A 57,671-nucleotide genomic window follows, 5' to 3' on the forward strand; every position below is an offset into this window, starting at 1 on the left:
AAGAATGAAAGTCGGGTCATAAAAAAAGCCGAACCCGTATCCGCCCATACCATACACGATAAAATTCCCCCTTTTAATCTTTGACCTTATTTTACCATTAAAGTGGTGAAAAAATTATGAAGATGACTGGAAGATTTTGTTTTTAACCTTTTTTTACAAATTCTGATTTTAGTTTCATTGGGCCGAAGCCATCGATCTTGCAATCAATGTTATGGTCGCCTTCGACTAATTTGATGTTTTTCACTTTCGTTCCTTGTTTGATGGCGCCAGATGCGCCTTTGACTTTCAAGTCTTTGATGACCGTTACTGTATCACCATCTACTAAAATATTGCCATTGGCATCTTTGTATACGGGTGCTTCTTCCGCCGCTTGTTGCTCTTGCCATTCGTTTCCGCATTCAGGACAAACAAACAGCCCGCGGTCTTCATAAGCGTATTCAGATTGGCAATTTGGACAATTAGGAATTTGAGTCATAGTGTTGCTCCTTTAAAATATAATTTTCGCTGTAAAAAACAACTCACCATCAGCATACCGAAAAACCACTAGTGGCGCAACCAAAAATCAGTGACCGATAAGCAAAAAAATCGCTTCTGTAGAGTAATAACAGAAGCGATAATTCAAGTGTATCCGAAAAGGAACTACACAGAATTCATTTTTATTTCGAGAAATAATTTGCACAAGCATCGCCGATCCATTGGATGAGTTGTACCAAAAGGATCAACAAGAGAATCACCACAATCAAAATCGCCGTTTCATAGCGATAATAACCATACTGAATCGCTAAATCGCCAATGCCGCCTGCGCCAATCGTTCCCACCATCGCCGAGTAGCCTAAAAGACTGATCAAAGTTAACACAAATCCGCGAATCAAAGCTGGCAGACTTTCTGGTAAAATCACTTCGCGAATAACTTGCCCCGTCGATGCTCCGGAAGCGACACTAGCTTCAAGGACGCCATAGTCGATTTCGGCAAATGCGGATTCAGCGATTCGGGCGTAAAAAGGAATCGCGGCAATCGATAAAGCAATCGCTCCGCCCGCCGGGGTATAAGGATCACCGATCAGCACCGCTGATAACGGAATCAACGTAATCAATAAGATCAAAAATGGTAGCGAACGGATTGCATTGACGACAAAATCGGCCAGATGATGCAAGAAAACATTTTTATGAAAAAGGTTACTGCCGACTAAAAACAGGACTAATCCAATCAATAAGCCGAAAACTACTCCTATAATTGCTGAAGTTCCCACCATGAAGAATGTTTCCCATAGTGCTTGGGGCAGGTTTGTTTTTAAAATCTCAAGCGTATCAGCCATTTTTCTCACCTATCTTTCTTAGAGAAAAGACGTTCGCAGCTAGGTGTTCTCGGGCTTTTGCTGCTTCTTCGGCGGATCCGGTCAAATAGATATACAAAATACCGATCACATCTTTTTTGATATACTCAATTTTTCCGTGGATAATATTGATCGACACATCATAGGCTTTGGCTACAGTCGAAATCAGTGGTTCTAACGTATACTCCCCTTGATAGCGCAATTCCAGCAAGTCGCCTTCCGTGAAGGATGCTAGAATTTCCTCGGGAAGCGTCAGATCCAAGTAACGACCTACCAGTTTTTTCGTAATAGGCTGTTTAGGCTGACTGAACAAGCCGTAGGTCGTTTGTTCTTCAACGATCCGACCCTTCTCCATCACTGCCACCCGATCAAAAAACTTGCGGGCAACATCCAATTCATGGGTGATAAAGACGATGGTGATGCCTGTCTGTTCCTTGATTCGGATCAATAATTTCAAAATTTCTTCAGTCGTTTCAACATCTAACGCACTGGTAGCTTCGTCACATAACAAAATCTCAGGTTCATTGGCAATCGCTCGTGCAATGCCGATCCGCTGCTTTTCTCCCCCAGACAAATTATTCGGATACTCGTGAATTTTGTGAGGCAGATCCACCATTTCCAACAGTTCCTTGATCCTCGCTTCTTGCTTTTCTTGCGGATAATGTCCAGCACGCAAAGCAAAGGCTAAATTTTCCTTGATGGTTCGATTATGGATCAGATTGAAATGCTGAAAGATCATCCCGATTTTTTGTCGTACTTCACGCAAGTGTTTGCCTTTAGCTTGCGTGATGTCTTGACCATCAATCAGAATTTGACCGCTAGAAGGCACCTGCAGTAGATTCAACGTACGAACCAAAGTACTTTTCCCAGCACCGCTCAATCCGACGATCCCATATACTTCTCCAGCTTGAACGGAAAAATCAACGGAATCCACTGCTTTTTTGATTTGTTTTTTATGAGTGAATGTCACTGATACTTGTTTTACTTCTATTTTTGCCATAAGATATGCCCTTCTTACTCAGTCCAAAATTTCGGTTGATCAAAGTTGCTGAACGGTGATTCGGCAATCGCTTTTTTAAATGCGTCACTTTCTAATACTTCCGTAACTGCCTTAGCAAAATCACTGTCTTCTTCTTCGGAGGACACCACAAAGACATTTTTATATTCTTCTTTCAATGACTCCAACGCCAAAGCATCTGCGGGATCAAGAGAAGCCGCCCAAGCGAAGTTTCCTGGTACTAAAGCTAAATCGACTGTATCTAACGAACGAGCCAATTGAGCTGCGTCTAATTCTTTAAATGTCAGATTCTTCGGATTTCCTTCGATGTCATTCACTGTTGCTTTCGTTTCGTCGATATTGTCTGCGATGGTGATCAACTCATTGGCAGCTAACAGTTGCAAGGTCCGAGCTAAATTTGAGGCATCATTGGCAATCGAAACAGTCGCCCCGTCTGCTAACTCATCCAAGCTGGACAGTTGATTCGAATAGATGCCCATTCCCAGTGTGGGCACTTTTTGTAATGCCGTAAGGGATAACTGGTTATCTGCCGAAAATTTTTCTAGATAGGCCGTATGTTGAAACAAATTGGCATCGATTTGGTCATTCGCCAAGGCATTGTTCGGCTGAATATAATCATTAAACACTTTAGTCGTAAGTTGATACCCTTTTTCTTCCAGTAATGGAGAAATCACCTCTGTCACCATGTCCCCGTATGGTCCCGGCGCAACTCCAACGACTTTTTCTTCCACTGCATTTACACTGTTTTCACCAGACTGTGTATCCCCTGTGCTGCTAGTATTGCCACAAGCTGCCAATGTAATTAAGAAAGCAGCAGCAACTAATCCAACGACTCCCTTTTTCAACTGTTTCATTTTTTTGTACCCCCTTTTTATAATAAAAAAACGTCCTTTCTCCATCATAGAGAAAGGACGAAACAACCTTGTTCGTGGTACCACCTTTGATTCATTGGCACAATCAGCCAACCTTATCAGTTTATCAACTGCTTTGCTATAACGGGCAATCCCGCTGCACGCTTGCTTTTGCTCACGTCCAAACGCTCCAAGGCCATCTTCAGTCAAACGGCTGTGCTCTTTCTCACCAATCCGAGCTCTCTGATCCAATCGAAACTGACTTACTCTTCTTATCATCGCGTGTTTTTTAATTTGTGTTTAACTATACGATAGCCTCAAATGAATGTCAATTCTTTTTTTAACGAAAATATCATCTTTTTGCAATAACTTTCACAGTGTTTACAGAGTCAAATTCTCATCTAGAATCAAGCCTTCAGAGACCATAACCGCATCACCGATCAATTCTAATGCGCCCTGATCAACATCAACTTCTACCGTTAACTGGCCACCTAACACGTGCAGCAAGACATTCGCTGCCGCTTGCTGTTGGCGTTTGGTCACGACATACGCAGTGGCACCAGATCCTGTGCCGCACGCATAGGTAAAACCTTCCACCCCTCGCTCATACGTGCGAACGATCAGCTCACCTTTCTCGTCTTCTTCATAGAAATTGACATTGGCCCCTTTTGGGAAAACTTCCCAATAGCGAATTTCTTTGGCAAGTTCAGCTAGCTGTTCCAACTCAGTTTCTGCCAGACCAGGATAGTGAACCACCGCATGAGGGATTCCCGGATCACCTAATTCCACATAGTCCACGAAAGAAACCGTTGGATTCGGGTACGCTTGATCAAACGTTGTCACGGTTGGTGGGTTCAAGGTTACTTTGTAGTGTTTTGCCGACAAGCGCCATGCGGGGACATCGCCAGCAACTGTTTCGATGGTCATCTGCTCGCCAGCAATTCCCTTCTCAAAGGCATAACGGGCAATACAGCGAGCGCCGTTGCCGCACATTTCTGCTTCGGTCCCATCAGCATTGTAAAACCGCATCCGAAAATCAGCGGTTCCTGTGGGGAAATCCACTGCCATGACTGCATCCGCGCCGACAGAAAATTTCCGATGGCAAACTTGAGCAGCAAATTGCGACAGTTGTTCATGGGAGAATTTCAATGTGCGGTTATCGATTACGATAAAATCATTCCCCGCACCTTGCATTTTTGTATAAGGAATCGTCATGTTGTCACCTGCTTTTCAAAATTTTACTTGCTGGAAGCTTCTTCTTTTAGAAACGAAGGAACCACTTCATTTTGCAGCATTTGCTCGTAGGACTGGCGTTTAACGGCTAATTCCGCTTGGCCATTTTCCACAAAGACGACTGCGGGTATCTGTAAATTATTGTAGCTGCTGGCCATCGAATAGCCGTAAGCTCCTGTTGCGAACGTAGCAAACAGATCCCCAGTTTCAACGGGCGGTAATGCAAGATCTTTTACTAAGATGTCTGTGCTCTCACAAGCTTTACCAGAAATGGTGATCTTCTGTGTCGCTGCTTCGGAAGCGCGGTTGGCTAAGATCCCAGTGTAAGTTGCCTGATAAAGACCAGGACGAATATTGTCTGTCATGCCACCGTCAATGCTGGCGTATGTTCTGATTCCCGGCAATGTCTTGATACTGCCGATGGTGTGCAAACTGATACCTGCTTCTGCGACGATACTGCGACCGGGTTCAATAACGATGGTCGGACGTTCGCTCTGGTGCTGCGCATAAAAGGCGTCGATTTTTTCCATCACAGGATCTAAAAAATAGCTGTAGGGTTGGCGAATATCTGCATCTGTGTATCGAACGCCAAAGCCGCCGCCAACATTTAGTTCTTTGATCCAATAATCAAAACGTTCATGAATGGTTTGGACAAGGGCCAAAGCCGCATCAACTGCCGCTAGATGTGAGCGATTGTCCGACAATTGACTGCCGACATGAAAATGCAGGCCATAGAAATCCAATTCAGGTGCTTGAATCACTTCTTCCACTAATGGAAATAAGATTTCTTCATCTAAAGGAATCCCGAATTTTGAATCTTTTTGTCCGGTCGAGATAAATTGATGGGTGCTGACCGAAACCTCGGGTGTGATGCGCAACAAGATTTTAGCAACGACTTGCTTTTCTTGACATAACGCGCGGATCAAGCCGACTTCTTGAATGCCATCAACGATGATCCGTCCCACGCCATAATCAAGGGCGGCTGCTAATTCTTCAATGGATTTGTTATTGCCGTTAAACTCGATGTGTTCTGCTGGAAAATCAGCTTGGATCGCTGTATACAGCTCCCCACCGCTAACCACGTCTAATGAAAGTCCTTCTGACTTGATCACTTGCAGCATCGCTGTAGTACAGAAAGCTTTAGCGGCATAGGCTGCTCGTGTCTTGCTGTAGCGCGTCAAAAACTGCGCCTGAATCTTTTGGCATTCTTCGCGAATCTCCGAAACGGAATACACGTAAAGGGGGGTTCCAAAGGTTTTTGCCAGTTCAACGGTATCGCAACCGTCAATGTATAAGTGATTGTTCTTGATTTCTTTTGCCATCGCTTTACTCCTTGTCTGTCGGCTCGTTCAACGCCTCGATCAAACGAACGTAGCATTCGATGCCTTGCAATAGATTTTTTTCGTCAAAATTCATTTTGCTGCTGTGTAAAGGGTGGACATAACCTTTTTCTTCATTTCGGGTACCGACAAAGAAAAAGACGCCGGGGATTTCCTTTTGGTACATCGAAAAATCCTCTGCCAACATATATGGCGGTGTTTCTCGGTAGCTCTCCCCGACCACTTTTTCCAATACTTCCACCATCTCAGGATCATTGTCCACGACACGATAAAGATGTTCGAATTCAACATCCGCCGTGCAATCATATCCTTTGGCGATTTCTTGTGCGACAGTGGTGATTCTGCGCGTCATCGTTTCATAGACTTCATCTTCAAACGCCCGCATCGTTCCTTTTAAAACGACCTTGCCGGGAATGATATTTTCCGCATCTCCCCCATGGATCTTCCCAAAAGTGATGACCCCAGCAGAAAGCGGGCTGATATTGCGTGAAATGATCGAATGCAATCCTTGAATGATCGCAGCCGCAGCTAAAATGGCATCATGCCCTTGATGAGGCTGGGCACCATGGGCACTCGTACCGTTGATCGTTAGATTGATCTCGCCGTTACGGGCCATCATCGGACCTTTCCGACTCGCAATGACTCCTTCGGGAAAGTCTGGGAAGACATGCAGCCCCACGATTTTTTCCACGCCAAAATCTCGTAAGATGCCTTCATCGATCATCAGTTGAGCGCCACCGGGGCTTTCCTCGGCTGGTTGGAAAATCAAAACGATCGTTCCACGAATCACTTCAGGATGCGTCGCTAAGTATTTGGCAAACCCTAGCATCGTTGCCATATGGCCATCATGACCGCAGGCGTGCATTTTTCCTTCATGTTTGGAAGCAAAAGAAACACCGGTCTCTTCTTTGATCGGTAGTGCATCGATATCCGTTCGAAAGGCCAGTGTCTTTCCTGGACGCTCACTGCGAAAGACAGCAATCAAGCCGGTTTCAATCACTGGATAGATTTCTTTGATCCCAAAGGATTGCAACTGACGCAGCAAGTATTCCTTTGTTTTGAACTCAGTTAACCCTAATTCAGGGATTGTATGTAATTCACGACGAAAACGAACCACGTCTTCGGTTAATTCTGTGACTGTTTGCGATACTTGCATGTTAAAACACCTTTCTATACATTCCTTTTAAAAATATCCATAAAAACCAGCGAATATTCAGTTTTTCATTGATATTGTTTAATATTATAGTATATAATTCGAATAATCTATAGTATAAATTGTCGAAATGTTTCGATTTTTATTGAAAATTTTACCCCTCGTTTTGGTACACTTATACGTAGAGTAACGAAAAATAAATTGGTTGAAAGGATGTGTCGTAGTTTGACAATATTCAAAGGTTCTGGCGTTGCGTTGATTACCCCTATGCTTCAAGATGGTTCGGTGGATTTCGATAAGCTGAAGGAGTTAGCGGAGTGGCATGTGCAGCAAGGAACGAATGCAATCATTGCATGCGGTACGACCGGTGAAGCATCCACGTTAGACGATGAAGAACATATCGCGGTGATCGAAGCGGTGGTAAAACAAGTTGCTGGTCGAATCCCCGTTATCGGAGGAACAGGCTCCAACAATACCCAACATGGGATCCATCTTTCAAAAGAAGCACAGCGCGTTGGTGCTGACGCATTATTGGTTGTAACACCTTACTACAACAAAGCGACCAAGAAAAGTTTAGTCGCTCACTATGAAGCAATCTGTCAAAGCGTTGAGCTGCCAGTGATCTTATACTCCGTCAGCTCAAGAACCGGCTTAAATTTAACACCTGAAGCCGTGGCAGAACTAAAAAAAATCCCTAATATCAAAGGCATCAAAGAGGCCAGCGGTGATATTTCGCAAATCGCAGAAATCGCTCGTCTTGCGGATGATGACTTTGCGATCTATTCAGGAAATGACGATCAAGTAACCCCAATTTTAGCTTTAGGTGGCTCTGGCGTGATTTCAACGATCGGCAATATCGCTCCGAAACAAACGGCACAACTCGTTGCTGATTTCTTAAATGGTGATGTAAAAGCAGCCATCAAAGAGCAGTTGCGACAAAAACCGTTGATCGATGCGATTTTCAGTGAAGTAAATCCTGTGCCGATCAAAGCAGCGGTCTCCTTACTGGGCAAATGCGAATTGCATTATCGTTTGCCTTTGGGTGTCCCGGAAGATGCGACCCTCGTTCATTTAGAAGAAGAAATGACCAATTACGGATTGCTGTAAGGAGGAGTTTTTGGTGAAACAAATTTTATTAAGCGGTGCAAACGGTCGCATGGGCAAAGTGTTGCAAAGCCTGATCGCAAAGCACCCTCAGTTAGAAGTGGCCGCCGGCTTAGATCGTACCGAGCAATTAGATGGTCCTTTTCCAATCTATGATCGTCCAGAAAAAATCACGCAACCGATCGATTTGGTGATTGATTTTTCTCATTATAGCAATGTGCCTGCCTTGTTGAACTATTGTGTCGAACAGCAGCTGCCAATCGTGGTTGCTACAACTGGTTTGACGGAAGACACGCAGATGATGCTGCCGTTGGCTGCTAAAGTGATTCCGGTTTTCTATTCTGCCAATATGTCGTTGGGGATCAATGTACTGATCAAAGCACTACAAAGTATCACCCCCGCATTAGAAGCTGACTTTGACATTGAGATCATCGAAAAGCATCATAATCAAAAACTTGATGCACCAAGCGGTACAGCTTTGCTGTTGGCAGACAGTATCAATGACAGCTGCGAAACAAAAAAAGAGTATCTCTACGGGCGTGAAGGCAGTGATCTAGTAAATGACCGCAAGCAGATGGGCATCCATGCCGTTCGCGGCGGAACGATCCCTGGGGAACACATTGTCATCTATGCTGGGCAGGATGAAATCATTGAATTAAAACACACTGCGCTCTCCCGCGAAATCTTCGCCAATGGTGCGCTAAAAGCAGCGGAATTTTTAGCCGATCAACCAGCCGGTTTTTATTCCATGCAAAATCTAATCGACAAGTAAAGGTGGTCTCTCATGACAGAATTACAATTTTCCGATCCTTATCAATTAGCAAAATATATCAAAGAAGCAAATAAACAAACACCTGTAAAAGTCTATATCAATGGAGATCTTGGCGACGTCCAAGCAGATGGCATCCAATTGTTTGGTAACGGCACCTTCTATTTCGTGGTTGGTGACAGTCAAAAAGTAGCTGAGTTTTTAACCGCGCACCAAGACAAAATCACCGATCACTATCTGGAAAATGATCGCCGCAACTCAGCGATTCCTTTGTTGGACTTGACGAAAGTCGATGCCCGTATCGAACCAGGTGCCTTTATCCGTGACCAAGCCATCATTGAAAAAAATGCCGTTATCATGATGGGGGCAGTGATCAACATTGGTGCTGTGGTTGGTGAAGAAACCATGATCGATATGGGTGCGATTTTAGGTGCTCGGGCAACCGTTGGGAAAAAAGCCCATATTGGCGCTGGTGCTGTCTTGGCTGGCGTTCTTGAGCCACCTTCAGCAAGCCCAGTCATCATTGAAGACAATGTTTTGATCGGCGCAAATGCCGTCGTCCTTGAAGGCGTCCGTGTCGGCGAAGGTGCAGTCGTTGCTGCCGGTTCTGTGGTGACGGAAGATGTCCCTGCTGGAGCAGTCGTTGCTGGCTCACCAGCTAAAGTCATCAAAATGAAAGACGAGAAAACGAAAAGCAAAACCGAATTTTTAGACGATCTACGGGGGTAAACTTCTTATTTTCTCGTAAATACGCAACAAAAAAACGCAGTACCGGTTCAGTGATGAGCCTGCGCTGCGTTTTGTCTAAAAAAGGGCGTGCCGAAAGCTTTTGGCACGCCCTTTTTCTATTGGCAAATGTGCTTGTAAAAGTGTTTATTCTGCTTGAAATTCTTTGATCGCTGCTTGGATCTCTTGATAGATCACTGCAACTTCTTCAAGGTCTTTTGCATTTGCTCCACTGGCAAGCGGATGTCCACCACCATGATGGCGTTTGGCGATCTCATTGATCACTGGACCTTTCGAACGCATCCGCACACGGTAATAGCCTTCTGGTTGTTCGACAAAGATCGCCCAAGCCATCACTTCGTCGATTTTCCCTGGTAAGGAAACGACTGCTGAGGTTTCCGAATCTACTACGCCAAAACGCTGCTGCAATTCTTGCGATAGGATCACTTTACCAGCACCAATCTCATCAATCTCGATGTTTTCGTAGACATACCCTGAAAGGCGAGCAACACTGCGAGAGACTTGATCCAATTGACGATTGATCTTCGGAGCATCAAAGCCGTAATCCAATAGTTCAGCCGCTAAGCGCAGGGTTGTCGCTGTCGTTGCCGGATATAAAAACCGTCCAGTATCACCAACAATGCCCGCATATAACAGACGAGCCGCTTCTTGCGTCATCGTCAGCTCGTTTTGAAACATTTGCCAAAACGAAACGATCATCTCACTACAGCTGCTGGCTTTCGTATTGACCCAAACCAGTTCTCCGTAAGGTTCATCATTAGGGTGATGATCGATTTTGATCAATTTCGCCCCTTGATCATAGCGTTGGTCACTGATCCGTGGTGCATTGGCCGTATCTGTAACGATCACCAGCGCCCCTTTATACAAATCATCAGGGATCGTCTGCATCAGCGCCAAGTAATCCAATCCTTCAACGGGTCCGCCAACTTGATAGATTTCTTTTTTGGGAAAACTAGCTCGTAAAATTTCTGCCAACCCCACTTGTGATCCTAATGCATCTGGATCAGGGCGCTGGTGCCGATGGATAATGATCCGGTCGAATGCTTTGATTGTTGCAAGTATTTCTTCTTGTACCTTCATGAATGGTCTCAACTTTCTCTCTAAAATTTTTCCATAAGTGCCGTTTTCGATGATTTATGGGCGTTCCATTACTTGGCATACCACGATCGCTTTTGCCACTAAGGAATTTTCGATCGATACTTCGATATCGATTTTCGCCGAACGTCGCCCCAGTTCTAGAATCTTCGGTTGAATGATGATCTCGCTTTCTAATTGGATCAAACGGAAGTAATGCAGATTGACTTGCTCGATCCAGCTATTGCGTCGTTGATTCAACTGCATCGTACGTTTCGCCGTATTAGCGATTACTTCACTCAAGACACCAAAAGAGATCGTTCCGACTTCATTAACCATTTGGGGCGTCACCGCAAAGCTGAAATACGGCTGCGGCAATTTGTTCCCTTCAAAATCTTGTTCGATAACTTGCATCTGTCCCGAGATTTGGTCAGAAATCGTATCTGAAATTTGCGTTTGTCGTTGGACCATCTGCATCGCTTTCATAATGTCTTGGCGTGTGACAATCCCAATCAAAGAAAGGTCATCAGCTACGACGGGCATCACTTCTAAGCCATCCCAAATCATCTGATGGCTGGCAGAGGCCACACTCATCTCTTTTTTTACGACCCGTGGTTCCCGGGTCATGATTCGTTCGATGATCTGCGTATCAGGCTTTTCTAAGACATCTTTGGCTGTGATGATCCCAACGACCCGCATATTCTTGTTGACGACTGGATAGCGGGAGTGATTGGTAGACTCCGAGAGTAGTTTGTAATCCTTGACCGTATCAAAGGTGTGCAGATACTTGGTTTTTTCCAATGGCATATAAATGTCACTCACCAGCATAATGTCCTTTTTGATCAGCTGGTCGCTTAAGGCACGGTTGATCATCGTTGCCACGGTAAAGGTGTCATAGGTCGTTTGTAAAATCGGCAACTCCAATTCGTCTGCTAAACGACAGATTTCCTCTGTTGTTTCAAAGCCTCCCGTGATCAAGACGGCTGCGCCATCCTCCAGTGCCAACTTGTGGACTTCGTTGCGGTTTCCGACGATCACTAAGGAGCCAGGCGTGATGTAGCGTTCCATTGCTGATTCTTTCATGGCGCCGATAACAAATTTGTTCAAGTCTTTGTCCAAACCGGCAGCGCCGCCCAAAACATCACCTTCAATGATTTGGACGACTTCGCCGAAAGTTAGTTTTTCAATGTGTTTTTTTAGTTTTCGTTCGATACGGATGGTTCCGACACGCTGGATCGTTGAAACCAAGCCGATATTTTCCGCATCTTTGATTGCCCGATAGGCTGTTCCTTCACTGACATTCAAGTCTTTTGCGATTCCCCGCACCGAGATGCGATCGCCTACAGGCAGATTCTCGATATGCGCTAAAATCAAGTCGTGTTTTGTCGCCATAATTATCCCCTATTCCTACTACGAATCTTCCTGTTGCTTAAACTTCTAATGTCTCACCGACTGCAAGGATCTGGCCCACACCTGCCGGCAATAAATTCACGAAGGTTTGCGGATCTTGCTTGATCATTGGAAACGTATTGTAATGGATCGGTACTACTTTGCTCGCGTTTAAAAGGGCCGCTGCTGTTGCGGCATCTTGAACGCCCATCGTAAAATTATCCCCGATCGGTAAAAATGCCACATCGATGTCGAAACGTTCACCGATCATCGCCATATCGCTAAAGAGTGCAGTATCTCCAGCGTGGTAGATGGTTTTGCCTTCTGCTTCTAAAATGATTCCAACAGGATTGCCCATATAGATCATCGTTCCGTCTTCTTCAAGGCCAGAGCTGTGTTTCGCTTCCACCATTGAGATTTTGCCAAACGGAAACTCAAAAGAACCTCCCATATTCATGCCATGCGTCTCAGCAACGCCTTTGCGGGCTGCATAGCGGCAAATTTCAACGACACTGATCACTGGCGCTTCATTTCTTTTGGCGATCGGCACCATATCCCCAATATGATCACTATGACCATGCGTGATCAAAAGCCAATCGGTTTCCACTGTCTCTGCATCTAAATCAGTCAGAGCATTTCCAGTAATAAAAGGGTCAAACAACAATTTTTGGCCATCCGCTAATTGGATAGCAAGCACTGAGTGTCCGTGATACGTGAGTTTCATACAACATTCCCCTTTCCATCTAAGTAATACAGTCTAATATTTTTCATTATAACAGATAACGCCAGAAATCCAAAAGCACAAATTCTGGCAGCTTTATTACATCCGTCCTTTTTCTGGTTCTTGTCAAGAAAAATAAAGAAACTGTTCTACCCTTTCTGAATAAGGAATAGAACAGTTCGACCTGATGACTTCAAGCGATCATAGCGTTTTCTTACGTCCGCCTTGTTTATAGATGCGCCAGACTGTTAAGAATAACGCCGTGATGCAAAGAAGGAACGCCCCAAAGAAGGTGATTTTCATGCCATAGGCAAAAATATCTGCCCGACCTGCGATATAGGTCGTCACATGCTTTCCATACGCTTGACTCATTGCTGCATAGAGAATCGTCGTTGCTAAGGATATCCCTAACACCATGCCCAAATTGCGGGCAAAGGAATTTAGACTACCTGCCACCCCAAGATTTTCTTTGGTGACACTGCTCATTACCATCGTATTGTTTGGGGATTGGAACAACGAATTGCCAAGTCCCATGATGGCAGTGGCAACGATATAATACCAAATCGGCGTATCCTGATTCATAAACATATACATCAGCTGAGTGATCGACAGCAACGCTAAGCCAGCTAAGACCAAAATCTCCGGTCCTACACGGTCCGTCAAATACCCGCTAAGTGGTGAACCAATGACCATCATCAAAGGAAAGACCATCATCAGCATTCCTGCCACGCTCGGCGTTAAGCCTCGGGCACTTTGCAAGTAAAAGGGAATCACGACATTGACAAAAAAGTTTGCAGAAAAGATCAGCAACGCCGTGATCAGGCTCATGGTGAAAATTTTATTACGAAAGATCCCAAAGGTAATCAGCGGTTTGCTCAGACGCGCTTCTACTCGCAAAAAGACGATGAATGCCACTAAAGCGATCCCACCCAACAGCAGCGGCAGCCACGTTAGAAAGCCACGCTCTTGTCCAAGAAAAATGCCGCCGAAGAAGCTGATAATTGCAATTGAAAACAGCACAAACCCGGTTTTATCAATGGAATCATGACTCATGGTAATATCTTTTGGTAACACCTTTTCTCCAGCAATCATCGTCAGAATACCGACAGGAACATTGATCCAAAAAATAAACGGCCAAGAAAAATGCGCCAAAATCACTCCGCCTAATCCAGGACCGGCGATGGAGCCTAACGAAACAAAGGCACCAATCATCCCTAAGGCGCGTCCTCGTTCACTCATAGGAAAAACTTCAGTAATGATTCCGGTATTCGTCGCCATCGTCATGCTAGCACCGATCGCTTGCACCACTCGGGCAAATAAAAGAAATGCTAAGGAGTGATTAAACCCGCATAACAGCGAACCGATAATAAAAATTAGCATTCCCAAGCGGAAAACTTTGATTTTGCCCCAACTGTCCCCTACCTTACCGAATAATAAAAGGCAGGCACAAACGATCATCAAGTAAACGGACACGACCCATTCCGCTTGATTCATAGGTACACCCATATCTGCCGAGATCGTCGGCAATGCGATATTTACGATACTCCCATCCAGTGTTGACATAAAGGTAAACATCGAAACAGCAATGAGAATCCACCACTTTCTCTGTTGTACTACTGGGTTTTCTTGATAACTATTCACAAATCGACCATCCTCTCTTTGCTTATTTTGTTCCTCTAGTCTTAGGGGGACAACTTTGTATTATTGATCGAAATCCATTCGCCGTCAATCCTTATCTGCCCATTCACGATCAAAATAAGGGGCATTTATTGAAAAAACGCCGCCTGTTTCTTGCACAAAAAAAAACAAAAGCTTCGGCGAAAAGAAATCGGCCGTCAAACGGCTATTCTTTCACCAGCTTTTGTCAGTAGGTCAAAACGAATTATTTACGGTTGCGATTTCTTTGGCTTGATTCCATGATGACCGGCAAGATGACTGGACGGCGTTTGGTTTGTTCAAACAAGAAACGACTCAAACGATCACGGATATCTTGTTTCAATTTGCTCCATTCAAACTCTTCATCATGAAGGTGTTTTTCTACGATTTCTTCTACGATCTCGCCACTTTCACGAATCAGGTCACGGCTGGCTTTCACGTAGACAAACCCGCGAGAAGTGATTTGAGGGGCAGAAATAATTTTCTTTTCGCGACGATTGATCGTCACTACTGCAACGAAAATTCCATCTTCAGATAAGACTTTGCGGTCTCGCAGGACGATATTCCCAATATCTCCGACACCGATCCCGTCGATCATGACGTTTTCAGCTGGGACCGCACCTGCGGCGATCATTTCGCCTTTTTTGTATTCTAAAACATCCCCACGCGCAGTAATGAAGATATTTTTCATCGGAATCCCGACTTCTTGCGCCAAGTCCACATGGGCGGCTAATTGGCGGTACTCGCCTTGAATAGGGATAAAGTACTTCGGTTTCATCATATTCAACATCAGCTGCAGATCATTCGGGTTGGCATGACCAGAAACACGGAAATTATCCGAGATCTGTTTCACGGTACCGCCAGCGCGATAGATGATATCTTCCGTTTTCGCAACCACCGTTTCCATTGCCGTTGTCGGCGTCGTTGTGATGTAAACAAGATCTCCTTCTTTGATGCGCAGCGTCCGGTGAGAGCCGTTGGCCATTTTTTGCAACGCTTTGATTGGTTCCCCCATACGACCTGTTTCTAAAATCAACAACTGTTCGTCTGAGTATTTTTTCATTTCTTTTTGGGTGATCAGCAAGTCTTCGGCAGGTAATTTTAATTTCCCTAACTTCATGGCCGTTTTGATGATCCGACCAAAATCTTGACCAGTCAAAACGACTTTGCGGTCAGAACGAAACGCCGCATCTAATACTTGTTGCACCCGTTGCAAATTGCTAGCAACGCTAGCGACGATGATCCGACCTTCCCAGTAACGGATATTGTCATAAACTTCATCTTGGATCGTCAATTCAGAAGCAATCGGCGTTGGATTTTCGGCATTTGAGGACGTACTTAGCAATGCTAAGACTCCTTCTTTTCCAATTTCCGCTAAGCGGCCAAAATCGGTTTGATACATAGGGATCGCTGTTTGGTCAAACTTGAAATCTCCTGTATAAACGATATTGCCAGCTTCTGTTTTTACGCTGATTCCAACAGAATCAGGGATAGAGTGGGTCGTACGGAAAAAGCTGATGGTCGCATGGCCAAAGTCGATCTCCGAATGTTCATCGATCACATGAAAATCTTTGAAGCGCTTGGTAGCTTCATTTTTATTCACGGTCAATTTTGCTAGTTCGATCGTTAACTCGGTCCCAAAGACCGGTACTTGGATATTCTCCAAGAAATAAGGCAATGCACCAATCGCATCTGCATGCCCGTGGGTCAAGAAGACACCAGCCACACGGTCGGCATTTTCTTCTAAATATGTGAAGTCTGGAATCACTGTATCGATCCCTAATAATTCATTTTCTGGGTAACGGACACCGCAATCCAGCACAAATATATCCTCGCCAACTTCAGCAATGTACATGTTCTTTCCGTTTTCGCGTACACCGCCAAGAGGAATGATTTTTATCGTTTCCACTTTTATTCACCTCTTAATTTTTTTCTACTGTATTATTTCCCAAGCATAAGCCGTCCCTATTATTATACAACAAAAATAACAATATTACTTGCAATCAATCGCAAAATCTCGCAACGTTAAGGTTTTTCGTTAGCGCAATGACACAAAATAGCGCAAACATTCGCAATAAAACGCAACTAAAGGGTAGTCAAAGGAATTCAAAAATGCGGGAATGCATACATATATTTTTTGATTTTTCAATTAGTCTCAAAATATCTAGATGAGTTAACAATTTTGCTTTTTCTTATATATTTTAGAAAAAATTCATAGTTATCTGGTATTTTAAAAATGTAATCGATACCATTCGAGAGAAAGAAGGTATTACATGAAAAAATATATTATTGTTGGATTGATAACATTATCCTTTTTTTTAGCAAGTTGCTCAAAAACTCCTGAAGATGAGCTGTCTAACATCATGAAGCAGTCACTTGAAACAAGGTGGTCGTATGATGTAAAAGATGAAAACAATTGGAAATTAATACAAAAAAGTCTACGAGCAGAATTAAATTTTCTAAAAGAACATACTGGCTTACTAAGTACGGACGACTCGAAAAAAATTAAACATGCCGAACTAAGATCGGCATTCGAGAATTATTACGCTGCCTTAGTAGCATTAGAAAGAAGCGCCGAGTATCAAACTAACGAATACCTCACTCCGGAACAATATAAAAAATCCGTTGAAAAGTACTATTCTACGATGTCAAAATCTATAGCTATTATTCATAAGCATTCCCCTATTAAAGTAGAAGAAAAATACGAATCAAACCTTGATCACATGCTTACTATTAATGATAACTCAAAAGAAGAAAAAACAATCCCTAAATGATTGAGGCAAACACCCTATCTTTTCGTTTAAAGAAGCCCCGGTTCTCCTGTTTGACCCTGAGCTTCTTTAAATCTTCTCTGGATTTCACAAAATGTTTATTCTTTTGATTCCTTTTGGTTTGAATCTTTGTATTTTGACTCTTTTTCATTTTCGTTATTCTTATTAGGCACTTGTTTATTCTCCTGATGAATTAAAGAATCCATAATATTACTTAATGTTGCATCTTTGATTTTCACATTTGCAGCTTTCAATTCCTGACTTATTGATTGTTTTACGAATTTTTGATCAGCTAATTGTTTTTCAATTATAATTTGCTTTAACTCGTCAGAATATTTTTCAATATCATCTCCTTTTTCCTGGTTCTGAATCATTTTAACTATATAGTAACTCGTTTGTTTTGTCATAAGATTCTTTACCGGAATAATCTCTGAAATATCGCTGTTACTTAGTTTGAAGCTAGCTTCTTTCACTTCTTCTGGCACAGATGAAGCATATGAATGAAATGTCACTTTCCCATCATTGGAATTTGATTTTTGATCTATTGATTTTTCCTTCACCAACTTCGAGAAATCTTCTCCCTCATCTAAAGATTTTTTTACTTTTTTTGCATCCTCTTCATTTTTCAATTTAATTTGCTGTACTTCTACTTCTGGATGGAAAGTCTCCCATATTTTTTTTAATTTCTCTTGATTTACTTCTACATTAGTTTCTAGGCCCTTTTTAAAGGCTAGTTGTTGCTTTATCTTTCGCTTTACTTCTGATTCCGTATTACCAGACTTAGCTAATTGAGAATCGAAGGATTTCCCGGCTTGTTCTTTGATTTTATTAAACTCTTTCTCAATATCCTTCGTAGCTATTTCGTCTCCATACTTATTCTCATACACTCGTTCAACTACCATCTGCTGGATTGCTGAATCTGCACCTTTGATTTTTTTTAATTGATCATTGATGTCTTTTTGTGTTATTGTACCACCTTTAAAGCTTACTGCGGTCTCTTTATCAGCACTCTTAGAGCATGCCGAAAACAAAAGCAATCCTACTGACATAGCTACAAATAAAAGTTTTTTTCTCATCTTACAGTTCCTCCATTTTTGTGAATGTTTGATAATCAAATACGTATTTTCACTTAAAGAAGTCCTGGTTCTCCTGTTTGAACCGGGACTTCTTTAGCCATTATCTAGTTTTGACAAACAAATTTATTCATTTGATTTCTGTCCATTTGAGTCTTTAGATTTTGATCCCTCCCCTTTTTCCTTGTTTTGATTCGGTTCTTGCTTCTTAGGCATTTGTTTCTTAGGTGTCTGCTTTTTAGGTGTCTGTCCTTTAGGTGTCTGTTTCTTAGGCGTCTGCTTTTTAGGTGATTGCTCGGAACCATATTTATTTTTTTGCTTTTGTTCGGTTTTCGGTGATTTTTCTGGGTTTTTTTTTGAACTTCCGGGTCCACATGCTGCTAAACTGATGACTGCCAACGCTGCTGTTACTACCAAAAAAACTTTTTTCATAAATCCACTTCCAATCTTATTTTTTTGTGTCCTTGACACACCTTTAATGTAAACGATAGGAAGGAATATTATTTTTACATTTCCTTAATTATAATTTAAGTTGAGCTTACATTAACGAAAGGTAACAATTGTTCGAAAATTATGTTTGAACAAACAATGTCTTTGACACATTTAAAAACAAATGTTCTTAATAAAATATTCTTTTATCACACAAATATGTGCTATTTATGATTTTTTTAATTTCATTCTATGTATCCACCTTTCAAAATAAGGTAGGTTTTATCACTTTACACTATTGTTCATTTTAACTCCGTAAAGAAATGTTAGATGCCTACTATAAAAATTATGCTAGATCCTAAACAGCACACAAAAAAAGAAAAACTTAGCGGACAAAAAATATAGAAAAAGAGATAGCCTAATTGGTAGAATTTAGTCGACTAAGATAAAATCACATCAGACAAAAGACCAACTTTTGCTTTATTGAGTAACAAAAACAGAATTACGCTTGGCATGTACACGATTTCACTGCAAAGAATGTCAGTCGGTATTCACCGCTCAAACAAATTTTGTGGATGAAAACTGCTATCTCTCAAAAGAATCAAATGAAATAAAAAACCAGTTAAGCACTATACCTAACTGGTTTTAACTAAGTTTCAATTATGTCTTTCTCTACCAACACTAAATGGCAAAGAATCATTATACAATAAAAAAAGAAAAGCGTGGCATTCACCACACTTTTCTGAAAAACTTATGGTTTACACATGAACTAATCCTTGCTGATGCAGGCTTTCGGCGATTTGAACAGAGTTCCATGCCGCACCTTTCAGCAAATTATCAGAAACGACCCATAAATGCAAGCCGTTTTCGACATCCAAATCTTTGCGAATCCGACCAACAAAGGTTTCCGTTTTGTCCACACTGGTCAAAGCTTGCGGGTACACTTGTTGACTCGGATCATCTTGCAAGACAGCTCCTGGGGCTTCGATGATCCACTGCCTAACTTCCTCAACACTGGCATGGTCTTTGGTCTCGATATAAATCGACTCCGAATGACCGCTAAACACAGGGATTCTCACACACGTAGCTGCTACTTTGATCTGCGTATCTTCCATGATCTTCTTTGTTTCATTGATCATTTTCCACTCTTCATAAGTATAGTCATCTTCAGCAAAGACATCGATTTGTGGCAAGGCATTAAACGCGATTGGGTAGTGCTTTTTATCGCTGCCTGCTGGTAAAATCTCAGGGTTTAGTTCATCAGCGGCTTTGCCGGCTAATAGTTCTTGAGATTCACGAGTCAATTCAGCCAATGCTTGTGCGCCAGCACCTGAAACTGCTTGATACGTTGAAACCAAGACCCTCGATAAACCGACTTTTTGACGAATCGGTTCTAATGCCACCATCATTTGAATCGTTGAACAATTCGGATTGGCAATGATTCCTTTATGTTGTGCTAATGCATGAGGATTCACCTCAGGAACGACTAGAGGAACATTCGGATCCATCCGAAAATGACTGGTATTGTCGATTACGACTGCACCGTGTTTGACTGCTTCTGGAGCAAATTGTTTTGAAATGCCACCACCGGCACTGAACAATGCAATATCGACTCCCGCAAAGGAATCTGCGGTCAGCTCTTGAATAACGAGCGGTTCATTTTTGAACACAAGGGTCTTCCCAGCAGAACGTTTGGATGCCAACAACGTTATTTTTTTGATCGGCAACGTGGTCTTCTCCAACATCTCAATCATTTTTGTTCCTACTGCGCCGGTAGCTCCGACAACTGCTATGTGATACCCTGTACTCATCAAATCACTCCTCGAATAAAAATACATTTTTACTAGTTTATCATATCTTGTAAAAAAGAAAAGGCCTTTCGTGGAAAGAAGCGCAAAAAGAAGGCAGAACTATCTAAATTTTCAATCGTTTTCCCCGTTTCAGGAAAAAACTACCTATATTTAAGGGTTATCATTTGTCACATTTAGGTGTTATAGGATATAATACCGACAGAAGGAATTTTGGGGAAGATTCTTTCCAACGTGCATGGGGAAATTAAAAATACCCAAAACATTGAATGAGGCAAGAATTGCATATGCAATTCTTGCCTCATTTTTATGCTTCATTCGATTCTTCGTTATTTACTTTCACGATAGCAAAGCCTTTGTTATCGATGATCATCGTCTCATCTTCCAGTTGGACAAACTGTTCCATCAAAATTGAATCAGGACGAGAGAGTGTAAGTTGGTCCTCGCCAGTGTTGAAAATACCGATGATCCGCTGTGCCCCCAACTCTCGTTCGAAAATGATCAGGCCATCTTCTTCCGAAACCCAGTTCCAACTCAAGGAACCTTCAGATAAGACTTTTTGGTTGTCTTTGCGTAGTTTGATCAATGACTGGGTGAAATGCAGCAAATCACGATCTTGCTTTTCCTCATCCCAAATCATACATTTACGACAATCCGGATCCATATCACCGGTCAAACCAATCTCATCGCCGTAATACAGGCAAGGAACTCCTTGTTGCAGATACGTAAAGGCCATCACTTGGCGCATCAAGTCTTTGTCTCCCCGAGCCAAAGTTAACAAACGCGGGGTATCATGAGAATCTAAAATATTGAACTGCACTTGGTTGGTTTGCTCCCGATACAACATCAGCTGGTTATTTAATTCCGAGACCATTTTCGTCATGGAGATCTCGTCTTTGACAAAATATTCAATAATTGCATCTGTAAAGGCGTAGTTCATCACTGCATGAAACTCGTCGCCTTGTAACCAGCGTTGAGAAGAATGCCAAATTTCCCCAAGGATATAAAAATCATCTTTGGCCTCATCACACACTTGGCGGAATTTTTTCCAGAAGAAGTGACTAACTTCATTAGCCACGTCCAAGCGCCAAGCATCGATATCAAATTCTTCGATCCAATAACGAGCGATCTTCAACAAATAATCTTGCACATCGGGATTTTCCGTATTGAGTTTCGGCATATGCGGCGTAAAGGCAAAAACATCATAGGTGATGTCATAAGCATCTTCAAAGTTTTCCCCTTCTTTGTAGTTGACAGGAAACTCATTGATGTGGAACCAATCAGCAAACGGCGAATCTTTGCCGTTTTTGATGACATCTAGCCATTGATGCGAAGTATCCCCCATATGGTTGAAAACAGCATCCAGCATAACTTTGATGCCGCGTTTGTGGCATTCCTCCACTAATCGTTTAAAGGTATCGTTATCACCAAAAGCAGGATCGATGGCCAAATAATCGATGGTATCATACTTGTGATTCGAATATGCCTCAAAAATCGGACAGAAATAGATCCCATTGATTCCTAGATCGACAAGGTAATCCAAATGATCGATGACTCCTTGTAGATCCCCACCGAAAAAGTCTTGGCGATCGGGATTTTTTGAGCCCCATGGCAACACACCTTCAGGATCATTTGATGGGTCCCCATTTGCAAAGCGCTCAGGGAAAATTTGATACCAAACCGTTTCTTTCGCCCACTCGGGAATTTTGAAACGATCGGCTTCTTGGAAGTAAGGCATCCGAAAATAATTGTTGTTCATTTCTAAATATTGCTGTTCAAAGGGGTAGACCCCGTGATCCCCATAGAAGACATGCAACCCATCGTAACTTTCGATGGAAAAGCCGTAAGACAAACGGCGGAATTCTGCTCCGACCGATACTTGCCAATAATCATGCAAGTCCGTGGAAAGAATTTTTTGCATTTCAATTCTTTGTTGGTACCAAGCTTCTTTATACAGTGTGTAAGGATCACCGCAAAGCAGCTGGACATGGCGGACGTCTTGACGGGCGGTACGCAAACGGATATGCATTTTATCCTTCTCGTACAAATACGCAAATTCACTTTCGGGACGATGATAGATGGCAGTAGTATTCATAGCAGACTCCTTTGACTTGTTTGATATACCCATTGTCGCACAAATCAGAAGTCAAAACAAGAGAAAAACGCAATCGGTTGCTTTATCTAATAAATCGATAATATAGGTCAATATGAAATTAATTCAGCAATTAAAAAGCAAACGATTGCTTCACCCTTTTTTAATCAAACTGTGTCTTCTTCTCACATTGATTGCCAGTCCGTAAAATGTCATATTTCCGCAAGATCCCCACTGCCTCCGTCAACGACTGACTCAACTGCTGGATATCTTCCGCAGCCATTTGAGCGGTTTTGGCATTCAAGCGTTCTTCCACTTGTTTTTTCTTTTGGACAAACAACTGCTTCCCAGCTTCTTCCAAATAAACATTGACGTTGCGACGATTGACGCCGTTGGTTTTGCGTACCACAAAGCCAGCCTTTTCCAACCCCGAGATCGAACGACTGATTTGGACTTTTGATGTACCGATTTGCTGGGCCAACTCGGACATCGTAATTCCTTCATTACTAGAGATCACCACGAGTTCCAAGATTTCCATTTTGGTCAATTTTAAATCTTCCAGACCGATTTCTTCAAACAATATGTTTCCCATCAGCGAAAATATCTCCGCAAACACTGCCATATTGAATGTTCCTAACGCTTTTTCCATACTCTCCCTCTTTTCTGTCTTTAGTTTAGTATAAATTATTTATTTAAACAATGATAATCGTTGATTTTTGTTAACCATTATGATAGCGTGGTTACATAATGAAAATAATCGTGAAAACGGCAAGAAAAGAGTGACCCCATGTTAGAATTAAAAGATATCAAGAAGTATTATACAGTTGGCTCCAGTACTACGAAAGCCCTCGACGGCGTCACCGTCGCCTTTCGTAAACAAGAGTTTGTTGCCATTTTAGGGCCAAGCGGCTCTGGGAAAACAACCATGTTGAACGTGATCGGCGGCTTAGATAATTACGACTCTGGTGATATGATCATCAATGGCAAATCAACCAAATCCTTTAAAGACCGCGACTGGGATGCCTATCGGAACAATTCGATTGGCTTTGTCTTCCAAAGCTACAATTTGATCAGTCATTTAGGCATCATCGACAACGTCGAGCTTGGGATGACCTTGAGCGGTGTGTCAAAAGAAGAAAAACGAGCCAAAGCAACCGATGCTTTGACGCGTGTGGGCTTGGCAGAACATATGCACAAAAAACCAAATCAGCTTTCTGGTGGTCAAATGCAGCGGGTAGCGATCGCCCGTGCCTTAGCAAATGATCCTGATATCCTCCTTTGTGATGAACCTACAGGTGCCTTAGATTCAGAGACCAGTGTCCAAATCATGGAACTGATCCAAGAACTATCAAAAGAAAAATTGGTCATCATGGTTACTCATAATCCTGAATTGGCCCACAAATACGCTGGACGGATCATTGAATTCAAAGACGGACGAATCATTAAAGATTCGAACCCCCATGTTGAAGGACAAAAGAAAGACCAATTCGAATTAAAGCACACAAAAATGAGTTTTATGACGGCCTTACGTTTGTCGTTTAACAATATCCGAACCAAAAAAGGGCGCACCTTCTTGACAGCCTTTGCTTCTAGTATCGGAATCATCGGAATCGCCATTGTTTTGTCACTATCAACGGGATTCCAAAAACAAATCGACAATACCCAGTCAGAAACATTAGCTCGTTTTCCGATCACGATCTCACAAGTGGCCACTGAACAAGATCCATCAGCGATGGGTACGCGGGATAAATCTGAAGATTTCCCTTCAGATAAAGAGGTCACTGCCAAATTAAGTGATACGGATCGTGCAACCCATATCAACAAAATCGATCAAGAGTTTCTCGATTACATCAACGACATTGATCCTGAGTTAAGTAACAATATCGGCTACACTCGTTCAACTTCATTGAATCTTTTCCGCAAGATCGATGACAATGTGGAACAAGTCAGCTTCTCCAACGCGTCGCCTGACAATGAACAGACCAATGCCATGATGTCTGCCATGAGTGCCTCAACCGGTATTGGGGTTTCGACTTTCCCTGAGCAGTTATCAGAGGATAACGGCAATTTCTTGAAAGACAACTATGACCTTTTAGAAGGCAGCTACCCAAGTGCCAGCACAGATGTCGTTTTGATCGTCGATGAAAACAACGTAACGAATGTCAATGCATTGATCAATCTCGGTTTTGATATTGAAGATGGTGACACGGTTTCCTTCGACGATATCGTGGGAACAAAAATCACATTGGCGTCTAATGATGCCTTTTACACCGAATTGCCGACTGGAAACTTCATTCCAAACCAAGATTTAAATGAAGTTTTCGATAACAGCAACAACAAAGAATTAACGATCAGCGGAATCTTACGTATCAAGCAAAACTCTACGATGAACTTGCTTTCAACCGGCATTGCCTACAGTGATGCCCTCGCGCAAGAAGTGATCAAAGAAAACCAAGACTCAGCGATCGTCCAAGCACAAAAAGATAGCGACACCAACGTGATGACGAATGAACCCGTTGACGAAAGTGCCAAAGATTCATTGATCGCTTATCTCGGCGGCAGTGATTTACCAAACAGCATTATGATCTATCCAAATGATTTCAGTGCCAAAGAAAAAATCCTTGATTACTTGGATGACTTCAACAAAGGCAAAGACAAAGAAGACCAAATCGTTTATTCCGATTTAGCCGGTACGATGACTCAATTGACTGGTGGCTTGATGGATGCCATCACCTATGTCTTGATCGCTTTTGCAGGAATCTCCTTGGTAACCAGCATGATCATGATCGGTATCATCACTTATACCTCTGTACTAGAACGCACGAAAGAAATTGGGGTCTTAAAAGCATTAGGTGCTCGTAAAAAAGACATCACCCGCGTCTTCGATGCCGAAACCTGTATTTTAGGGATCGCTTCAGGGGCTTTAGGTGTCCTAATTGCTTGGTTAGCTACATTCCCGATCAACGCGATCTTATATAGTATGACTGATCTCGAAAATGTTGCTCAATTAAATCCGGTCCACGGCCTGATCTTGATTGCCGTAAGCACCGTTCTAACCATGATTGGCGGCCACATTCCAGCTCGAATGGCAGCGAAAAAAGATGCAGCGATCGCTTTACGCGCCGACTAATTTTATAAGAAAACCTAACAGGCAGCAGCCATCCCCTTGGCTGCTGTTTTTTTGTCCTTCCTTCTGACTTCCAAAAGGTTTCTCTTGAAAAATCCATAAATGAGGAATACAATAGATTTGTTTTTAGGTATACCTAAAAAGATAGGGTGTGAAACGATGAATGAAGAAAAAAAATTGATCCAAGCGGCCAACGGTCCTAGCTTGGAAGAAATAAATAATACAGTTGCCATCCCAAAAAACGGCAGCTTTTGGCGCAATCTCTTAGCGTTCTCTGGTCCTGGGGCATTGGTAGCCGTGGGCTATATGGACCCAGGAAACTGGATCACCTCGATCGGAGGCGGTGCTGAATATGGCTATCTCTTACTTTCTGTGATCTTGATTTCCAGTTTGATCGCTATGCTACTGCAATACATGGCAGCCAAGCTAGGGATCGTGACCCAGATGGACCTTGCGCAAGCAACTCGTAAACACACCAGCAAAGGTTTAGGCTTTGTCTTGTGGATCGTCACCGAATTGGCTATCATGGCAACGGATATCGCGGAAGTGATCGGAGGAGCGATCGCTCTCAATCTACTATTCGGCTTACCGTTATTAGTTGGGGTCATCTTAACGATTTTCGATGTATTGCTTCTGCTCTTTTTAATGAAACTAGGTTTCCGTAAAATCGAAGCGATCGTCATGACACTGATTTTGGTCATTATGCTGGTCTTTTGTTACGAAGTCATTATTGCTCAACCGGATCTACCGGCTGTCTTGCAAGGCTTTATTCCCCAAAAGCAAGTCTTGAACCATGGACAGCTGACAATGGCATTGGGGATCGTTGGTGCGACTGTGATGCCCCATAATCTCTATCTGCATTCTTCGATCTCCCAGTCACGAAAAATCGATCGCAGCGATACCCAAGAAGTGGCAACGGCCGTGCGGTTCGCTACTTGGGATTCCAATATCCAATTATCCGCTGCGTTTTTGGTCAATTGCCTGCTTTTGATCTTAGGAAGCGCCTTGTTCTTTGGTCATAGCGAAGAAGTCGGCACCTTCTCCGCGCTGTTCAATGCATTGCAAGATTACTCCATTGCTGGTGCTGTCGCCAGTCCAGTCTTGAGCGTTCTGTTTGCCGTAGCGCTCTTGGCATCCGGTCAAAATTCAACGATCACTGGGACACTGACAGGCCAAGTCGTGATGGAAGGATTTATCCATATGAAGATCCCTACTTGGGCGCGACGTCTGATCACCCGTGGCTTATCGGTGATCCCCGTCTTGCTTTGTACAATTTACTTTGGCGGCAACGAACAAGCTCTGGACGATCTGCTGATCTATTCGCAAGTCTTTTTAAGCATCGCCTTACCCGTTTCGATGATTCCGCTGGTTCTTTTTACCAGCTCAAAAAAAATTATGGGGAAACGCTTCAAGAATCCGCTATGGGTCTCTACCTTAGGCTGGATTTGTGCCATTGCACTGACGGTCTTGAATGTCCGCTTGATCATCGAAACACTCGGCAACTTCTAATATCGAAAAAAGCTTACGAGGTAGCCTCGTAAGCTTTTTTGGTTAATTCGTTTCTAAATCATGTAAAAACAGACCGCTCAACAGTTTTGGTTCAAACCAAGTTGATTTTGGCGGCATGATTTCTCCCGCATCGGCTACTGCCAAAAGATCGGCCATTTGCGTTGGATACATGGAAAAAGCCAATGTCCATTCTCCGCTATCCACCAAACGTTCCAATTCTTCTGGACCACGAATCCCGCCGACAAAATCAATGCGTTTGTCTGTCCGCACATCTTGGATCGCGAAAATATCAGCCAGCACGTATTGTTGTAAAAGCGACACATCCAGCTGTCCTACCGCATCTTGCGGCACAGATTCCGGTTTGATGGTCAACTCCCACCACGCATGGTTTAGGTACAGATGAATCGAACCACGTTGCGCTGGTTTCTTCGTTGTAGTTTCTTGAATCGTAAAATGCTGGGCTGCCTGCTCAAAAAAGGTTTCTGGCACCGGTACCCGCAAGACCCGATTGTATTCCCAAATCGCTAATTCATTTTCTGGGAATAAGATTGCTAAAAAGCGGTCGCTTTCTTGGCTGCTTTGGCCATCGGCTCGCTTTTGCAAGCCAACTTTAACTGCTGACTCTGTACGGTGATGTCCATCCGCAATATAGAGGGCATCTACAGCCTGAAACTGCTGGGCAAAAGAGGCGACTAGCGCTGGATCATCGATCAGCCAAACACGATGCTGCACCTCATGATAGCTGACAAAATCATAGATCGGCGCATGCTCTGCTTGCCACGCATCGATCGCTTCTTTGACTGCTGCTGGTTGGCGATAGCTCAAGAAAATCGGACTTGTATTGGCATCACATGCCAGAATATGATTGATCCGATCGATTTCTTTTTCTGGACGGGTAAACTCGTGTTTCTTGATTTTCCCAGCGACATAATCATCGATCGAGGTACAGGCGACAAGCCCAGTTTGACTTCTGCCAGCCATCGTCAATTCATACAAATAATATGCGGGCGCCGTTTCTTGAATCAACCAGCCTTCTTCTTGAAAAGATGCAAGATTTTCAGCCGCTTTTTGATACACCGGTGGATCATAAGGATCGATTCCTGGCAAGTCGATCTCCGAACGGTCGATGTGGAAATAGCTGTAAGGATTGCCTTGCGCAAACGCTGCGGCTTCTTGTGAATTGACCACGTCATAAGGCAGCTCGGCCACTTTTTCTGCCAATGAGGCTTCTGGACGAATGGCTTTAAACGGAAATACTTGAACCATTAATACCCAACCTCCTGATTCTTGATGACCCGTACACGAACGATATTTTCGTTCTCCCGCAGTTTATCGGCTAATTGATTCAATAAGGCTTCATCTTCAGAAGCGACATCGGCTAGGGTGTAAGCAAAGTCTTCCCGGCCACGATTCAGCATATTGTCGATATTGATCCCAGATTCCGCAATGATCGATGAAATCTGACCTAACATATTCGGTACATTGCGATTGATGATCGTCAGACGATAAGGCGAATGAAAGGCCATCTCAACGGTTGGAAAATTCACCGAGCGCTTGATGGTTCCGAATTCCAAGAATTTTTTCAATGTTCGGGCTGCCATCTTGGCACAGTTGACTTCAGCTTCTTCTGTTGATGCTCCTAAATGCGGCAAGACGAGGACTTTTTCATTGTGCAGCAATTGTTCATCCGCAAAATCAGTCGTATAGCCCGCTAAACGGTCGGCTTTTAACGCACGTAAAACGGCATCTGTATCGACGATTTCTTTACGGGAAAAGTTGAATAGCTTCGTTGTTGGTTTCATTTTCGCGAGTTCGGCTTCCCCGACGAGATGATGGGTATTTTCCATTAGCGGCACATGAACCGTAATAAAATCACAGGTTGAAAAGACTTCCGCAATATCATTGGCACGCTTGACCCGACGAGAGATCGTCCAAGCAGTATCCACTGACACGTAAGGATCATAACCGACTACTTCCATCCCTAGACGATAAGCATCGTTGGCGACCATCGCTCCAATAGAACCAAGGCCGATGATTCCTAACTTTTTGCCTTCTAACTCTGTTCCAGCAAATTGACTTTTTTGCGCTTCTGCTTGTTCTTCCACATTATCACCACTCAAGGTTTGGACCCATTGGGCACCTCGTAAAATCGGGCGGACACTTAAGAGCAGACTAGCAATCACTAATTCTTTGACCGCATTGGCATTGGCACCGGGTGTATTAAAGACGACGATCCCTTTTTCAGTACATGCTTTGACGGGAATGTTGTTGGTCCCAGCCCCTGCACGAGCAATACCTAAGACACTTTCAGGAAAAGCGTAATCGTGCAATTTCTGGCTGCGCAGCAAAATCCCTTGCGGTTGGTCGCTCTCGTTGATGGCATACTTTTCTTTTTCTAAACGCTGTAATCCTTCTGGTGCGATCGCATTGAATGTTTTGATTTGGAACATTTATTTGACCTCCGCTTCAAATGATTTCATAAAGTCGACTAACGCTTGAACGCCAGCTAATGGAAAGGCATTGTACAAGCTTGCTCGCATTCCTCCAACGGAACGATGCCCTTTCAAGTTCTCAAAACCAGCTTCGACAGCTTCTTCATTGAAGCGCTGATCTAATGCTTTATCCCCTGTTACAAAAGGAATATTCGTTAGTGAACGGCTATCAACAGCCACAGGACTACTGTAAAGAGCAGAGGCTTCGATCGTTTCGTATAAAAGCGCCGCTTTTTGGCGGTCTTGTTCTAAAATTGCAGGAATGCCGCCTAATTCTTCCAACCATTCAAACACCAATTTAGCAATATAGATAGCATACGTTGGTGGTGTATTGTACAATGAGTCATTTTTAGCCTGTAGACGATAATCCAGCATTGGAGCGAAAACAGCATCATCATTGAGTAAATCTTCTCGGATGATCACTACCGTCAACCCTGCAGGACCAATATTCTTTTGGGCCCCAGCATAAATCACACCGAAGTCTTCTACGCGATAGTCATTGGCTAAAATATTTGAGGACATGTCTGCTACGATCGGCACATTGCCAGCCTGCGGAATCGTTTGAAAGGCCGTCCCTTCAATGGTATTGTTCGTGGTGATATGCAAATAAGCCGCTTCTTGATCGATCGCATCTTCTGAAATTTCTGGAATATAGGTAAAGTTTTGATCCTCACTAGAGGCAACAACTTCCACCGTCACGTTTCCAAGCGATTTTGCTGCTTCAATAGCTTTTTTCGACCAAGAACCGGTATTTACGTATAAGGCTTTTTTGTTTTGTGCAAGATTTAAAGGGATCATACTGAATTGGAGACTCGCGCCGCCTTGTAAAAACAGTACCTGATAGTTTTCAGGAATTCCCATCAATTTTCGTAAAAGTGCTTCTGCATCTTTAATGATCGCTTCAAACAAGGAGGACCGATGACTCAGCTCCATAACGGACATCCCACTTCCGCGGTAATTCAAAAGTTCGGATTGTGCTTTCTCCAATACGGGACGGGGCAATACGGCAGGACCAGCTGAAAAGTTATAAACTGTCATACAAAAAATCTCTCCTTTATGTTAGATGTGAAAATCATTATAACAGATAGCCGAAAATGAAAAAAGCCTTAAAAGAGAAAATAATTTTGAATTTTCAGAAAAGACTACCAATTTCTTAACGTTCGTCATTTCGGCATTTTTTCAAACAGCCAGCGAGAAATTTCATTGTAAACGATCTCGCGGTTGCGCTCATTCAAAATCTCATGACGTCCCTGCTCAAGCAAATACATCGTCACGTCAGCATTTTGCTTCAGCTGCTGAGCCAATTGGCGGACGCTTTTGCCATAGTGCCCCACAGGATCGTCTGCACCTGAAATCAAGAGCAGCGGCAATTCTGGGTCAATCCTGCGCAGTTGTTCCGGATCACTGGCAGCTTGCGTCAATGTAAAGAGATCCTTGTAAGCCGCTAAGGAAAAATGAAATTGCGTGTAAGGGTCCTTCAAGTAGCGATCCACTTGTTGCGGATCACTGGTCAACCAATCCTTGGCGGTCCGATTGGGACGAAAACGCCGGTTGTGCTGGCCAAAAACTAGCTGTTCCATTACGTGATAAGGCCATTGCTGAGCGGCAAACGGCCGCAACAAGTTCGTGACAAGTTTGCCTCCTTGCATCAGCACGGCTTTTTCCATCGTGGTGCCCATGAGGATCGCTCCTGTCAATGGATGTGGCTGACTAAACAAATAATTCCGCAACACCAGCGACCCCATACTGTGCCCTAAGATAAAGTATGGTCGGTCTGGGTAGCAAGCAGCGGCGTACTGATGGACCACTCCCACATCTGCCACTAAATAGTTGGCGCCCTCTTTTTCACCAAAATGCCCATAGGCCTGTGTTTCTTTCACGGATTGCCCATGCCCTAAGTGATCATGACCGACCACCGCATAGCCTTGCGCAGTCAAACATTCCGCAAACTCGTGGTAACGTTCAATGTGTTCGATCATTCCGTGAACGATTTGCACGACTGCTTTCGGCTGTTCTTCTGGCAGCCACGTTTTGACAAAAAGCTGATCCTTCCCATTTGATGAAGTCAGCTTTTCTTGATTCATCCTCATAGTTCGCACCTCTTTTGCTTTTTCTTTTCCCTTCGCCAAATAAAACGGTCGTTTTCTTTATTATACATGGAATTTTAGGCTATGGCGGTAGGAGTTGGGAATTTTCAAGGATAAAAAAATCCTGCCACATTGTCTAAAGACAAAGTAGCAGGAGTCAAACGATCATCACCCATCGCTTGGATTTAAAAAACTTCCTCATTATTCTTTATTGGAATTTGACGATTTCTAAACGATCAATACTTAGCGTATCAATCCCAATCTCAGACGAAAGGGTGATTTCCTGCGATCCTTTCGGTAACTTCATGCGGACTTGTAGCGGTTGATAATATTCGGAAGGATAGACATCCACCACGTGGTTTGCTTGTTTCGTTTCAATCCTGACCTGAATTGGGTCATTCAAGGAGAGATAATCAGTGGTTTTGACATAGGCAATCACCAGAAATTCGTCTGCTTCTTCAATCTGCGGGGCAAAGATAATTTTGTCAGTCGTTGATTCAAAGCCTTGGACGACTTTCTTAGAGAGTGCTGCCTCATCTTCGACAAGCACTAAATCGCCCTCCAGCAAAGCACGGCTAGCAGTTAATCGCAGTCGATTGGGCTCAGCTTTTGGCAACGCTTGAACATGCCATTCATCCAAAGGAGCTTCCATTAGAATTTTATCCTCTTGATCCCAACCAAACTTTTGTAAGCGGATCGAACGGTTCCAGCCCGAATGATCCCACCGAGCAGCATGATAAATCAGCCAGTCTTCAGAACCATCTTTTGATTTGGCAAATCCATTATGACCAGGTCCATAGACAGTGTTTGTCTGTTGGAAAATCGGCGCTGGTTCCTTTTGCCAGTTCGCTCTTTCTAGCGGATCATCAGCCACATCTAGGGTCATAAGACCAAGAGCGTAATCATTGTCCCAGCTTCCACTGGCAGAGTATACCAAATTGACTGTTTCGTCTTTGATCATCACTTGAGGGGCTTCATTGATCAATGGTGTTTGCCGCATTTCCCATTCATATTCTGGTTCTGAGATAAGTCGTTTCTCCCCAATCACTTCCGTAGGGGAGGCCATTTCCGCTAAATAAAGATTTTGCGCGACATTTTCATACCCTTCCCAGCCCGACCAAAGGAAATAGCGTTTGTCATTGATCTCTAAGACTGTTCCATCAATCGCAAATTTATCATCCATCCCTTTGATCTCTTCCAATTGCCACTCACCCATGTAAGGATCTTTTTGATGATTGACTAATGCGTACATACGATGCGTTTCTGAAGGACGATTAGCCGCGAAATACATCACCCAGCGATCATCTAAGTAATGAAGCTCAGGTGCCCAGATACTTTCAAATTCTGCTGGCATTTCCCAGATGATCTTTTTTTCACCAGCAGCAACGTGAGAGAGGTTTTCAGCACGCCAAAGCGTTAAATTATTCCCAGTCGTTTTGGTATAATAAAAGAACGCTTCCGTTTGCAAGATCCAAGGATCTGCCCCATCATTATCGATAATTGATGTAAAATCGGACACTTCTTCCCCTGGATCAGTTCCAGCGCTACAACCGGTTATCATAAGCGCAGCAATCAAGATACTTACTCCACTGAGCCAAGCTGCTGATTTCCCCATCGGACATCGCTCCTTTCCTTACCAATCATTTTATTCTATCTGTGGTGGATGAAACTGCTCATTGATCTCTTTAATCGCTGCCAAATCAACTTTTGGTTGGCGGTCATAGGTCAGTAATCCATTGATTTCTTGTTCAACATCTGTCAACTGAGTGTAGCAATAGCCCCAGAGTCCGACAGAATCATAAACAGCTGTCATGATTCGCTGATAATCCTTCAAGAAATCTTGTTGATTTTCCACTGAGGTATAGCCCCAACCGGGTTGCCCCGAAACATCGAAGCCAATACCGCCAAACTCAGTCAATAAAATAGGCTGATCCTGATAAGAAAATCCTCCAGCGAAAATCGGCCAGGGGGTCGATACTCGATTCACCAATTTTTCTCTCGTGCTGAGACTGTCTTTGAAGTATAGATATTTTTGCCGCTCAGATTCTTGCCCATGCGCATAATTATGAATCGCACAAATATCTGTCTCCGTCATCGCCCAACCATCATTTGAAATAACCAACCGTTGCTGGTCTAGCGAATGGATAAAGTGATACATTGCTTGAGAAAAATGCTGTTGCTGACGATCAAATGATATTTTTGGTACACCCCAGCTCTCATTGATTGGTACCCAAGTAACGATCGAAGGGTGACTATAGTCCCGAGTGATGATCTCTGCCCACTCTTGCATCAAACGCATCACAGAACGATCGGTATAGATTGCCGGCGCCGCACACTCTCCCCAAACAAGAAATCCTAATTTATCTGCCCAGTATAAAAAGCGTGGGTCTTCTGTTTTTTGATGTTTTCGGCAACCAGTAAATCCCATTTCTTTGGCCAATAAGATGTCTTGTTTAAAGTCCTCATCTGTTGGTGCAGTTAACAAACCGCTCGGCCAATATCCTTGATCGAGCACCAGCTTCTGGTAGTAAGGCTTGTTATTTAAGTAAATCATACCGTTTTCTGTATGTATTTTACGCATACCAAAATAACTTTTTAGCTGATCGATGGCATTCCCTGCTTCTCTAAGCGTCAATTCAACATCAAATAATTGCGGCTTTTCAGGTGTCCAAGACCAGCCTTCGTGGTGAAAATTCGTCCGAAAAATTTCTTGCTGGAAAATATCAACTGCAAAACTCAACTTAGAAGTGATAAAGTCTGCCTTTCCGCTGGTAACTAAAGCATCTTTAAAATAGATTTGATATTCTAAGACTACTTGCGGCTGTAACTGGTTCAGTTCTACATCGATCTTCACGGCGCCAGCATCAAAATCACTCGTAAATTTCACCTGTTGCAGATGGGTTTCAGCAACTACTTCAAGCCAGACTGGCTGCCAGATCCCTGTTGAGTTTGTGTACCAGATTCCTGCTGATTCTTCTTCCCAAAATTGTTTCCCCCGTGGAATGCTTTCATCAAAATGCGGGTCAAATGCTCGCACACTTAGTATTTGCTCTTGTCCAGATACTAGAGCATCCGTGATGTCTATAGCAAACGAGGTATGCCCTCCGCAATGATTTTTCACATGATTGCCATTGACAAACACATCTGCTTCATAGTCCACCGCCCCAAAATGCAAAAGGACACGACTTTTTTCAGGGACTTGCACATTGAAGGTCCGATAATACCATACAACGTCGTGCACTTCTCGATGATCAATGCCGCTCAATGCACTTTGATAGACAAAGGGAACATTGATCTTGTACGGATAGTTTGCTTCATTTGTGTACCACTTTTCTTTTAAACCAAGATTTTGGTCATCAAAGGTAAATTGCCATTCACCATTTAAGCTTAACCAATTCTCTCTCTCAAATTGCGGTCTCGGGTATTCTTCTCTACTCATATTTCCTCCAAAAACAAATTATTTTATGCCACTTTGCAACGACATTGACGCCATAAAGCTTTTTTGCGCCACCAAATACAATAAAAAGGTAGGGATCAAAGCCAAGATTGCTCCGGCAGTTCCAATTCCCGGATAGGTCATGTATTGCCCTTGTAGCAACTGCAGCCCCGGTGTAATCGGTAATTTATCAATATCGTTTATCACGATCGATGGCCACAAGAAGTCATTCCATGAGCCAGTAAAACTAAATAACGCAACCACCGTCAATACAGGTTTGATCAGTGGTAAGATAATATGATAAAAGATTTGAAACTCGTTGGCCCCATCGATCACAGCCGATTCATCCAATTCTTTAGGAATCCCTAAAATGAACTGCCGAACGAGGAAAATGTTATAAACACCTGCAGCCCCAGGAACGATGACTGCCAGAAATGTATTGGTCCAACCTAACGTATCAACGATTTTAAAATTCGGGATCAAATTGACCACCCCGGGAAACATCATCGTTCCTAACAATAGGGCAAAAATCAAATCTCTCCCCTTAAAGGTGAGTCGTGTATAGCCATAGGCTGCAAACGAGACGATCACCATAACCAACAGCGTATGTGAAGTTGAAATAATCATTGAATTCACAAACCAGCGGAACACAGGAGAAGAATCATTGCCTTGTAACAAGCCCAAAAAGTTAGTCAGCGTCCAATCTTGTGGAATCAAACTGAACCCAACCTTTTGAATCTCTGCCTCCGATTTAAACGAGGTAAAAATTGCCCATATCAAAGGAAAGAGCCAAATCACACAGACGATCGCTAGCAAAATAAAGGCAATTCTTTTCCCTAGTTTGTTTTCTCGCATCTTCTTCCCTCCTATCTTTCCATTTTTTTGATGACCATAAATTGCACAATCGAAACTGCCATGATTACAAAACCTAGTAAAATAGCCATCGCTGAAGAAATTCCTGCAACCGAGGTACTACTACCAAAAGCATTTTCTTGGATGTACATCATCAACACGCGAGTAGAATTGTTGGGTCCGCCACCCGTCAACATTAGTGGCTGACCATAAATATTAAACTGAGCGATGGTCGTCATGACCGTGGTAAAAACAAGCTGGTTGCGAATACTCGGCAAAGAAATACGGAAAAATTTCGTTATACTATTTGCACCATCTAATTCTGCTGCTTCTAACTGCTCTTTAGAGACGCCATTTAATGCAGCAACATAAATAATTAGATTCCCACCTAATGTCCACCAAATCGTCACGATCAAAATAGCGATCCATGCCCATGGTTGCGTGCCTACAAAATTGATGTCGATACCGAATACTTCTTTGATTGGCCCAAAAGATTTGCTCAAAAGGAACCCCCAAATAATCATGACGGCAGAGATTGCAAACAGTGTTGGCAGGTAGAGAATCGATTGAAAAAAACGCATCATTTTTGGTTTAGCAGATAATGCAACCGCTAGTAACAAGGGAATTACAATACATAACGGAACGGAGATTGCCGCAAAAAACAGCGTATTTTTCATTCCATTAAAAAATTGCGTATGATACAACGAGTCTTGATCAAACAAAATCGTTTGAAAATTATCAAACCCGACAAAAATCGGTGTACTGAACAGATCCCATTCAGTAAAAGAAACATAGATCCCAATCACTGCAGGAACTAAAAAGAATAAAAGAAAAAGGAGCATATGCGGACCAATAAAAACGATTGGCCAGCCATTTAACCTTTTTTTCATCAATACCCATCCTTCCTTGTATTTCTAGTGCAGCTCTCAACAAGAAACGACTGTGACAGCCCTTTAAGCCTCCCCATCAGAATTCCTCCCCTATCAAAAAATAGACTGAATTCTTTTTATGGTCGCTCTTCCTTCTGCCACAGCCTCTATGTGAGAAGATTATTTCATCTTTTCTTCTACAACTTTTTGGATCTCACCAAACGTCGTTTGAATATCTGCTTTTCCTGTGATCATGTCCCATGAGCGATTATCATATTCACCAAAGATATACGATAAGCCATCAACTGCGTTAACAGAAATTGCCGCTTGTCCTTTTTCTGTCTTCAATAAGAAGGATTGTGGCATCTCAACATATTCTTCATTGTCTAGCATAGCTAAGGAAGTAGGATTTGCACCTGATTTGACCCACTCTAATTGGTTTGCTTGTAACCAAGTCAGAAAGTCGACCATGCCACTTTTCTTTTCATCGAAACGTTCCTCGTTCGTTTTGAACATTGCAAACTGATCGACGCCTGAACCTTGAATGATATGTTCCGCATCCCATTGAGGAGTAAATGTTTGGCCCCAAGTGAAGTAACTGATTTCTTCCATATTACTTAGCATCCATGTTCCTTCTGGAAGAAAAATCAGCTGCTGGTTTGCAAAAAGTTTATTTGCATCTTCACCATCTGGGACCATGTAGCCGGCATCGTACAGATCCTTAAACTCTTGAACGGCATTGTAAGAATACTCATTATCGATATTGATGTTTCCTTGTGCATCTTGCCATTCCCCACCCATTTGTTGGTAGAGATTCGAATAATTCTGCATGCCCCATGTATAGCCAAAACTATAGATACCATCTGCTTTTGCTTTTTCCCCAGCTTGTCTGATTTCTTCATACGTCACTACGCCATCATCCAACGCTCCTGGAACATATTTATCCACCAAATCTTGGTTGTAATACATCACCCACGAACCCATGGTTGCCGGAATCCCATATTGACTATCATCCACTACACCAGTGTCCCAAGCAGCTTCAACGTAGTTTTCCCGTGCCAATTCTGTCCCATCGATCATGTCATCCCAAGTTTCAAGCATGTCTTGGTGTTTGTAAGTAGGCAAAGCTTCTGAGGCAATCAAAGCCAAATCAGGAACACCTTTCCCCGATTTCCCCGCAGTCGTCAACTTTGAAGTAAAGGTGTCACCTTGCATGCTTACTAACTTCACTTTAAAGTCTGGGTCTGTTTCATTGTATTGATCAATCGTTTTTTTGATTTTTTCACCGTCTGGTCCTGTCGTCGAAGACCAAAGCAAAATTTCTGAATTATTACTTGAGCTACCACTCCCGCCACAAGCAGCTAACAACACTGTACATAATAAGCTTGTCCCTACTAAAACAATAGATTTACTTACTTTCATTTTTTACACTCCTTTTAATTTAACTAAAAAGTAAAATGACATCCAATTATCAATAAACATAATCGTTAGACTATCGTCAAATAATGTTTACACCGTAAAGTTACTATAAATATAAAGCGCTGTCAACATTATTTTAACAAGGAATAACCAAAAATTATATCATTTTACTATTTTGTAAATCCACAAGGTTGTGTTATAATTAAACTATCTTTTCATTAAACATTTTAGTATAACGAGGTGATCGCTATGGAATTGGATTTAACAAACGCATCTTTACCGATCTACGAAGCACTGGCAAATGAAACTCGCTTAGCGATTTTAAGAGAATTAGGCGATAAGAAGAAAAGCATCAGTGAAATTGGACAAAAATTAGCAATCAGCAATGCTTTAATGACCAAACATATCCGTAAACTCGAAGAAGCTCAGTTGATCAAAACCGAAAAAGGATCGGGGCAAGACTGGAAGAAAAAATATTTGTCTCTAAAAACTGATTTCATCAATATCAATTTCCCAGCAAAAGTGTTTCCAGAAATGAATCTAACCTCCCAATCTGTGAAAATCGGCCACTTCACCGATTTTAAAGCTGAGCCTTCTTGTGGAATGGCGACCAAAGACCGCTTGATTGGCGCCTTAGATGATCCAAAATCTTTTCTGGATCAAGAACGTGTTGATGCAAGTATCATCTGGCTAAATAACGGTTTTTTAGAATACAAAATCCCAAATCCTTTGAAAAATGGTGAAAAAATCGAATTACTGGAAATCAGTATGGAGATCGCTTCAGAGTTCCCAATTTCGAATAACTATTGGCCCAGTGATCTTTCCTTTTACTTAAACAATCACTGCATCGGTAGTTACACCGTACCAGGAAACTTTTCGGATGTCAGAGGTTCTCTGACTCCGCAATGGTGGATCGATGAGTTCAGTCAATATGGATTGCTTAAGCATTTACGCATCAATCGCTATGATACTTCCCTCGATGGAGAAAAATTAACAGATCACAACCTGAATGAAATCGACTTAGACCACAGTGACTTTTTCACCTTTAAAATTGCTGCACCTGCAACTGCCGAAAACGCTGGTGGTTTGACCATTTTCGGCGATCGATGGGGAAATTATCCTCAAGATTTATTGTTCAATTTTTACGTATCGGAATGACTGTTGTCGTTCCATTACACAAAAAAAGCACGTAGCGAAGAGAGACCACTCCCTCAGCTAGTGCTTTTTTCTATTCTCTTACGCTGTGGCAAAAATGCGTTCGATCAACTGCATCACTGCTCGGACTTCTTCGTTTTTAACGATAGGTTCGGCACCGTTGCGTACAACGTTGTAAAAATTCTTGTAGAAAGGTTCAAAATCCGCTTCGGCTTTCGGGAAAGGAATCTCTTTGGCTGCCAATTCCGATGGCGGTGCCATCGTTTTCGTCAAGCCAACGCCTGCTTGAACTGGTTTTGGTGCGGCCACGTCTTCGCGACCTGTTGCCTGAACCATTTCACCATTTAGATCCCAATCGGTGATGGTGGCTGTTCCTTCCGTTCCTTTGATGTACCAGCGAGGCAATTGCGTGTAATTGGAGGTTCCAACTTCCACGATTGCTTTGACCCCATTTTCAAAGGTAATCAAAGCGAAGAACCCATCATCGACTTCTTCCCCCAACACAAAGCTAAGATCCACTTTGACGTCTTTCACTGGGCTGTCGATCAGCCATAGCATTTGATCTAGCAAGTGAACGCCCCAGTCTAAGAGCATTCCCCCGCCTTGTTTTTTCACATGACGCCAGTCTCCTGGGATGCCGTTTGCCCCTTGGACCCGTGATTCTAATTGGAACAAATCGCCGATCTGTCCATTACGGTACAGTTCGCGTACAAGTAAAAAATCAGGATCCCAACGGCGGTTTTGGTGAACCATAAAGGTATTGCCGGTTTCTTGGGCAACCGCCACGATCTCATCTAGTTCCGCAGTATTCAGCGCAACAGGCTTCTCGCAAACAACATGTTTGCCTGCTCTCAATGCAGCGATCGATAACTCTTTATGCAAGTCATTAGGTGTGGCGATCAATACTGCTTCGATCGTCTCATCGGCTAAGACTTCATCATAGCTTTTAAAGATCTTATGGCCTTTTTCTTGTGAGATCGCTTGACGTTCTTCATTGATATCGTAAGTTCCTACGATGTGGATTCGTTCGTTTTCATTTGGTAAGATATTGTGGACATGGTACGCACCCATGCCGCCATATCCGATTACTGCAAAATTGATTGCACTCATGTCTGACACTCCTCGGTTTTCTTCTTATGCCCACCACATGGATGAAGCTTCTTCACGGATCATAATCGTCTTCAAGTTGCTGATGGCACGATTCAGTCCTTCATCAATGGACATGATTGGATCTTCATGCTCAATACTCAAGACATAATCATACCCATAAATTCTAAGTGCAGAAATAATATCTGACCAGACTTGTAAGCTGTGGCCGCAACCGACTGAACGGAAGGTCCAAGCTCGGGTTTTGACATTGCTATATGGCTGCATGTCCGTCAAGCCATGCATGTTGATATTGTCTTGGTCCAAATACGTATCTTTGGCATGGAAGTGATGGATCGCATCGGCTTCCCCTAAGATTTTGACCGCTGCCACTGGGTCGATCCCTTGCCACCATAAATGACTTGGATCCAAGTTACAGCCGATGGCTTTACCCGCAGCATCCCGCAGTTTCAACATCGTATAAGGGGTATGTGCCAAAAAGCCGCCATGAAGTTCGATCCCGATTTTAACACCAGCCGCTTCCGCTTCCGTGTTGATGCCTTTCCAATAAGGAATCAGTTTTTGTTCCCATTGATAATTATAATTGTCATCGTATTCCGTCGGCCATGGCAATACTGGCCAGTTGACTTGTGTATCTGTTGCATTTCCGCCTGAAACGCCTGAAAAACCATTCACAACAGGTACATTCATTAAGCTGGCTAATTTGATGGTTTTACGCAAAAGTTCATCGGCTTCTTGCGCTTCTGCTTTTAGTGGAGAGATTGGGTTGTTGTGACAGCTCAAAGCTGAGATTTCCAATCCTTTATCAGCTAATTTTGCCAAGTATTCTTTTCGCTCTGCTTCACTTGCTAGTAAACAGTCAATGTCTAAGTGGGCATTGCCGGGAGAACCACCGGTACCGATCTCAACGGTTTGGAGCCCTTTTTTCGCTACTTCATCGATCATTTCTTCAAAGCTAAGTTGATTGAATAACGGGGTAAAAACACCTAATTTCATTTTCTTTCCTCCTCAATTGCTTGAAAATGCCCATATGTTGGGTAACGATTTTCTGTTGGTGCACACCAGCGAGCCGCATTTTGGATCACTTTTTGCACTTTGGGATTGTAATAGCTTGGGAATGTCTCATGACCAGGCTGGAAATAGAAGATTTTGCCATTCCCACGGCGGAATGTACAGCCGCTGCGGAAAACTTCACCACCAGGGAACCAGCTGACAAAGATCAATTCATCCGGCGCTGGAATATCAAAGTGCTCGCCATACATTTCCTCTTGCTCTAGTTCGATCCATTCGCCGACTCCTTCAGCGATTGGGTGGCTTGGATTAACATTCCAGATCCGCGCATGCTGATCGTCTACCCGCCATTTCAAATCGCACGACGTTCCCATCAACGTTTTAAAGATTTTCGAAAAGTGGCCAGAATGCAAGACGATCAGTCCCATTCCTTCCCATACACGCTGCTGCACACGAGCAACGATAGCATCATCGACTTCTTCATGCGCCATATGGCCCCACCAAACCAACACATCCGTGTCAGCCAATACTTGCTCCGTCAACCCATGTTCTGGTTCATCAAGGGTCGCCGTTCGTACTTGAAAATCATCCTCTGCTAAAAACTTGGCAATTTGACCATGGATTCCTTCTGGATACATTTTTTGGACGGTCTCATTCGTTTTTTCATGACGAAACTCGTTCCATAACGTAACATGGATCATTGGTAGACCTCCTCTACGATGTCTTTTAATTGCAGATAATCAATCCCGCTGGCTTCTAAAGGAGCGAATTTTTGAAACGCTTCCTGCTCGACGATCAGCCATGGTAGTTCTAATGCTTTAGCTGCTTCTACATACGACTTAATTGGTAAAATCCCATTGCCGATCTCGGTGCTTTCCTGCGGCTGCTCTTGCATATCTTTGATATGAACCAAGCCGACCTTCGTTTCGCGTTCCTTTAGCCAAGGTAAAATAGCCACGTTTGCAAAGGCTAACCAGTAAAGGTCGGCTTCCAAACGCAGTTGCGGATTGTCTTTGATCAGTTCATCGATCATGGATTTTCCAGCAACTTCAGTAAATTCATGGGCATGGTTGTGGTAGTAGCAAGTCAGCCCTTCTGCCTGCAATTTTTGGGTGATCTGGGTCAGCTCCGCAGCAAAGGCTTGCCATTTTTCCAAAGAATCAAAGCTGGCATACGGAATCACGATCCGTTGATTGCCAATCGTTTTTTCAAAAGCGACGGTTTCTTCAAAACGATCTTGCAATGCTTCAAACGGGATATGGGAAGCCGCGACCGCCAAATCCAACTGCTCCAGCATTTCTTTGATCTGAACAGCGCTGTGTCCATGATAACCGGCAAATTCAACACCGTCATAGCCGTTTTGTTTTACTGTTTTCAACGCATCAAAAAGATTTGTCTTGCAGTCCTCTTGAATACTCCAAAGCTGTAAAGCGATTTTCGGTTTTGTCATTTGTGCTCGCTCCTTTTCTTCCAGCAGTTCTTATAGGTAGACTGGCTCACCGGTTTGCGATGATTTGTAGATCGCTTCTAGAATCTCCGTCACGACCATTGCTTCTTCAGGTTTGACCACTGGTTCGGTATCGTTGATGATCGCATGGATCCACGATTGTGCTTCTAAAATTTCTGGCGTCTCCCCGTTTCCTTCATAAAAATCAACGCCGCCTGTTTCAAGTTCGATATTTTTTTCATACAGCAAGCTGTGGTCTTCCCCATTGATGGTCAAACCGTTGTTCATATCCGCACCGGCTTTGCTACCCATCAGTGTCGTTTTGGCTTCTTTCACATCCAAGCTGTTGAGCGCCCAGCTGGCTTCTAAGAAAATCGTTGCGCCATCTTCCATGACCACAAAACCAAAGGCCGAATCTTCTACTGAGAATTTCTCTGGGTCCCAAGGGCCCCAAGCATTTGCGGCATTTTTGGTTTGCGACAACTCATGATACGCTTTTCCGACAACAAATTTTGGTTTGTAATTGTTCATCATCCATAAGGTCAGATCCAATGCGTGGGTACCGATATCGATCAAAGGACCGCCGCCTTGCGCCTCTTCATCAAGGAAAACACCCCAAGTTGGCACAGCCCGACGACGGATCGCATGAGCTTTCCCAAAATAAATGTTTCCTAATTGTCCTTCGGCGCACACTTCATGAAGATAACGAGAATCTTTTCTAAAACGGTTTTGGTAGCCGATCGTGAGTTTTTTTCCTGTTCGGTTGGCTGCTTCGATCATTGCTTTGGCTTCTGCCGCTGTTTTTGCCATTGGTTTTTCACACATGACATGACAATCCGCTTCTAGTGCAGCAATCGTCAACTCAGCATGTGAGGCGTTTGGTGTACACACATGGATCACATCTAGATCAGCTTGTGCCAACATTTCTTGATAATCGCTGAATACTTGAGCATCTTCGGTCCCAAATGCTGATTTCGCTTCAACTGCACGTTCAACCAGCAGATCACAAAAGGCAACCATTTCTACTTCCTCTACTTGAGACAAGGCAGGCATGTGCTTGCCGTTTGCGATCCCACCGCACCCAATAATTCCAACTTTAACTGTCATATCTTTCCTCCTGAAAACGCTTATTATTTTCTACCCCCTCATTATAGCGAAACATCGAAAGCAGTTCTTCCCAGTTTCCATTGAAAAAATTCCCGAAAATTATCTTATGAAACTTTAACAAAAAGAACCACTCCACAATTTATGCAAAGCGCTTAAAAAAACACTATCGAGAAAAAAATAGTGCCAGATCAACAAAAAAACAGTCGACAAGCAAAGGCTCATCGGCTGTTTCTATCAATTTTGATTCAATTGTTTCTGGTACTGCAACGGTGATTGACCAACAGCTTCCTTAAAGACATGATGAAATGTTTTGACACTGGCAAAGCCTGCTTTTTCAGCGACTTCCGCCATCGGGATCTTTTCATTTGCCAAGATAAATTTGGCTTGATTGATGCGGTATTCCGTCAAAAACTGCATGAAGGTCTTGCCAGTATTGGTTTTAAAGAAACGCGTGAAATAATGGGGACTAAACCCTACATGTCTTGCGGTGTCCTCCATTGTCAAGACTTCTTGGTAATGGGATTCGATGTACTCAAAGACATCATTCAGACGCTGCAAGGTTTCTTTATATTGTGCGGCCGTTCGTTTTAGTGGATTGACGGCTCGTTTTCGCTTTGGCAAGCTTTGATAGCACTCCCCGATCAACTGGTAAAGCAGCCCGAGAGTCAAATAACGCTTCCCAACAACATTTTCCTCTTCCAACTGATACAACTCGATCAAGAGACCTGTTATTTTTTCCGTAAAACTCGCTGGCCAATTTTTGCTGTGGGGCTCCCCTTCTTCAAAGAGTGTCATCAAGGATACTTCATTTTCTCGCAGCAGCGGCTCTTCAAAAAGCTGCATATCAAATTGATAGACATAGCGTTCACTCTCAGGTGATGCAAGAAAGTAGTGGGGCTGCCCGCTGGAAAAAAGATATAGATCCCCTTCTTTCAACTCAATAATCGTATCGTCAACACCAATATTCACCGTGCCGCGCTTAGCGTAAATGATCTCGATTTCTTTATGGACATGGGGATAAACGATGGTCAAACCATCATTTAGAAACGTTCGAAAACGAAATTCACTTTCAAATTCAGGAATTTCAAGATACATACTCATGGCTGACCGACTCCTTCGCTCTATTCTTATTTATTATAAGCGAAAAATTGCCCAAGAGAAAACCTTTTCTCAGCCAATCATAGTTTCTTCTGCTTTTTTGTGGTATCGTATTCAAGAAAAGGAGTCTTGTTTATGAATTATTATGATCAACATCTGCATACATTTTTGTCTTTTGATTCAGATGAACAGTTTGAGAATTATCTAGCTTACCAGCCTGCCTACTTCGTTGCGACAGATCATTTCGATTTGAAGAACCCCTACTCGGGATTCCGTGATGATATTCCTGACTATGAATTACTAGTAAAAACCCACCAGAAGCTGCAAGAGACCACAGCGACGAAACTCTTAAAAGGCATCGAGATTGGTGTCGTGCCTGGTCAAGAACAAGAAATCTTGCGCTATCTTGAAAGCCATCCTTATGACTTGAAATTGATCAGTATCCATCAAAACGGTACCTTTGATTATATGGACGATGCCGTGTTGACGAAGGACAAATTTGCAGTCGCCAAACAATACTTTGACCAAATGGCCCACGTGTTGGACTCGTTTCCAGACGGGCATATCGTGACCCACTTTGATTATGGCTTGCGTCGTTTCCAATTTACAGCTGAGGAATTGGCCGCCCATTTTGAAACAGAGTTAACGACGATCTTCAAAAAAATCGTTGCCCGTGACTTAGCGATGGAAATCAACGCTAAGAGCTTTGGCCCTTATCAAAATGCCCACCTTTACCAATATGCTATCCCGCTGTATCAAAGTGTCGGGGGTAACTTGTTCACCCTCGGCTCTGATGCCCATAAAGCCAGTGATTATCGGTTAGATTTTGCAGCGATGAGCGATCTGCTGCGTTCCTTTGGTGTCAATCAATTAGCGGTCTTTCAAGGTAGTGAACGGTTTATGGCGGATCTGCCGACAGAATAAGCTTATTCTTTGACTATCATGCAAAAAAATTAAAAATGACCAGCCTATAAAGGATGATTCCAGCTTCATTAGCAATCATCCTTTATAGGCTGGTCATTTTAGACGTGCGTATTATTTAATGGTTTTCAATCCTTGCACATTCAGGTCACGAAAATCAATGATCGTTTGATCCGCTGGCAGATCTTGCGCAGGGAATGCTGGATTTGCAAAACCAATACAGTACATCCCCGCATCTTTGGCAGCTTTACAGCCATTGATCGTATCTTCAATGACGATACATTGCTGAGGGTTCGTGCCCAACAAAGACGCTACTTTCAAGAATACGTCGGGAAAAGGTTTCGAGCGTGCTACCTCTTCACTACTGACGATCTCAGTAAAATAGTTTCGCAACTGCAATTGATCCAGGTTCTCCTCAATCTCTTTTTTGGGAGAAGAGGAAGCAACACCAAGCTGAAAGTTCGCTTCTGCTAACTGCCGAATCAATGTTTGCACATGAGGAATCGCTTTGACGCCATCACGTGTGATCAACGCTTTTCTTCTGAGATTCATTTCTTCAATGTACGCTGAAACAGATTTTTGTAACTGTAATTCTTCCTTCATTTTTTCCCACATAAATTCTGCAGTGGTCCCCATGAACTGATAGTGATACGACTCATCTACAAGGTGTCCTTCACTATGAAGCATCGCTGTTTTTGATTCTAAAAACGTATACTCAGAATCTACGATAACCCCATCCATATCAAAAATTACCGTTGGCATCATTGGCATAACCCCTGAATCGATGGCGACTCAAATGTCTCGACCCAGTCATTGTGAAAGTCCGTTATTGCTTTTTGAATGGAAGGCATGGCTAACCCCTGTCGATAGATGTCTGGATCAGCAGTGAGCGCATGTGCCCCTGCACGAATCGCGCGATTCATTTGCGCAGTGTTCTTAAAGCTTGCAGCAAGGATCTTACTTTGTGCTTGAGTGGTATGAATCGCTTGTGCCAATGATTCAATGACTGTTGGTGCATCAACATTGATATTTTCCATACGGTTATAGTATGGCGCCAAATAATCGACTCCAGCACCAATCGCTAAGAACCCCTGTAATTCGGTATAAATGGCTGTAGCTGTTAAATTGAATTCACGCTCTTTTAATCGTTTGATGGCTTCTAACCCATTTTCATTGACAGGGATTTTGATATAGACGTCGTTTCCCAGCTTATTGATAATCGTTTCTGCATCTAGGATCATCTCATCGACAGTTTCCCCAACCACTTGAACGTGTAAGGACGCTTCTCCGATTCGTTCTTTCACTGCTTGCAAATGAGTAAAAAAGTCGATGTTCCCCGCAGCTTTCAAAATCGTGGGGTTCGAGGTTACTCCTGCCAGCGGGAGTACCTTTTGATAGTGGGTGATTTCCTCAAGATTTACTGTATCCAAAAAGAATTCCATTGTTTACACTCCTTCAATCTTACGTTTTACTAGACAGTTTCCTTACTTAATACTGATTTTTGTTCCTTTTTCAATCACAGGGATCGTTTTTTCTTCTACATAAAGTGTGCCTGGTAATTCAGAGGTCGAACTGCCATCAAATTTAATCGTGATGTGTCCTAACTCTTGCAAATTCCTTGATACCACATCACCTACCGAGGTAATTTGATAGCTTTGATCATCGATCCATAATTTTTGTTCAGATGTAATCGTGCCATTCATTGGCTGTACTTCAATATTGTAACAATAGTCAGCTAATGCTGCCGGTGCATCTTTGCCAAAAAGAATGATCATATTTTCTTCGCGAAATAATTCTGCCTCCACACCGATTGAAAGAACTGTCGTAGTAAAAACTGCCATTTCTGCTTCCTCCTATACTGATTTAACTATAAAGTCCAAAACTTGCAAGCCATGCTACGAAGACCCGTGGTACACCATTTAAGAAACGAGAATAAAGAACAGAAGGTACCCCAACCTCAACCGTTTCCGCTTCTGCCTCTTCTAATCCTAACCCAACTGGAATGAAATCACAGGCATTTTGAGTATTGATCGCAAATAATGCAGGTAGAGCAAGTTGAGGTGGAATCGTTCCTTTACCGATCTCGACCCCAATCAGAGTTCCAATCACTTGACTGATCACTGCCCCTGGTCCAAGTAACGGGGAGAGAAATGGCAAGGAACAAATAAAGCCAATGATCATCAATCCCCAAATATTGCCAGCCAATGGCGCCATTACATTCGCAAAGAAATTTCCAACGCCTGACCCTTGAATGATCCCAATCAACAGGGAAACAAATGCCATGAAGGGAATGACGGTATTGATCATCGTCTGAACCCCATCTCGTGCAGATTGGTTAAAGGTCGCAACGACTTTCCCGGTGCCCATCCCGATCTTGGCAATAAAATTTTGTTGCTCGGCTTTTTGCTCCGTGATTTTTTTCGAAGTATCGTAGGTAAATTCCCGCTTAGGAGCTGTTGCTTCATTGGTGACAGTGATTGCTTCTTGCTCTTCGCTTAATGAAATTTGGTCGACCCCAACCGCCGAAACATAGATCTGTTCATTGATATATTGTGCTAATGGCCCGCTTTTCCCCGTTGCGACGACATTGATCGTCGGAATCCCTTTTTTGGGATAAATACCGCAACGTAGTGTGCCACCACAGTCAATGATTGCCAATGCAATTTCATCATCGGGAATCGATGTTTTAAAGCCATTGACTGCTTCCATTCCCGTTAATTCAACAATTTTATCAACGATTGCAGGTCGCTCACCACCACCAGTAATGTAAATAAATTTATGTCTTTCTTCTGTCGGCGTGATCACTAAGGGACCGCCATAACCACCGCTGCCTTTGACTACTCGTATACTTTTATACGTCATCTTGATTCCTCCTTATTCTGCCACTAGTTTGACGGTTTTACTCAAAGTGATGCCTTGCTGCTTACACACGTAAGCAGTCGTAAAGTCGGTGACCCAACCACCAATAAAGTTCATGATCATACCGACCAACAGATAACGAATCGCCAGCTCCATCGAGTTTAAGCCTAATGTTGTGATTCCTTGGGCAATACCCAACCATACAAAGAGTTCTCCCGGATTGATATGAGGAAATACCCCATTACTGGTGTGACAAAATTGCGCTTGTGAAGCATAATAGCTAGGTTTATAGTATTCAGGTAAAAAGCGAGCCATAGTAAACGACATTGGATTTCCTAACATAAAGGCAGATAGGAAAGGTAAAAGCAAATAGCGAGTAAAAGGATTTTTTGAAGATAAACGTGCCACTTTGGTCACGCGTTCTTCTCCTAAGAAAGCAATCAGCGTATTCATGGCGACCATCAGCATTAGCACCACTGGAACGATACCTGTCATCCATGAGATAAAGGTTTCTGCTCCGGTTTGAAAAAGGCTCATAAAACCTTCAGCAAATTTTGTAATATACTCCATTATTTTGCACTCCTTTTTTCTTTCATGTATATTTTCTCTTTCCATGTTTGTATTTGTATTTTCAACAGTGTTACAGGCGACACTCCTTGACTTTCGGTATAGTTCCCGGCTTCTGTGCGCAAATAGATTTCTCTGGCATTTTCCATCGCTTGAATCGTCAACTTGTTTTCTTTTTGCACATTGGGATGGTACTTATCGATATAATGAATATCTTCTCCTAGATAGACCGGCAGCTCTTTAAACTTCGCCAACACGGTTACCCCTTGCATCTTTCTGGCATCAAGAATGATTCCTGCTGGATCGACCGCAAATAAAACGATCGTTCCTGCTTTTATTTTCCCAGCTCTGCGTCCAATCGCTACCTTGCCTTTTTTGCGCAGTTGCTGATAGTTTTGATTAAAGTGTTTGATCTGTTTTAACCCAAAAAGAATTTGTAACAAATAGGCGCCTAAGGCAAAAATACCAAATAGATAAACAAAACTCATATAATCAACTCCTTCTGATAAAGCCATTCTTTCAATGCCAATAGATTTTCTCGGGCACTGATTTCTTCTCTGAAATCCGCGTTGCCAGCAATCGCAAATAATTCATCATAAATGCGCAACAAGTCTTGTTCGTTTTTCCCTGTCAATTCACTTGGAATACCTAACAAAAAAATCAGTTTGATATTGCCCTCAGGAGTAACCAATTTCCTTTTGAATACACCTATCGACAGAACGATTTTATCTGTTTGATCATTGATCGCATGGGGAAAGCCAATCTCAGAATCAAAAATCGTGGCATGTTTTTCCTCTCTTTGTCTGATTCGTTCCAAAAAGCACTCATCTACTATATGCTCCTTTGTTAATTCGGCGATCATTGACTGGACATTCTCTTGATAGGTCAAGTCAGGATCTAAGTGATTAAAATGTAAGAGGATCGACTGCTTCCCTACTGACTGCAAGCGTTCGGCTTTTTCCCACTCATTGCGCAACCAATGATCGTCAAATAAGTTGGTCAATTTAATGATTGGACTTTTCACTTGCTCTAAATGTTTTAATGGAATCGTCGTAAAAATGGCGAAGTAATCGGTCAGATTTTCCTGCTGATAGGCTTCCTCTGATAAATGGGTGATGCGAATATCATTGCCTAAGACTCGTTCCAATTGACGACGAATGATCATCGCCGTACCTCTGCCACTGTGACAAACTACAGCAATTTGCTTTTTGGCTGGTTCGTTTTGTTGGCTTTTCAAAGCAAGTTCAAAATAAAGTGCTAGATAACTGATTTCGACTGTGGGTATGGTTCGACCAACCACTTCTTCAATCTCTTGTAGACCGACTTTGGCTAATTCATAGGCAAAGGGATATTGTCGCTCGATTTCGCCGTAAAACAAATCGCTTAATTTTGCTTGGACCACGATTCGGTTGATCATATACTTTAAGTGTTCTTTCATTTCTAAAAACAAAACTTTCTCATTGATATCCAAAACGAGCGTGCGATGGATTCGCTTTAGCATCGCTTTAAAGTACTGTTCGACTGCTGTCGGGACAACCGTACGCTCAATTAAGGAATTTGCAGATAAATTTAACGGGAACCAGAGAAAGTCCTGTTCTGTTTGACTTAAAGTCACTCGGTATTTGGTCTCTAGATGATAGATCAACTGCTCGATTTGTTCTTCTTCTTTGATGAAATTTGTATAACAATTCGGTATCGTCTCTAAATAATTCCCTTCAATGATCCTTTTCATGGAAATAGAAATCACTTTATACAGTAAACGACCATAATACTGCGGAATCCCTGAGAGAGAAATGATTTTTTGGATCATTGCTCGTGTATCGTTTTCTAAATGATTTTCATAAAAATAATCTTGTACATAATAGATGTAAAGCAATCGCAGATTAAATTCACTTCCTTTAATCTGAATCCCTCTATTTGGCGTTCCAACTACTTCTGTATCAAAAGGCTTGAGTAGCTTTTTTAGCATCCGAAAATCATTATAGACAGTACTCCTACTGATCCCTAGCGCTTCAGACAGATCGTCAATTAAAATAAATGACTTTTCCTCGATCAATTGTTTTAGGATAAATGCTACCCGCTTACTTGCTGAGTTAAAATCGGTTTCTTTTTTTAACTTTCCAGCCAAAATGAGTTCAAATTCTTCAGCGTCTTCTACCTCAATCGAATAGCTCTTTTTCCTTTGCACGATTTTCGCAATACCAATTAGTTCTTCATTAAGCAGATCAATACTACTCTTTACTGTTTTTGAACTACTGCTCAACTTTTTCTGTAAATCAATGATTGAAATATCCTTATGGGTTATTAACAAGTCTAAGATTTGATACCATCGATTTACGAATGCCATTTTATCCCCCTATTTCTATCCCCTAGTTTTTCCTCCCGCTACATTTGTTGTCACTCCTGTAATATAACTGGATCGATCAGACAGGTAATAGCAGACCAAGTCAGCTACTTCTGACAATTTGCCACTCCGACCTAGAGGAATTGTACTCGTTTTTGTGTATCCTTCTCGCAGTTTTTCAACTGTCGTCCCTCTTGTGTAAGCCAATGCCTCCTCATAGGCAGGCGTTCTCAAACCTGTTTCTTCCATGATGCCGGGTGCAATACCCACCACTCGAACATTTGATTTTCCTAATTCTTTTGCCCATGATCTTGTATAGCTATTGAGTGCCGCTTTGGTAGCAGCATATGCACTTTGCCCTTCAGATCCTTCAAGCCCTGATTCTGATGACATATTGATGATGACTCCAGATTCTTTATTGACCAATTCTCGGGCTACTGTTTGCGTCATTAGGAAAACGCCCTTTTGATTGATTGCACTCATCTTGTCAAAAATAGGATCTGATAATTCATATTTCCCATGAGGATCTTTCTTATCTACTAAAAGACGTGGAATATTGATCCCTGCATTGTTCACTAAACCATCGACAGTTCCAAACCGCTCAACGACTTTTTCTACACCTGACTCCACCTCTTCCCTTACTGAAATATCCGTTTCAACAAACAACAAATTGTCATGTTGTTGGGTAGCTTCTGTAAGGTCAAAATTTGCCACATTCACCCCTTGCTCTAATAAACTTTCAACAATCCTCTTTCCGATACCTGAAGAACCTCCTGTTACGATTACGGTTTTTCCAGCTATATTTAACCAGTCTTTCATACGTCCCCTCCTACAATTTGATTACGCTTTCAGTATAAGCGTTGACCAATAATAATTAAGACAGGATTTTTTCAAAGATCTGGAAAAAAAGTGTACGAATTCACTGAATAATCTTCAGACCGTTTGCCTTATAAAACAATGCAATTTTATTTTGCAACTGAAAGAATTCATGTTGAAGCGACTTCTATTCTATCCTATCTTCTCCTTAGATGGAGCCATCCACTCTTTTTTAAAGGATGGTTTGTGTACTAATTGCTCTCGATTTTTCCACAACAAAGCCACTCCAATAACAAGCAGTCAAAGAAAGAAAAACTCCTACCTTTTTCTTCCACAAAAAAAGCTTAGGAAAATTCCCTAAGCTAATTGAAACGATTGAAATTAGAGTGTATTAAAAAGGCGGAGATTGGTTAGTACGCTCCTTAAGAATGACCCAACTCGTTGACTTTTTCAAATGAAGACTTCGGCGAAAGTCAATCTCAGATATCCGTTTAACCGTCTGGAAGCCAGCATATGTTGACACCTTATTTCCCCAAGTTCAGATATTCCCATTGAAAGAAATCATTCAGTTGTTGCCTGACAAGAAGAAGCTGTTTCCATTAGCACTTCATTCAATGTTTCGATGTTTTTTCTACCGTCTGTTTGCATCCATTGTCTTGCAGCAGCTTCTCCTTTAGTGGCAAATACCTTAACACCATCTGCCCAAGTTGCTCGCCCGCATAATACACCATTGAAGGTTGAACCAGCTGCTTTGGCAAAACGGAGGGTTTCTTGAAAAAGCTCCGCACTGACGCCCCCGCTAAGAAAAATAAATGGACAAGCAGTCATTTGGCTTTGTTCTTTAAAGAATGCTGCAGCCTCTTTTTGTGTATAGACAACTTCATTTCCGAACCCTTCAACAAACTTCATATTGACAGGAACTTCTACTTTCAAAACAGCCACGTTATAGCGCGACTCCGCAAAAACCTTCATCATTTGATTGACTTTATGTGGTTTGATCGTTGCGTATTCTTTCGATGTGTTATCCGAAATGGTCGCATCATAGGAGACTAGCTCTAAGAAAAAGGGCAGCCCTTCCGCCAGACATTCAGAACCGATTCGTTCTATATAAGCTTTCTTTTGATCGTTGATCGCATCGCTTTCGTCTACATCATAGTAGAGTAAAAACTTACAGGCATCTGCTCCTGCCTCTTTGAGCTTCTTGACTGACCAATAATTTAACGAGTCTGGGAGTCTCCCAGGCGTCGTTGCGTCATACCCCGTTTTTTCATAAGCCATCAATAGACCAGTTTGCTGAGCGCGTTCTTTTGCTGCCGGAAGTCCGTATTCTGGATCTAATAAAATAGCCGATGCATAGGGTGTTAGTTCTTCAGAGACGATGGTTTTAAACTGCTCGATCGCTGCATCCGACACTTCTTTTTTATATTGACTTAGCATCCTCTTTAATGCGCCTCTTTGATCGATCGCTAAGGCACTGATGATTCCTTTTGAATTACAAAGTTTTGTTACTGCTATCGGTTGCTTCATTGTCGTAGTCATTTTTTCAATTCCCTTCTAGATACTGATTCATTACTTGTAGTAAAGCTGTTTTAGAAGTAGTTGTTTGGATCGCTTTTTTAAAATCTTCTTTCATCAGCATCCTTGCCACTTGAGATAAAATCGTAAGGTGGGTACTCCCAGCTTCATTCTCTGGTATAAACATAGCGATGATCGTATGGATTTTTTGTCCGTCTAAACTGTCCCAATCGATTGCTTCTCTAAGTTTGATTACACTAATAAATGGTCGTCTAATAACACTGCTCTTCGCATGAGGAATGGCAAAACCATCCATCATGCCTGTAGAGCCTTGTTCTTCTCGAAGGATAAATGCTGCTTCCACTTCTGAAGCATTCGTAGCATCGCCTTGTCTCCGACTTTCTTTTGCTAGAAATGATAAAGTTTCTGCTTTATTCTTTAAGAGGGAATCGATAAAAATATATTCTTCCGTAATCATGCTTTCACGTCCATTCTCTGTTTGGCAACTTTTCTTTTTTGAACCAATCCTAGCAACAAACCACCTGCGATCGATCCTGCCAAAATCGCACTTACCCATAAAAGACCATGAGTAACAACGGGTAATACCAGGAAGCCACCATGAGGTGCAGGCACTTGCACTTTGAAGAGATAGGTCAGTACAGCAGCAATCGAAGAACCAAGCATCATGATCGGTAACACTCTCAGCGGGTCTTTCGCCGCAAAAGGAATCGCTCCTTCTGTAATATGTGTTGAGCCTAAGATAAAATTGACTAATCCAGCATTTTTTTCATTTGCATCAAAATACTTCCCAAAGAATAAAACGGCAAAACCTGTAATCAATGGTGGGGCAATGCATGCTGCCGAAACTCCTGCCATGAAACTAGTATTTCCTTGTGCCAATAAAGCAGTACCTGTTACATAAGCTGCTTTATTGATTGGTCCTCCCATATCGAATGCACACATACAGCCAACAATAATTCCTAATACAAAGGGACTAGAGTTTTCGAAACCAGCTAAGAAGGACATCATTGCTTCGTTGATTGTTGCCATCGGTCCTGACACAAAGTCCATAATCAGTCCTGTAATCAAGACTCCTAAAACAGGATAAAGAAAAATTGCTTTCAAACCATCTAATGATTTAGGTAAAAGAATCAATGCCTTCATCAGACCTAGCACGACATAACCGGCTAAGAAACCTGAAACGATCCCACCTAAGAAACCAGTGCCGCCGTCTGCCGCGATCAAGCCCCCAACAAACCCAACCACTAGTCCTGGTCGTTTCGCGATGCTCTCCGCAATAAATGCTGATAGGATCGGGACCATCATACTCATAGCAAAACCACCGATTCCATTGAGTCGGGCAGCAAATTCGTTGTACTGAGTGTTAGTTGGATCAGCCGAATAAATCCCCCAAAGAAATGAAATAGCAATCAAGACTCCCCCACTGACCACAAACGGCAACATATGAGAGACACCATTCATTAAGTTTTTGTAGATCGTATGTCCAATCCCACTGACGGCTACTTCTTCTTTATCGGTCGGAACAGATTGCTTCGACTGTTTGATTTTCCCTGCACCCTCTAAGGCATCAGCGATCAATTGATCCGCATTGCGAATGCCCGAAGCTACCGGGACATCAATGATTTTTTTTCCTGCAAAACGTTCGGCTTGAACATCTTTATCAGCCGCGATAATGACTGCGTCGGCAGCTTCGATCTCTTTAGCAGTCAATGCATTTTCGATCCCAATCTGTCCATGAGTCTCTACTTTGATCGAAATGCCTCGCTTCTTAGCGGCTTGCTCTAATGCTTCTTGTGCCATATACGTATGCGCGATCCCCGTCGGACATCCCGTCGCAGCTACTATCTGAAATTTTGTCATTTATGGACTTCCTTTCTATGAACATGTATTTGCGCTTCCAATTCAGGGATATCTAAAAAGTCAGTCAATCCCTTTTTAAAAGCAGTTGAACTTCCCGCTGCAATACTTCTTTTCAATGTATGAGAAACCTTCTCCTTGCGAACCATCCCAGCAATAAAGGTCCCTAATAAGCTGTCTCCCGCACAGGCTGTATTTACCACTTTGCCTTTTGGAGCATTAGCGATCAGACAAGTTGCTTCATTTAAAAAAATCCCCCCTTCACTTCCTAAAGACAGCAACACATTTTGCGCTCCTTCTGCAATTAACATTTGACCGTATTTCTGATAATCTTCGGGTGCGATCGTGGCGACATCAAATAGTGTCGCTAACTCTTCTTCATTTGGTTTGATTAAGTAAGGACGATACTGCAAACATTCCCGAACTTCCTTATAACTACTATCAATAATCAGCTTGACTTCTCGTTCCTGACAGATTTTACTGATCTCAATCAAAACCGTCGGCTGAACACCTTTTGGCAAACTCCCAGAAACACAGAGAAAATCACCTGGAACAAGAGTCTTGATTTTTGCTAACAATCGTTCCACATTTTCTGGACTGATCGCTGGTCCTTGATTGACCAATTTATATTCTTTGTTTTCTTCGTTGACTTGTGTAAAGACATTGATCCTTGTCATTCCATTAACCGCTACAAAATCGTTCTTGATGTGCTTTTCGCTTAAAAAATCTTCAATATATTTTCCTGTAAAGCCACCACTAAATCCTAAAGCAGTGCTGGTAATACCTAGCATTTTCAAAATAAGAGAAACGTTCACCCCTTTGCCATTGGCTTGGATATCATCATCTAGTGTACGATTGACAACTTGAGGCAAAAGCTGTTCTGTTTCAATAAATAAGTCAATCGCTAAATTCATCGTGCATGTGTAAATCGTTCCCATAATTGTTCCTCCTTGCTGTACCTTAAGTATGCACTGTTTCTGAATGTACATGTTTTCTAAAACGATCCATTCTGTTGAAAACATTTTCAATCTTGTTTGATTCCATTTGATTTTCAGATACAATCACACTAAAATAGCGATAAGAGGTGGCAAGATGGACAACAAATTAAGTGAAGCAGAACTATTTTTATGGAATTACATTACGCAAAACCTTTCAGAAATTCCGAGCCTTTCGATTATCAAACTAAGTGAACTGGCAAATGTTTCAACGACAACGATCGTCCGAACCATGAAGAAAAAGGGCTATGAGGGCTACACCTCTTTTAAACATCATTTAAAAGAGCAATCGAATATGACCTTGAATTTTTCAAACGTGGAGATGGTGGATGAAGAGATCCGTCGCTCCATTATTAAAAATGAACAAGAAGTCATTCGTACCTTAAATATGCTGGATACGGGCACTATTGAAGATGCAATCCAAAAAATATACAACGCGAAACGAATCGTTATTTTTGCACGGGGCTTTTCAGAATTGATTGGGGAAGAAATGAAGAC

At 42.6% G+C, this 57,671-nt stretch carries 54 protein-coding genes and 1 other annotated feature (2 of these 55 only partly in view); of the genes, 9 read left to right on the plus strand and 45 right to left on the minus strand.

Annotation, left to right across the window (positions count from 1 at the left end):
• The 8 genes from ACIPK1_RS02870 to ACIPK1_RS02905 form a co-directional block, all read right to left on the minus strand.
• Positions 1-48 carry the 5' end (the start) of a zinc metallopeptidase gene (locus tag ACIPK1_RS02870; protein ID WP_016612795.1) on the minus strand. 660 nt of this gene lie to the left of the window's left edge, so 48 of the gene's 708 nt are visible here — the first part of the coding sequence; its start codon is at positions 46-48; the stop codon falls past the left edge of the window.
• 94 nt (positions 49-142) lie between these two features.
• On the minus strand, positions 143-475 hold the full coding sequence (locus ACIPK1_RS02875) for a zinc ribbon domain-containing protein YjdM (protein ID WP_005233964.1): 333 nt from the start codon (positions 473-475) through the stop codon (positions 143-145).
• A 181-nt stretch (positions 476-656) separates the two neighbouring features.
• Complete coding sequence (locus ACIPK1_RS02880; RefSeq protein ID WP_005233963.1) at positions 657-1,316, minus strand: methionine ABC transporter permease; 660 nt, start codon at positions 1,314-1,316, stop codon at positions 657-659.
• A complete protein-coding gene (locus ACIPK1_RS02885; RefSeq protein ID WP_151195952.1) occupies positions 1,309-2,334 on the minus strand; it encodes a methionine ABC transporter ATP-binding protein in 1,026 nt (341 codons plus the stop codon). Before ACIPK1_RS02885 ends, ACIPK1_RS02880 begins: the two co-directional genes overlap by 8 nt.
• A 14-nt stretch (positions 2,335-2,348) precedes the next feature.
• Positions 2,349-3,206: a MetQ/NlpA family ABC transporter substrate-binding protein gene (locus ACIPK1_RS02890; RefSeq protein ID WP_301388843.1), complete on the minus strand. Its 858-nt coding sequence runs from the start codon at positions 3,204-3,206 to the stop codon at positions 2,349-2,351.
• A 50-nt stretch (positions 3,207-3,256) separates the two neighbouring features.
• Positions 3,257-3,491: a binding site (T-box leader), on the minus strand.
• A gap of 93 nt (positions 3,492-3,584) precedes the next feature.
• Complete coding sequence (gene dapF / locus ACIPK1_RS02895) at positions 3,585-4,418, minus strand: diaminopimelate epimerase (RefSeq protein ID WP_301388841.1); 834 nt, start codon at positions 4,416-4,418, stop codon at positions 3,585-3,587.
• Positions 4,419-4,441: 23 nt separating this feature from the next.
• Complete coding sequence (lysA, locus tag ACIPK1_RS02900; protein ID WP_005233959.1) at positions 4,442-5,758, minus strand: diaminopimelate decarboxylase; 1,317 nt, start codon at positions 5,756-5,758, stop codon at positions 4,442-4,444.
• Positions 5,759-5,762: 4 nt separating this feature from the next.
• A complete protein-coding gene (locus ACIPK1_RS02905) occupies positions 5,763-6,932 on the minus strand; it encodes a M20 family metallopeptidase (RefSeq protein WP_008380505.1) in 1,170 nt (389 codons plus the stop codon).
• A 222-nt stretch (positions 6,933-7,154) separates the two neighbouring features.
• On the opposite strand from ACIPK1_RS02905, the gene dapA reads away from it, so the two are divergent.
• The 3 genes from dapA to dapD are packed head-to-tail and all read left to right on the plus strand — an operon-like array spanning position 7,155 to position 9,531.
• Entirely contained in the window at positions 7,155-8,036 is an 882-nt protein-coding gene (gene dapA / locus ACIPK1_RS02910; RefSeq protein ID WP_008380503.1) for a 4-hydroxy-tetrahydrodipicolinate synthase, read from the plus strand.
• Positions 8,037-8,049: 13 nt separating this feature from the next.
• Positions 8,050-8,805, plus strand: a complete 756-nt coding sequence (gene dapB, locus ACIPK1_RS02915; RefSeq protein WP_005233953.1) for a 4-hydroxy-tetrahydrodipicolinate reductase — start codon at positions 8,050-8,052, stop codon at positions 8,803-8,805.
• A gap of 12 nt (positions 8,806-8,817) precedes the next feature.
• Positions 8,818-9,531, plus strand: coding sequence for a 2,3,4,5-tetrahydropyridine-2,6-dicarboxylate N-acetyltransferase (gene dapD / locus ACIPK1_RS02920; protein ID WP_005233952.1), 714 nt, complete (start codon positions 8,818-8,820; stop codon positions 9,529-9,531).
• A gap of 144 nt (positions 9,532-9,675) precedes the next feature.
• Here the strand turns inward: dapD and ACIPK1_RS02925 are convergent, their stop codons facing one another.
• The 5 genes from ACIPK1_RS02925 to ACIPK1_RS02945 all read right to left on the minus strand — a co-directional run bounded on the left by ACIPK1_RS02925 (position 9,676) and on the right by ACIPK1_RS02945 (position 16,298).
• A complete protein-coding gene (locus ACIPK1_RS02925; RefSeq protein WP_008380500.1) occupies positions 9,676-10,629 on the minus strand; it encodes a bifunctional oligoribonuclease/PAP phosphatase NrnA in 954 nt (317 codons plus the stop codon).
• A 54-nt stretch (positions 10,630-10,683) separates the two neighbouring features.
• Positions 10,684-12,015 (minus strand): DRTGG domain-containing protein, encoded by a 1,332-nt coding sequence (locus ACIPK1_RS02930; protein ID WP_005233948.1) that lies wholly within the window; start codon positions 12,013-12,015, stop codon positions 10,684-10,686.
• Positions 12,016-12,052: 37 nt separating this feature from the next.
• Positions 12,053-12,736 (minus strand): metal-dependent hydrolase, encoded by a 684-nt coding sequence (locus ACIPK1_RS02935; protein ID WP_005233945.1) that lies wholly within the window; start codon positions 12,734-12,736, stop codon positions 12,053-12,055.
• Positions 12,737-12,934: 198 nt separating this feature from the next.
• On the minus strand, positions 12,935-14,374 hold the full coding sequence (locus ACIPK1_RS02940; protein ID WP_008380496.1) for an MFS transporter: 1,440 nt from the start codon (positions 14,372-14,374) through the stop codon (positions 12,935-12,937).
• A gap of 241 nt (positions 14,375-14,615) precedes the next feature.
• Positions 14,616-16,298 (minus strand): ribonuclease J, encoded by a 1,683-nt coding sequence (locus tag ACIPK1_RS02945; RefSeq protein ID WP_005228243.1) that lies wholly within the window; start codon positions 16,296-16,298, stop codon positions 14,616-14,618.
• A gap of 364 nt (positions 16,299-16,662) precedes the next feature.
• Here ACIPK1_RS02945 and ACIPK1_RS02950 point away from each other — a divergent pair, with 364 nt between their 5' ends.
• The gene (locus tag ACIPK1_RS02950; RefSeq protein WP_301388833.1) at positions 16,663-17,163 is read left to right on the plus strand and encodes a hypothetical protein; all 501 of its coding nucleotides are present in this window, start codon (positions 16,663-16,665) and stop codon (positions 17,161-17,163) included.
• Between the two features lie 95 nt (positions 17,164-17,258).
• Here ACIPK1_RS02950 and ACIPK1_RS02955 read toward each other — a convergent pair whose 3' ends face one another.
• From ACIPK1_RS02955 to ACIPK1_RS02975, 5 genes are all read right to left on the minus strand, one after another.
• A complete protein-coding gene (locus tag ACIPK1_RS02955) occupies positions 17,259-18,236 on the minus strand; it encodes a peptidylprolyl isomerase (RefSeq protein WP_301388831.1) in 978 nt (325 codons plus the stop codon).
• A gap of 123 nt (positions 18,237-18,359) precedes the next feature.
• Positions 18,360-18,665, minus strand: a complete 306-nt coding sequence (locus ACIPK1_RS02960; protein WP_301388829.1) for a hypothetical protein — start codon at positions 18,663-18,665, stop codon at positions 18,360-18,362.
• Positions 18,666-19,420: 755 nt separating this feature from the next.
• Positions 19,421-20,473, minus strand: a complete 1,053-nt coding sequence (locus tag ACIPK1_RS02965; RefSeq protein ID WP_301388827.1) for an aspartate-semialdehyde dehydrogenase — start codon at positions 20,471-20,473, stop codon at positions 19,421-19,423.
• 304 nt (positions 20,474-20,777) lie between these two features.
• Complete coding sequence (locus tag ACIPK1_RS02970) at positions 20,778-22,565, minus strand: glycoside hydrolase family 13 protein (protein ID WP_034872136.1); 1,788 nt, start codon at positions 22,563-22,565, stop codon at positions 20,778-20,780.
• 160 nt (positions 22,566-22,725) lie between these two features.
• Positions 22,726-23,211 carry a MarR family winged helix-turn-helix transcriptional regulator gene (locus ACIPK1_RS02975; protein ID WP_301388824.1) on the minus strand — a complete coding sequence of 162 codons (486 nt, stop codon included), beginning with the start codon at positions 23,209-23,211 and terminating at the stop codon, positions 22,726-22,728.
• A 138-nt stretch (positions 23,212-23,349) separates the two neighbouring features.
• Between ACIPK1_RS02975 and ACIPK1_RS02980 the strand changes: the two genes are divergently transcribed.
• Together ACIPK1_RS02980 and ACIPK1_RS02985 are read left to right on the plus strand one after the other, a co-directional pair.
• A complete protein-coding gene (locus tag ACIPK1_RS02980; protein ID WP_016612861.1) occupies positions 23,350-25,692 on the plus strand; it encodes an ABC transporter ATP-binding protein/permease in 2,343 nt (780 codons plus the stop codon).
• A 156-nt stretch (positions 25,693-25,848) separates the two neighbouring features.
• A complete protein-coding gene (locus tag ACIPK1_RS02985; RefSeq protein ID WP_301388822.1) occupies positions 25,849-27,198 on the plus strand; it encodes an Nramp family divalent metal transporter in 1,350 nt (449 codons plus the stop codon).
• Between the two features lie 42 nt (positions 27,199-27,240).
• On the opposite strand, the gene ACIPK1_RS02990 is transcribed toward ACIPK1_RS02985, so the two are convergent.
• The 9 genes from ACIPK1_RS02990 to ACIPK1_RS03030 form a co-directional block, all read right to left on the minus strand.
• A complete protein-coding gene (locus ACIPK1_RS02990) occupies positions 27,241-28,464 on the minus strand; it encodes a DUF1015 domain-containing protein (protein ID WP_400449883.1) in 1,224 nt (407 codons plus the stop codon).
• Entirely contained in the window at positions 28,464-29,648 is a 1,185-nt protein-coding gene (locus ACIPK1_RS02995) for a phosphoglycerate dehydrogenase (RefSeq protein ID WP_016609459.1), read from the minus strand. Before ACIPK1_RS02995 ends, ACIPK1_RS02990 begins: the two co-directional genes overlap by 1 nt.
• A complete protein-coding gene (serC, locus tag ACIPK1_RS03000) occupies positions 29,649-30,728 on the minus strand; it encodes a 3-phosphoserine/phosphohydroxythreonine transaminase (RefSeq protein WP_086372363.1) in 1,080 nt (359 codons plus the stop codon).
• A 125-nt stretch (positions 30,729-30,853) separates the two neighbouring features.
• Entirely contained in the window at positions 30,854-31,780 is a 927-nt protein-coding gene (locus tag ACIPK1_RS03005; protein ID WP_086372364.1) for an alpha/beta fold hydrolase, read from the minus strand.
• Positions 31,781-31,985: 205 nt separating this feature from the next.
• Positions 31,986-33,392 (minus strand): glycoside hydrolase family 43 protein, encoded by a 1,407-nt coding sequence (locus tag ACIPK1_RS03010; protein WP_301388813.1) that lies wholly within the window; start codon positions 33,390-33,392, stop codon positions 31,986-31,988.
• Positions 33,393-33,422: 30 nt separating this feature from the next.
• Positions 33,423-35,216, minus strand: coding sequence for a glycoside hydrolase family 2 protein (locus ACIPK1_RS03015; protein ID WP_301388811.1), 1,794 nt, complete (start codon positions 35,214-35,216; stop codon positions 33,423-33,425).
• A gap of 18 nt (positions 35,217-35,234) precedes the next feature.
• Positions 35,235-36,068 (minus strand): carbohydrate ABC transporter permease, encoded by an 834-nt coding sequence (locus ACIPK1_RS03020; protein WP_061053283.1) that lies wholly within the window; start codon positions 36,066-36,068, stop codon positions 35,235-35,237.
• 11 nt (positions 36,069-36,079) lie between these two features.
• Positions 36,080-36,955, minus strand: coding sequence for a carbohydrate ABC transporter permease (locus ACIPK1_RS03025; RefSeq protein ID WP_016612866.1), 876 nt, complete (start codon positions 36,953-36,955; stop codon positions 36,080-36,082).
• A gap of 159 nt (positions 36,956-37,114) precedes the next feature.
• Positions 37,115-38,356, minus strand: coding sequence for an extracellular solute-binding protein (locus tag ACIPK1_RS03030; RefSeq protein WP_301388807.1), 1,242 nt, complete (start codon positions 38,354-38,356; stop codon positions 37,115-37,117).
• A gap of 246 nt (positions 38,357-38,602) precedes the next feature.
• Here ACIPK1_RS03030 and ACIPK1_RS03035 point away from each other — a divergent pair, with 246 nt between their 5' ends.
• A complete protein-coding gene (locus tag ACIPK1_RS03035) occupies positions 38,603-39,511 on the plus strand; it encodes a transcriptional regulator (RefSeq protein WP_008380365.1) in 909 nt (302 codons plus the stop codon).
• Positions 39,512-39,589: 78 nt separating this feature from the next.
• On the opposite strand, the gene ACIPK1_RS03040 is transcribed toward ACIPK1_RS03035, so the two are convergent.
• The 6 genes from ACIPK1_RS03040 to ACIPK1_RS03065 form a co-directional block, all read right to left on the minus strand.
• The gene (locus ACIPK1_RS03040; RefSeq protein ID WP_244732441.1) at positions 39,590-40,618 is read right to left on the minus strand and encodes a Gfo/Idh/MocA family protein; all 1,029 of its coding nucleotides are present in this window, start codon (positions 40,616-40,618) and stop codon (positions 39,590-39,592) included.
• Positions 40,619-40,642: 24 nt separating this feature from the next.
• Complete coding sequence (locus ACIPK1_RS03045; protein ID WP_101699350.1) at positions 40,643-41,611, minus strand: sugar phosphate isomerase/epimerase; 969 nt, start codon at positions 41,609-41,611, stop codon at positions 40,643-40,645.
• Positions 41,608-42,327 (minus strand): ThuA domain-containing protein, encoded by a 720-nt coding sequence (locus tag ACIPK1_RS03050; protein ID WP_142437711.1) that lies wholly within the window; start codon positions 42,325-42,327, stop codon positions 41,608-41,610. Before ACIPK1_RS03050 ends, ACIPK1_RS03045 begins: the two co-directional genes overlap by 4 nt.
• Complete coding sequence (locus tag ACIPK1_RS03055) at positions 42,324-43,076, minus strand: sugar phosphate isomerase/epimerase (protein WP_196043764.1); 753 nt, start codon at positions 43,074-43,076, stop codon at positions 42,324-42,326. The genes ACIPK1_RS03050 and ACIPK1_RS03055 overlap by 4 nt, the downstream gene beginning before the upstream one ends.
• A 30-nt stretch (positions 43,077-43,106) precedes the next feature.
• Positions 43,107-44,180: a Gfo/Idh/MocA family protein gene (locus tag ACIPK1_RS03060; protein WP_005228203.1), complete on the minus strand. Its 1,074-nt coding sequence runs from the start codon at positions 44,178-44,180 to the stop codon at positions 43,107-43,109.
• Between the two features lie 234 nt (positions 44,181-44,414).
• The gene (locus tag ACIPK1_RS03065) at positions 44,415-45,281 is read right to left on the minus strand and encodes an AraC family transcriptional regulator (protein ID WP_301389587.1); all 867 of its coding nucleotides are present in this window, start codon (positions 45,279-45,281) and stop codon (positions 44,415-44,417) included.
• Between the two features lie 132 nt (positions 45,282-45,413).
• On the opposite strand from ACIPK1_RS03065, the gene ACIPK1_RS03070 reads away from it, so the two are divergent.
• Positions 45,414-46,202, plus strand: a complete 789-nt coding sequence (locus tag ACIPK1_RS03070) for a PHP domain-containing protein (RefSeq protein WP_008380351.1) — start codon at positions 45,414-45,416, stop codon at positions 46,200-46,202.
• Between the two features lie 111 nt (positions 46,203-46,313).
• On the opposite strand, the gene ACIPK1_RS03075 is transcribed toward ACIPK1_RS03070, so the two are convergent.
• From ACIPK1_RS03075 to pfkB, 12 genes are all read right to left on the minus strand, one after another.
• Complete coding sequence (locus ACIPK1_RS03075; RefSeq protein WP_144330891.1) at positions 46,314-46,964, minus strand: HAD family phosphatase; 651 nt, start codon at positions 46,962-46,964, stop codon at positions 46,314-46,316.
• Entirely contained in the window at positions 46,961-47,641 is a 681-nt protein-coding gene (locus tag ACIPK1_RS03080; RefSeq protein WP_008380347.1) for a fructose-6-phosphate aldolase, read from the minus strand. Before ACIPK1_RS03080 ends, ACIPK1_RS03075 begins: the two co-directional genes overlap by 4 nt.
• Positions 47,642-47,683: 42 nt before the next feature.
• Entirely contained in the window at positions 47,684-48,040 is a 357-nt protein-coding gene (locus ACIPK1_RS03085; RefSeq protein WP_016621850.1) for a PTS glucitol/sorbitol transporter subunit IIA, read from the minus strand.
• Positions 48,041-48,062: 22 nt separating this feature from the next.
• Entirely contained in the window at positions 48,063-49,061 is a 999-nt protein-coding gene (locus tag ACIPK1_RS03090) for a PTS glucitol/sorbitol transporter subunit IIB (RefSeq protein ID WP_301389586.1), read from the minus strand.
• Between the two features lie 12 nt (positions 49,062-49,073).
• Positions 49,074-49,628: a PTS glucitol/sorbitol transporter subunit IIC gene (locus ACIPK1_RS03095; protein ID WP_008380340.1), complete on the minus strand. Its 555-nt coding sequence runs from the start codon at positions 49,626-49,628 to the stop codon at positions 49,074-49,076.
• Complete coding sequence (locus ACIPK1_RS03100) at positions 49,628-50,113, minus strand: transcriptional regulator GutM (RefSeq protein WP_008380338.1); 486 nt, start codon at positions 50,111-50,113, stop codon at positions 49,628-49,630. The genes ACIPK1_RS03095 and ACIPK1_RS03100 overlap by 1 nt, the downstream gene beginning before the upstream one ends.
• Positions 50,110-51,972 (minus strand): HTH domain-containing protein, encoded by a 1,863-nt coding sequence (locus ACIPK1_RS03105; protein WP_301389585.1) that lies wholly within the window; start codon positions 51,970-51,972, stop codon positions 50,110-50,112. Before ACIPK1_RS03105 ends, ACIPK1_RS03100 begins: the two co-directional genes overlap by 4 nt.
• 15 nt (positions 51,973-51,987) lie before the next feature.
• Complete coding sequence (locus tag ACIPK1_RS03110; protein WP_194188201.1) at positions 51,988-52,788, minus strand: SDR family oxidoreductase; 801 nt, start codon at positions 52,786-52,788, stop codon at positions 51,988-51,990.
• Positions 52,789-53,346: 558 nt separating this feature from the next.
• Positions 53,347-54,324 carry a tagatose-bisphosphate aldolase gene (gene lacD, locus ACIPK1_RS03115; RefSeq protein ID WP_008380331.1) on the minus strand — a complete coding sequence of 326 codons (978 nt, stop codon included), beginning with the start codon at positions 54,322-54,324 and terminating at the stop codon, positions 53,347-53,349.
• Between the two features lie 4 nt (positions 54,325-54,328).
• Complete coding sequence (locus ACIPK1_RS03120) at positions 54,329-54,778, minus strand: PTS sugar transporter subunit IIA (protein WP_301389584.1); 450 nt, start codon at positions 54,776-54,778, stop codon at positions 54,329-54,331.
• On the minus strand, positions 54,775-56,181 hold the full coding sequence (locus ACIPK1_RS03125; protein WP_400449887.1) for a PTS fructose transporter subunit IIC: 1,407 nt from the start codon (positions 56,179-56,181) through the stop codon (positions 54,775-54,777). Before ACIPK1_RS03125 ends, ACIPK1_RS03120 begins: the two co-directional genes overlap by 4 nt.
• A complete protein-coding gene (pfkB, locus tag ACIPK1_RS03130) occupies positions 56,178-57,116 on the minus strand; it encodes a 1-phosphofructokinase (protein ID WP_400449889.1) in 939 nt (312 codons plus the stop codon). Before pfkB ends, ACIPK1_RS03125 begins: the two co-directional genes overlap by 4 nt.
• A gap of 154 nt (positions 57,117-57,270) precedes the next feature.
• Between pfkB and ACIPK1_RS03135 the strand changes: the two genes are divergently transcribed.
• Positions 57,271-57,671, plus strand: the 5' portion of a protein-coding gene (locus ACIPK1_RS03135) for a MurR/RpiR family transcriptional regulator (protein ID WP_008380325.1). It continues 349 nt past the right edge of the window; 401 of the gene's 750 nt are visible here — the first part of the coding sequence; it begins with the start codon at positions 57,271-57,273; the stop codon falls past the right edge of the window.

Source organism: Enterococcus sp. NPDC086594 (assembly GCF_044746145.1).
GTDB lineage: Bacteria > Bacillota > Bacilli > Lactobacillales > Enterococcaceae > Enterococcus_D > Enterococcus_D entomosocium.

What these genes read in the sequence shown, in the direction of transcription:
- ACIPK1_RS03120 (WP_301389584.1), bottom strand. Translation starts at nt 54,778, where the DNA reads ATGATTACGGAAGAATATATTTTTATCGATTCCCTCTTAAAGAATAAA.
- ACIPK1_RS03105 (WP_301389585.1), bottom strand. Translation starts at nt 51,972, where the DNA reads ATGGCATTCGTAAATCGATGGTATCAAATCTTAGACTTGTTAATAACC.
- ACIPK1_RS03055 (WP_196043764.1), bottom strand. Translation starts at nt 43,076, where the DNA reads ATGACAAAACCGAAAATCGCTTTACAGCTTTGGAGTATTCAAGAGGAC.
- ACIPK1_RS03065 (WP_301389587.1), bottom strand. Translation starts at nt 45,281, where the DNA reads ATGAGTATGTATCTTGAAATTCCTGAATTTGAAAGTGAATTTCGTTTT.
- ACIPK1_RS02880 (WP_005233963.1), bottom strand. Translation starts at nt 1,316, where the DNA reads ATGGCTGATACGCTTGAGATTTTAAAAACAAACCTGCCCCAAGCACTA.
- ACIPK1_RS02925 (WP_008380500.1), bottom strand. Translation starts at nt 10,629, where the DNA reads ATGAAGGTACAAGAAGAAATACTTGCAACAATCAAAGCATTCGACCGG.
- ACIPK1_RS02995 (WP_016609459.1), bottom strand. Translation starts at nt 29,648, where the DNA reads ATGTTCCAAATCAAAACATTCAATGCGATCGCACCAGAAGGATTACAG.
- ACIPK1_RS03035 (WP_008380365.1), top strand. Translation starts at nt 38,603, where the DNA reads ATGGAATTGGATTTAACAAACGCATCTTTACCGATCTACGAAGCACTG.
- ACIPK1_RS03075 (WP_144330891.1), bottom strand. Translation starts at nt 46,964, where the DNA reads ATGATGCCAACGGTAATTTTTGATATGGATGGGGTTATCGTAGATTCT.
- ACIPK1_RS03080 (WP_008380347.1), bottom strand. Translation starts at nt 47,641, where the DNA reads ATGGAATTCTTTTTGGATACAGTAAATCTTGAGGAAATCACCCACTAT.
- ACIPK1_RS02890 (WP_301388843.1), bottom strand. Translation starts at nt 3,206, where the DNA reads ATGAAACAGTTGAAAAAGGGAGTCGTTGGATTAGTTGCTGCTGCTTTC.
- ACIPK1_RS02905 (WP_008380505.1), bottom strand. Translation starts at nt 6,932, where the DNA reads ATGCAAGTATCGCAAACAGTCACAGAATTAACCGAAGACGTGGTTCGT.
- ACIPK1_RS02980 (WP_016612861.1), top strand. Translation starts at nt 23,350, where the DNA reads ATGTTAGAATTAAAAGATATCAAGAAGTATTATACAGTTGGCTCCAGT.
- ACIPK1_RS02960 (WP_301388829.1), bottom strand. Translation starts at nt 18,665, where the DNA reads ATGAAAAAAGTTTTTTTGGTAGTAACAGCAGCGTTGGCAGTCATCAGT.
- lysA (WP_005233959.1), bottom strand. Translation starts at nt 5,758, where the DNA reads ATGGCAAAAGAAATCAAGAACAATCACTTATACATTGACGGTTGCGAT.
- ACIPK1_RS03060 (WP_005228203.1), bottom strand. Translation starts at nt 44,180, where the DNA reads ATGACAGTTAAAGTTGGAATTATTGGGTGCGGTGGGATCGCAAACGGC.
- ACIPK1_RS03070 (WP_008380351.1), top strand. Translation starts at nt 45,414, where the DNA reads ATGAATTATTATGATCAACATCTGCATACATTTTTGTCTTTTGATTCA.
- serC (WP_086372363.1), bottom strand. Translation starts at nt 30,728, where the DNA reads ATGACAGTTTATAACTTTTCAGCTGGTCCTGCCGTATTGCCCCGTCCC.
- ACIPK1_RS03040 (WP_244732441.1), bottom strand. Translation starts at nt 40,618, where the DNA reads ATGAGTGCAATCAATTTTGCAGTAATCGGATATGGCGGCATGGGTGCG.
- ACIPK1_RS03005 (WP_086372364.1), bottom strand. Translation starts at nt 31,780, where the DNA reads ATGAGGATGAATCAAGAAAAGCTGACTTCATCAAATGGGAAGGATCAG.
- ACIPK1_RS02955 (WP_301388831.1), bottom strand. Translation starts at nt 18,236, where the DNA reads ATGAGAAAAAAACTTTTATTTGTAGCTATGTCAGTAGGATTGCTTTTG.
- ACIPK1_RS03020 (WP_061053283.1), bottom strand. Translation starts at nt 36,068, where the DNA reads ATGCGAGAAAACAAACTAGGGAAAAGAATTGCCTTTATTTTGCTAGCG.
- ACIPK1_RS02930 (WP_005233948.1), bottom strand. Translation starts at nt 12,015, where the DNA reads ATGGCGACAAAACACGACTTGATTTTAGCGCATATCGAGAATCTGCCT.
- ACIPK1_RS02990 (WP_400449883.1), bottom strand. Translation starts at nt 28,464, where the DNA reads ATGGTTCAAGTATTTCCGTTTAAAGCCATTCGTCCAGAAGCCTCATTG.
- ACIPK1_RS03015 (WP_301388811.1), bottom strand. Translation starts at nt 35,216, where the DNA reads ATGAGTAGAGAAGAATACCCGAGACCGCAATTTGAGAGAGAGAATTGG.
- ACIPK1_RS03090 (WP_301389586.1), bottom strand. Translation starts at nt 49,061, where the DNA reads ATGACGTATAAAAGTATACGAGTAGTCAAAGGCAGCGGTGGTTATGGC.
- ACIPK1_RS02935 (WP_005233945.1), bottom strand. Translation starts at nt 12,736, where the DNA reads ATGAAACTCACGTATCACGGACACTCAGTGCTTGCTATCCAATTAGCG.
- lacD (WP_008380331.1), bottom strand. Translation starts at nt 54,324, where the DNA reads ATGACTACGACAATGAAGCAACCGATAGCAGTAACAAAACTTTGTAAT.
- ACIPK1_RS03100 (WP_008380338.1), bottom strand. Translation starts at nt 50,113, where the DNA reads ATGAGTTTTGTTTATCTATTTGGTATTTTTGCCTTAGGCGCCTATTTG.
- ACIPK1_RS03085 (WP_016621850.1), bottom strand. Translation starts at nt 48,040, where the DNA reads ATGGCAGTTTTTACTACGACAGTTCTTTCAATCGGTGTGGAGGCAGAA.
- ACIPK1_RS03010 (WP_301388813.1), bottom strand. Translation starts at nt 33,392, where the DNA reads ATGGGGAAATCAGCAGCTTGGCTCAGTGGAGTAAGTATCTTGATTGCT.
- ACIPK1_RS03030 (WP_301388807.1), bottom strand. Translation starts at nt 38,356, where the DNA reads ATGAAAGTAAGTAAATCTATTGTTTTAGTAGGGACAAGCTTATTATGT.
- ACIPK1_RS02975 (WP_301388824.1), bottom strand. Translation starts at nt 23,211, where the DNA reads ATGGAAAAAGCGTTAGGAACATTCAATATGGCAGTGTTTGCGGAGATA.
- ACIPK1_RS02885 (WP_151195952.1), bottom strand. Translation starts at nt 2,334, where the DNA reads ATGGCAAAAATAGAAGTAAAACAAGTATCAGTGACATTCACTCATAAA.
- ACIPK1_RS03050 (WP_142437711.1), bottom strand. Translation starts at nt 42,327, where the DNA reads ATGATCCATGTTACGTTATGGAACGAGTTTCGTCATGAAAAAACGAAT.
- ACIPK1_RS02965 (WP_301388827.1), bottom strand. Translation starts at nt 20,473, where the DNA reads ATGAGTACAGGGTATCACATAGCAGTTGTCGGAGCTACCGGCGCAGTA.
- ACIPK1_RS02985 (WP_301388822.1), top strand. Translation starts at nt 25,849, where the DNA reads ATGAATGAAGAAAAAAAATTGATCCAAGCGGCCAACGGTCCTAGCTTG.
- ACIPK1_RS03125 (WP_400449887.1), bottom strand. Translation starts at nt 56,181, where the DNA reads ATGACAAAATTTCAGATAGTAGCTGCGACGGGATGTCCGACGGGGATC.
- ACIPK1_RS02970 (WP_034872136.1), bottom strand. Translation starts at nt 22,565, where the DNA reads ATGAATACTACTGCCATCTATCATCGTCCCGAAAGTGAATTTGCGTAT.
- ACIPK1_RS03025 (WP_016612866.1), bottom strand. Translation starts at nt 36,955, where the DNA reads ATGAAAAAAAGGTTAAATGGCTGGCCAATCGTTTTTATTGGTCCGCAT.
- ACIPK1_RS03110 (WP_194188201.1), bottom strand. Translation starts at nt 52,788, where the DNA reads ATGAAAGACTGGTTAAATATAGCTGGAAAAACCGTAATCGTAACAGGA.
- ACIPK1_RS02875 (WP_005233964.1), bottom strand. Translation starts at nt 475, where the DNA reads ATGACTCAAATTCCTAATTGTCCAAATTGCCAATCTGAATACGCTTAT.
- ACIPK1_RS03095 (WP_008380340.1), bottom strand. Translation starts at nt 49,628, where the DNA reads ATGGAGTATATTACAAAATTTGCTGAAGGTTTTATGAGCCTTTTTCAA.
- ACIPK1_RS02950 (WP_301388833.1), top strand. Translation starts at nt 16,663, where the DNA reads ATGAAAAAATATATTATTGTTGGATTGATAACATTATCCTTTTTTTTA.
- dapF (WP_301388841.1), bottom strand. Translation starts at nt 4,418, where the DNA reads ATGACGATTCCTTATACAAAAATGCAAGGTGCGGGGAATGATTTTATC.
- ACIPK1_RS03045 (WP_101699350.1), bottom strand. Translation starts at nt 41,611, where the DNA reads ATGAAATTAGGTGTTTTTACCCCGTTATTCAATCAACTTAGCTTTGAA.
- pfkB (WP_400449889.1), bottom strand. Translation starts at nt 57,116, where the DNA reads ATGGGAACGATTTACACATGCACGATGAATTTAGCGATTGACTTATTT.
- dapD (WP_005233952.1), top strand. Translation starts at nt 8,818, where the DNA reads ATGACAGAATTACAATTTTCCGATCCTTATCAATTAGCAAAATATATC.